This is a genomic window from Marinomonas foliarum (assembly GCF_003337275.1).
Classification (GTDB): Bacteria; Pseudomonadota; Gammaproteobacteria; order Pseudomonadales; family Marinomonadaceae; genus Marinomonas; species Marinomonas foliarum.
On record NZ_QPJQ01000009.1, the window covers coordinates 57,672 to 115,342 of the forward strand.

Consider the following 57,671-nt stretch of genomic DNA (forward strand, 5'->3'; position numbering starts at 1 on the left):
TCAAGCGTATTTAGAAAAATCCTTTGATTCATCATCCGATCCTGAGGCCTTTTGGGTACAAATTAAAGCCGATGGCGCTATTTCGTTAGAAAAACTACGTCCCATTTTTAATCAAGTGCGTTTAGCTGGCCTTACGAAGGTTAGCTTAGCTACTCAGCTAGAGCGAGGAAACGAATGATTTCCACGCGCCATTGGATCATTGCGGGTGGACTTGCTGTTTCTGTCCATGCTGGTGCTTTCTACGCGGTATTTTATGCGCCAACGGAGGGTAGTCAGTCTGCAGGCTCTCAAGGTATTGAGTTTGATCTAGGTATGGTGGGCGACCTTGGCGTTGCTTCTCAAACGACAGTCGCTCAAGAAGAAAGTAAAGAGGTTGAAGAGGTAATAGAAGAGCCTATTGAAGACGTTCAAGAAAAGGTCGAACCAGAAGTAGTGGAAGAAGAGCCAGTTGTTGAACAAGAACCTATTATTGAGCCTGAGCCAGTTGTAGAACCAGAAATTATCAAAGAGCCTGCGCCAGTTGTTGTGAAGCAGGAATCTCCTGTGGAAGTAGTGAAGCCAGAGCCAAAACCAGAGCCAAAACCAGAGCCAAAACCAGAGCCAAAACCAGAGCCAGAGCCAGAGCCAGAGCCTAAGCCAGAGCCCAAGAAAGAGACTCAAGTAGTAAAAAAGGCAACGTCTAAGCCTGTTGCAACGCCATCGTCAGCGAATCAGAAAGTGACCACTGGTAGCTCTAATTCAGTAACGACAGGCGGTAACCCAGGCGCAACAGCAAACTACTTTACTAAGCTAACATCGGTGTTGGCTCAGAATAAACGTTATCCAAGAGCATCTCGCCGTCGTAATGAAGAAGGGGTTGTTTCCTTGTCATTTGTTGCGCATGCGAATGGTTCTGTTACTAATGTGGTCATTACAAAAAGCTCTGGGCATAAGCGCCTTGATAAAGCCGTATTGGACATGATTAAACGCTCAGTTCCGTTACCAGTCTTCTCTAAAGACATGGTAGAAACTGAGCTAAAAATTAACCTTCCTGTATCCTTCAAACTCAGCGAGCTTTGATAGATAACTGTTACTGGGCGATGAGTGTTTCTGGTGCTGGGTTTTTAGGGAGTAGCAGCCACACTTTGCCAAAATGCTTTAGCTGACCTGCATGAAAGTGCGCTTCTTCGCCAATGCCCTGATACCAATCAATATGACCTGGTCCCTTGATAGCGCCACCTTTATCTTGTGCTAACAAAAGTCGAAATTCATGACCAACTAGGTTGCCGTAAGCGTCGAGTTTTGGCACCTGTGCCAACAAGATAGAACCTAAAGGAATTACTTTCGGGTCAACAGCCGCTGAATAAAGAGGCGTTAAAGGCACATTAGCTGCACCAATTGGTGCTTTTGGCCCTTCACTGAAAAACAAATAGCTTGGGTTTGTCGACAAAATTTCGCGGTTACGGTCTGGATTATCGCTTAGCCACTGACGAATGCTCTGGGCGGAAATATGGGCTCGATCGATCTCACCCCGCTCAATAAGCTCTTTGCCTAAACTGCGATAAGCATGACCGTTTACGCCGCCCCATGACAGCAACTTCTGCTCGCCATCCTCATACTCGACGACGCCAGAACCTTGCACGTGGAGGAAAAAGTTATCGACTAAACTGGCCGTATAGGCAATTTCCAAACCTTGTCCTGCTAGGGCATTTTCAAAATCTATCTCTTCACGGGATGGGTACTTTCCTTCGGTATTCCGTTGCACAGGCTTGCGGTAAAGCGGGTAACGGTAGACCTCGTCTGGTAAATGCCGAACAGGTATAATAGGCACATAATAGCCTGTGATTTGTACGTTACCTCTTTGGTCTTGTCCCGCTAATTGATGAGCAATAAGTTGAGGTTGTTGGACTGGATTCTGTAACCAATTGTTTATTTCTTCGGCAACGATTCTTAAATCAGCCACGCTGGTATGGGTATTCTCTAAAAATAGCGTCTTATCTTGAATGCGGTTTAAGTAGGTGATCTGCTGCTGCAAACCGCTCTGAAAACTTTCGTCCGGCATCGGCAACCCTGGTGGCAGGCTTTCTTGCAAATATAATGTTTCACGCTTAAGCGCAGCGGTGTCACGGCCGTTGTTTTCGAAGTCATTGGAACTGTCTATTTCATTCACGCTGCAGCTGCTAAGGAACACGAAGGAGGCAAGACAAAGTGGGCGAAGTAGAAAGCGGTATTGTGCTTTAGTGGGTAGCAAGTGTCGTATAAAAAATGAAAAAATCATAAGCCCTATTTCTATAAAATAAATCGGTAAAGTAACTGAGTGTCATGTTTTGACCGCACAGAAAGAGCGAGGTTCATCTTGAATTTTTATAGAAGTGAAAGCAATCATTAGGAGGGAGTTTTACACTTTATCAACGCACTGCCGCCTAGAACATTAAATACTCGTAGGCTTGTCTTAGACCGATGAATACATCTTGATCACCGCCTCTGTCTGGGTGGTGTTTCTGAGCCAGCTTTCTGTATTGCTGTTTAATGTCTGATTTGCTGGGATTCGAGGTTTTTAATTGTAGTGTCTTGAGGGCCGAGTCTCTATTGCCCGGTAAGCTGATGCCTTTGTAAAAACTATTCAGTAGCTGTGCTACGGCGTCTGCGTCAGTTTTTTCGTATTCTTCCCAATCAAGGTAGTAAGCCGCTAACTTTGCGTCTACGCTATCGCTTAAATTAGTACTGGCAGAGCGCTGAATTTGCGTTGCACTGAGTAGGTTAATACGTAATGCGCTAATATTTAGCAGGAGATTCTCTTCTTGCCATAAACTGCTTTGCAGCTGATACAAGGCATTCATGATTAGAAAATGCTGGCGGAAAAGTTGTAGGTTCATATCGTCGGCGAGCTGACTGAATTCGGGTAATTGCTCTTTTAGTGTCTTAAGAATATCGAATTCACTGATACCATCAGGGTGAAGTCGTAGGATTTCGAGGATAGGGCCGACTAAAGGGTTTTTCATATCTGTCTCGTCTGCTTAGGCATTAATTCATTACAGTGTATGTTACGAACCTAAAAAGGGTCAAAGTTGCGACGGGTATTTTTTAATAACGGGATATTGAAAAAGACAAAACTATGTTGTGGATTATAGTAATACTGGGCGTTATAACATTGATCGTTGGGCCAAGCGCATGGGTGAAATTTACCTTGAAACGTTATGCAACGGACCGTGAGGACTTACCTGGAACAGGTGGAGAACTGGCGACGCACTTGGTAAAACGCTTTGAATTAAACGAGGTTAACATTGAGACCACACAAGAAGGCCACGACCATTTTGATTTTGGACAACATATCGTTCGTCTCAGCCCTAGCGTGTTTAATGGGCGCTCTTTAACTGCGGTTGCTGTGGCGGCTCACGAAGTAGGACATGCCATTGCCCACGAGAAGAAGCAAAAGATCTCTCACCTCAGCACTCGCTATTTGCCCTTGGCGCATTTTGCTCGTCGCATTACGGCTGGTCTACTGCTTGGCTGGCCCGCCTTGAGCTTACTATTGCACATTCCTTATGCCGTGCCTTTGCACGCGCTGGTAGTTGGTTTATCAGGTTTATTGGCGGTCATCGTGCAGCTAGCGATATTGCCAGAAGAATGGGACGCCAGCTTTAATAAAGCACTTCCCATTTTGAGAGAAGGCAACTACATCCCACAGGAAGACCTACCCAAAGTGAAGAAAATCCTCACCGCCTGCGCCATGACCTACGTCGCTGCCGCACTTATCAAAGTACTCTTCGTTTGGCGATGGTTTAAACGCTAGTGCTTTGTGTTTCCACATGACTCGAACTAAACGGCGTTTCTCTTCGAAACTACCGCCTACCTCATCAAAACGCCGTTTGGTTCTCATTGTATGGATGCATTAAGCCTTGTAGGTTGGATGAGGAAGGCACGATCGTCATCCGACGTGTTGGTGTAAGTCGCGCCTTCAGGCCGACAGATCTCTTCATCACAAGACTCGAATTTTTTGAAAACAATCTTTCAAGACCTGTCACAAAAAAGGCATGAAGTTCGCATAAAATCGTCTTACTATAAAAACTGACTTTTTGGTTAGTATTTTTTAATAAGAAAGATCTTTGTGAATGGAGTATTTTCATGACGTTTTTTGTTCCTAAGGGCGCGACTATGTTCGCCTCTTCTTTGCTGTTTGCTGCGATGGCGCAGGCTTCGACTATTGACTTGCGAGTCATGGAAACTACGGATATTCACATGAACTTAGTGGATTACGATTACTACGGCGATAAGCAAAGTGATGCGGTCGGGTTGTCTCGTGTGGCGACCTTGATCAAAGCCGCACGTGCAGAAGTAACGAACTCTGTGTTGGTGGATAACGGTGATTTATTACAGGGCACGCCGTTGGGTGATTATGTGGCGAAAGGCCGTGTATTGCGCTTCGGTGAAACGCACCCGGCGTTTAAAGCAATGAACCTGTTGGATTACGATGTGGGTAATATCGGTAACCACGAATTTAACTATGGCTTAGACTTTTTAATGAAAAGTTTAAGTGGCGCTAATTTCCCTTATGTTAACTCGAATGTGTATGTAGACGACGGTGACAACGATGCGTCTAACGATCAGCCGTATTTCCAGCCTTATCTGATTCAAGACAAAGCCTTCGTCGATTCTGACGGCAAAGAACAAACGGTCAAAGTAGGTTACATTGGCTTTGTGCCACCACAAATTATGACGTGGGATAAAGACAATTTAACCCATAAAGTCATCGCCAAAGACATTATCGAAACCGCCAACAAATACATTCCTGAAATGAAAGCCAAAGGCGCGGATGTGGTTATCGCGATTCCACACAGTGGCATGATGAATTCCCCTTATATGAAAGGCGAAGAAAACGCGTCTTATCATCTTGCCAAAGTCGATGGCATTGATGCGATTCTGTTTGGTCACTCGCATCGAATATTCCCTGGCGACAAAGCATTAGACGCCTTTGAAGGTGTGGATGGCGAAAAAGGCACGGTATTTGGTAAACCTGCAACTATGCCCGGCTTTTGGGGTTCTCACCTTGGGGTGATTGATCTGACGCTTGAGCCTGCTGGAAATGGTTGGAAAGTCGCCGATGGCAAAGCAGAAGTGCGCGCCATTGCGCGTCGTGAAGGTCGAACAACTGTGCCATTAGTCGAAGCAGATGCGGCGGTGAATAAGGCGGTTGAAACCGAACATGAAGGTACTCTGGCATATATGCGTCGCAAAGTGGGTGAATCCAAGGCTGACATCAATAGTTTCTTTGCGTTGGTGCAAGATGACCCATCCATTCAGATCGTGAACAATGCGCAGATTTGGTATGTGGAAAATATTGTTCGTGGTACGTCTTATGAAGGTTTGCCTATCTTGTCTGCGGCAGCGCCATTTAAAGCCGGCGGTCGTGGTGGTCCAGACTATTACACGGATGTGCCAAAAGGCGATATCGCTCTGAAAAATGTCAGTGATTTGTACATTTACCCGAACGATTTAAAAGTCGTGAAGTTGAATGGTGCGCAAGTGGTGGAATGGTTAGAAGCGGCGGCAGGGCAGTTTAATCAGATCGATACGACTTCAACTAAACCGCAAGAGTTGGTGAATGCGTCTTTCCCGACTTATAACTTTGATGTGATTGACGGTATTTCTTACAAGATCGATGTCACCCAACCTGCTCGTTACAATGCGGACGGTGAAGTGGTTAATAAAGACGCACATCGCATTACCAAGGCGATGTTTAACGGCGAACCATTAAGAATGAAAGATGAGTTCTTGGTGGCAACCAATAACTATCGCGCTGGCGGCGGCGGTCATTTCCCTAACCTGAATGGCGAAACCATCGTGATTGATGCGCCAGATAAGAACCGCGATGTGGTGGCAAATTACTTATTGAGCCAAACAACCATTAATCCAGCGGCTGACGGCAACTGGTCATTCACTGGATTTGGCAAAGCGAAAGTCTTATTTACTACGTCGCCAAAAGCCAAAGAGGCAGCGAGTAAAAACATGTCCTACCAGTCTTTAGACGACAATGGTTTTGCTGTGTTTCAGATTAAATAGCTTAATTGAAATAGAACGAAGCACCTAAACGAAAAACGCCTGCTAATATCTAGCAGGCGTTTTTTTGTGAGCTTTTTTGCTTTGTTATTAACGCTGTTTGTGTTCAAACTCTGGGTGAATCCAAACAGGTGCATCTAGGCTTGGTAACGCTGCTTTGCCCAGAATCATGTCTGCGGTTTTTTCCGCTACCATGATAGTAGGTGCATTCAAGTTGCCGTTGGTGATGGTCGGGAAGATAGACGAATCCACCACGCGTAGATTTTGCAAACCGCGCACTTGGCATTGCTCGTTCAACACGGCCATTGGGTCGTTGTCATCGCCCATCTTACAAGTACAAGATGGATGATAAGCACTTTCTACGTTCTCTTTTACCCACTGATCGATTTCTTCGTCGCTTTGGACGTTCATACCCGGCTGAATTTCATCGCCACGGTAATCGTCTAGTGCAGATTGTTGCAGCACTTCACGAGTTAGGCGAATCGTATCACGCCAGTCTTGTTTGTCTTGCTCGGTCGAAATGTAGTTGAACAAGATACGCGGCTTCGCCGCTGGATTGGCGGACTCTATCCATAACTTACCACGGCTTTCTGGTTTGTTTGGACCAACGTGTACTTGGAAACCATGACCTTCAACTGCGGCTTGACCATCGTAACGCATGGCCGCTGGCAAGAAATGGTATTGGATATTTGGCGCTTTTAGTCCAGCACGAGAGCGAATAAAACCACAAGATTCAAAGTGGTTAGTCGCGCCAAGGCCCGTTTTGAAAAGCATCCAGCGTGTACCGATCAAGCCTTTGCTGATCAAACCAAGCTTGCTGTTTAGCGTCACAGGCTTCTTGCAGTAGTATTGGAAGTAGACTTCCAAGTGGTCTTGTAGGTTTTCACCAACGCCCTGCAGTTCGTGAAGCACTGGTACGCCGGCTTTATCTAAGACGTCTTTCGGACCTATGCCAGACAGTTGTAATAACTGTGGTGAGCCAACTGAGCCAGCCGATAGAATCACTTCTTTGCTGGCGATAGCTTGCTGAGTTTGGCCGTTTTTGCTGAACTCAATGCCTGTGGCTTTTTTACCTTCAAAGAGGACTTTATGGCTTAGTACACCGGTTTTAAGTGTTAGGTTAGGGCGTTGCATGGCACGACGTAAATAGGCGTTCGACGTAGAAGCACGCACACCATTTTTTACCGTCATGTGCATTGGGCCAAAGCCTTCTTGGCGGTAACCGTTGTAGTCGTCGGTTTTGCCGTAACCTGCTTCTTCGCCTGCATCGATAAAGGCTTGGTAAAGCGGGTTGTAAGTCATGTCGTTGCCGTTGTTGGTCGACAATGGGCCTTCGCCGCCACGGTATAAATCCGCACCGCCTTTCCATGTTTCGGCTTTTTTGAAGTAAGGTAGGCAAGTTTGGTAATTCCAGCCTTTAGCGCCGTTTTCTTCCCATTGGTCGAAATCACAGGCGTGGCCACGTACATAGACCATGCCGTTAATAGATGACGAACCGCCTAATACTTTGCCGCGTGGACAATGCATTTCGCGACCATCAAGACCTGGCTCTTTGTCTGTGTGGAACTGCCACGCGTATTTTGTCGTGTTCATTGGATAAGACAAGGCGGTTGGCATCTGGATAAAGATGCTCTTATCTGAGCCGCCCATTTCCAGTAGCAATACCTTGTGTTCGCCACTTTCTGTCAGTCGGTCTGCCAGCACACACCCTGCGGAGCCAGCACCGACGATAATGTAATCGTACGTTTCGTTTGCCATGACCTTTCTCATCTATTAAAAGTTAAGCGACCCGCCTAGTAAGGGCTTTGAATGTCGTTCAGATCGACAAAGACGCTTTTGTTTTGAGTGTAGTGGTACAAGGTCTCGATGCCATTTTCACGACCGATACCAGATTCTTTGTAACCGCCTACTGGCATTTCAGCGGGTGAAGCACCCCATGAGTTGATCCAGCAAATACCGGCTTGTAGCTGGTTAATTACACGGTGAGCGCGAGCGAAGTCTTTAGTAAATACGCCAGCGGCCAAGCCTAGCTTGGTGTCGTTAGCACGAGCGATGGCTTCGTCTTCGTCGGTGAAGCTAAGTACAGACATTACTGGGCCGAAGATTTCGTCGCGAACTTGTGGCATGTCGTCGGTGCAATCCGTGAACACAGTCGGAGCAACAAAGGCGCCTTTGTCTAAGCCGTTTTCCGTGACTTGGTAACCACCACACAATAATGTCGCGCCTGCGTCTTTAGCGGCTTGAATGTAGCCAAGTACTTTTTGCATGTGGTCTTTGGAAATCAAGGCACCCACTTGCGTGTCCATGTCCATCGGGTCGCCAATGATCATAGCTTCGGTGCGTTCTTTTAATTCCTTGGTGAAAGCGTCCAACATGTCGGCGTGAACGAAAACTCGAGTACCATTAGTACATACTTCGCCTTGGGTGTAGAAGTTGGCGAGCATGGCGGCAGAAACGGCTTGATCTACTGGCATGTCAGGGAAGATGATCATAGGCGATTTACCGCCAAGTTCCATGGTCACTTGCTTCAAGGATTGCGCAGAAGCCGTCATGACTTTTTTGCCTGTGCCCACTTCACCAGTGAAAGAGACTTTGTCTATCCCTGGGTGAGCTGTGATCATTTGACCGGTGCGAGCATCGCCTTGAATGACGTTGAAAACGCCGTCGGGCAAGCCTGCTTGGGTAAATATTTCAGCTAATTTAAGAGCGGTAAGCGGCGTTTCTTCGGATGGTTTGAAGATCATGGCGTTACCCGCTGCCAGCGCTGGGCCAGATTTCCACATGGCGATTTGAATTGGGTAGTTCCATGCGCCAATGCCAGCGCAAATACCTAATGGCTCACGACGAGTGTAGAAGAAATTACCATTGCCAAGGTCTTGGTAATCGCCTTGGATCTTGTCGGTCAGACCTGCGTAATATTCGATTACGTCAGCGCCTGTTTGAATGTCTACGCAAATAGCTTCTTGAAGTGGCTTGCCTGTGTCTAATACTTCTAGACGGGCAAGTTCTTCGTTGTTTTCACGCAATAGTTCCGCCGCTCTTTTTAGAATACGGCCGCGCTCTACTGGGCTCATTGCTGCCCATACTTTTTGACCTTGTTTTGCAGACTCTACAGCAGCATCTAGTTCAGCTTGTCCTGCGTGTTCGACTGTTGCAATCACTTCGCCTGTGGCTGGGTTGATCGTCTCAAAGTGTTCTCCGCTGGTGGATGCATGGTAGCGGCCGTGAATGTATTGCTGCTGATGTGCCATGATGTGCCTCTTTAAGTCTGTTTTAACGACTCTGTTTAGAGTTGTTAAGGTATTTGATTTTTTATTAAACGCGCGTTCAATAAAAACAATTGTACATATTTTGGCTATAAATTGCAGCTCGAATCCATGAATTAGTGTCTTTGAGCAAAAAAATGACGTTATGGTGTCCGCTGTTAAGGGCGAATTTGAGAGGAAAAAAGAGGGAAATCGAGAGGTTAACGCCTCCACGTGAAATATGGAGGCGCAAGTATATTTTTCTTAGCAATGATGTTATTTAAAGGCTAATAACACCATTTGAATCATAACTAATAGGGCTTGGTACATAATCGTCGGCCATTTCATCGTTGAGCCATTCTGTACCATCAAGCACATATCTAAACTGATAAGCCGTGTCTATATCCAAATTAAGTGTTGAAACAAAGACGCCAGATTTTTGCTTTTTCATCAGGTTAGCTGTGCAATCCCAATTGTTGAAGTCTCCCACCAAAGCGACATTTTTTGCATCACCGACGGTTTCTGCAGGCAGTGCAAATTTCACTTTGCATTCGGGTTTTGTCTTTAAGTAGGTTTTCTCAATCATGTCCAGCTCCGTTATCTTTGACAGAAAAGTGGGTGAAGGCTACGACAAAAAGCCTGAAGGATAATAGTTTAAGTAAGCAAGGCTTACGCCATATTTTTTAACTGATTAATCTATTTAAAGAAATATATTAAGCCTTGCAATAAAGCGATTATTTATATTGGTTTTAACGTCTTAAATGTGTAGGTAGCGCGCCATTTTGGGGCTTATTATCGACACAAACTTAAGACGAAAATTCACAATTTAAGCAAGGCAAATGACCTACACTTTAAAGACACCAACAACAATAACGAGGTGTTTTTATGGATATTCAAATGATCGTTCTTATTGTATTAAGCGTGATGCTGATCGTGAAAATTATCTATTTAGCGTTTTTCAAGCGCCCTGAGCAACACCATAGAGAGCGTTCGAATAGAAACCATTCACATGGGCACCATCACGATCATCGTTAGTGTTGAATGCCGTCATTGTGTCCTCGGTAGCGTTTATTTTTCGCTTCTTTGACAGTATTTAGGTCTACTAGGACCAAGCCGTCCACGCAGTAGCCAAAGTCTGAATCGACGCCAAAGTCTAAGAAGCGAACTCCGCCCGTTTCGCACAATTCACTGTATTGTTTGAACAGTGTTGGTACGCTGGCGCCAAAGTGGCTGAGCTGCTCTTTTAGTATCCTAAAGTCTTCTTCATAGTTATCACCGCTGAACATGGCTGAAATAATATCAGCGTGTTCTGTGTTAACTTGATAAGGCGTGAAAGAGCGCGCTAAGTGTTCTTTATCGGCATAATAGAGTTTGTAGAAAGAGACAATAAAGTCTTTTGCCACTTGCGGGTAGCTGTTGCTTAAGCTTACAGGGCCAAACATGTAGCGAATTTCAGGGTGTCTGTCTAAATAGGCGCCAATTCCATACCACAAATAATCTAAGCTACGTTTGCCCCAATATTTTGGTTGGATAAAGCTACGCCCGAGCTCAATACCTTGTTCAAAATAAGGTTCCATATCGCAAGAGTATTGGAATAATTCAGCACTGTAGATACGGTTTGGTGTATCCGACTTCATGTAGCGTGCGACTTCGCCAATACGATAAGCGCCAACAATTTCTAGCTCTTCTTCATCCCATAGAATCAAATGGCGATAGTATTGGTCGAACTTATCTAAATCTGAACGCTCGCCAGTACCTTCACCCACTTTTCTAAAGGCAATTTCGCGTAAGCGCCCAATCTCTTTCATCGTCACCGACATTGGGTCGTAATCAAACAGGTAGATTTGCTTGTTGTCTTTGGTACTGCCAAGGTGTTCGGCTATTTTGAGTTCTTGTTTGATCATCTGCCTATTTTGCGGATGCTCAACGGTCTTTTCGGTTTTAAGTAGCGGTTTTTTGCCTTTGGCAATACGGTATAAATGGCGCTTTACGAGTTTGTTTTTTTCTTTATCGCTTAGTGGTAGTTGTGCCAGCTCTTGAATTGGAATGGCTTGGCCAACTTGCATGGGGATTTTTCGATTGCGCTGACGAAACATTTCGTTAGCGAGCTGAATCGTCGAGAGCGGACGATATAAAAGAGAGCTGGTGTAAAACAGCATGGAATTGCGTCCGCCAATATGAACTGGCAGTAATGGGCTGTTAGTCTTTTGTGCCAGTTTTAGGTAGTTCTGATTCCATTGCTGATCTTTTACGCCGCTTGGCGACATACGCGACACTTCGCCCGCAGGGAAAATGATCACGGCTTCTTCATTATGTAGGCAGCTCATAATGGCTTTGAGCTGCTGGCGTGCTGTTTTTCCGCCAAGATTATCGACGGGAAGAACAAGCTGTTTTAAACCATCAAACCCCATTAATAAATCGTTAGCGACGATTTTTACATCCGGGCGAATTTCACCAATTAAACGCAGTAATGCTAAGCCATCTAAAGCACCAAGAGGGTGGTTAGCGATAATCATAACGCGACCACTCGCAGGTATGTTTCGTCGATCAACTTGGCTGACGTTATAGCTAAAGTTGAAATGATCCAGAACACGATCAATAAATTCGAAGCCGACACAGCCGTGGTTTTTTTCCAAGAAATGGTTGACCTCACTTTCGTGGAATAAGCGTTTTAGCACGCTTAACGTTGGGCGAGTGATTAACGGGCTTTTATCGAAAAATTGAGGGGATTTACTGGCAATCATTTGCTCGACTTGTATCACAGTGGTGCTCCGCTCTAATAAGTTTTTAGGTATCTTATTAGTGAGAGTAGAGCGTCAATATGACAGTGTCGTGACGTTTATGTGGCGAATATATTATGCGCTATAAACAAATATTATAAAAAGGATAGGATTGGTTAGAGTGCACAAATGGTTAGCTTGCAGGGGTATTGTCTTCGTCTGTTTTTTCTTCAAATTTGTAGAAAAAGTTCCATAGGCAATAAACTGTAATGCCTGCTGAAATCATGGCCCAGATTGGTTCGTTTGCAACCCATTCAACAATGGCCCAACCAGCACAAAATAAGGTGGTAACAACTCGACGCCATTTAGGGCGAAAAAACGCGCGATCAGATTCAGAGAGCATACTCTTCCAGTTCCAATTGAATAGGTAATTATCTGCGACAATAGCAAGGGATATCTACAAGAAGTAAAATATCCCTATAGCTTATTGAGCTTTCGCCTTGCTATTTCCTAGGGAAATATGACGTGATCCTGTTAGCTGAGATTGTCCGCTAACCCCTGAATCGATTTTATCTATCTGCCCACCACGAGCAAGAAACTCTTGCATTTGCTTTTCAATGGATTCCGAAGTTTCCGAAGCAGCCGGCTGTTTCTTCTTAGTTGCCATGATAAATAGTCCTTGTTTTTAGATTGAACAAGGACTATACCAGATTTTCACAATATTTGCTTGTTATTGGCTAACGTCTGCAATCGTGTGTCTATCTTTTACTGCACGGCGCCACGAAATATTGCTTTATTGCGGTGAGTAAGGGTGATGTCGACGAATGATTGGGTTCAATAGTCGTGTTAACCATCCCGTGAATTCAATAGGCGCATCCAAGACAGTAAGACAAATACACTCTGCGTCTTTGGTGACGATGGGTTTGTGCTTATGACTGGCGTCCCGATTAATAAAGTCGCCTTGGCGATACACGCCGCTTTCATCGGAAAAAGCACCTTCTAACACTAGGGTAATCTCATCACCTGTATGAGTGTGAGTTGGCATATGTGCGCCAGCTTTGACTCGTGTTAGAGCAACTTGTGCGCCCCCTTCTTCATTGTAGAGTGTGGCAATTTTAAACGACGGCGATAAGCGCATCCAGTTGAGGTCATCGTAACTGCTTTTGATGAACTGACGCAGGCTGCGAGGAATACGGTAATCATCATTCCAACTTTGTGCTGGCACTTCTGATGTTTCCGGTTTGTCGAGATCGACGGGCTCCGGCTGCTCCGCTAACTTTTGGAAGAAGCTGTCTTTTAAACTGCTAAGGCGACGATTCTCGGTCTTGGCCTGTTCAAACAGGTGTGATCCAAGCATTTCGAGTTTGCGAATTTGCTGTTGGCATTCTTGGCAATGTTCTATGTGTGTAGACACACACAGAGAATGCGCCAGAGGCAATGAGCCAGCGGCATAATCGGTCAATGTTTCAATCGATGGATGGTAGTTAATCATCGATACTACCTCTTTACGTAAATAGTGAGTTTGTGCAAAGCGAGACGGACACGAGATTTTATCGTTCCAAGGGGAAGTGATAATTCTTCTGCCGCTTCCTTGTGGGTTTTGCCTTCTAAATAGACTTTTGCCAAAACCTGCTTTTGATCCTTGGGTAATTTATCTAAACCTTGTTGGATCCGTTCTTGATCTCTTTTTTGCTGAGCATCTTTAAATGGGTCTGCATTTTCGTCGACCACGTTTTGCCAGAGAAATTCTGGGTCGATATCAGACTGGTGTCGGCTGTTCTTACGCAAATAGTCGATACGGGCATTTCTTGCCAAGGTGAAAACCCAAGTATTAAGCGACGCGGACTCTGGCTTATAAGTGTGTGCTTTGTTCCAGATACGAATCATCACTTCCTGGGCGATATCATCGGCCATTAAATTTGCGCCAGGCTGAGCCGCAAGACAGAAACTTCTGATCTTAGGAACATAGTAATCAAATAGGCGTGTAAGAGCTGCTTGGTCTCTTGCTTCAGCAACGGCATGCATGTCTGCAGCTCGTTCTTCGTCATATTCTAGTTGGGTTACGCGTTCCATTTTGGCTCCAATAATGAAAGCTATCTCGACGCTTTGTGTGCGTTATAAATGTATTTACGTCATATAAATAAATGTGGATCACTTAAATGATCAAAAACAATTTAAAAAGAATGATCCAAAGTTCATTGGTTTGCGTTTAATCCTTATAACCAAACACCTGACAAGGTAACAGCTAAGGTAAGTGATGAATATGGCGGACGCGAAAATGGATCCCAGTTCTTTGTTAATAGAGCGCTTCAAGGCCTTCTATCTCGATGTTAAGCATCCACAGCTGGATAAAATTGATGAAATATACACAGAAGATGTGTTGTTCAAAGATCCCGTCCATGAATTGCGTGGTGCAGAAACCTTGCATGCTTATCTTTCTGAAATGTGCGCCAATGTTCATAGTGGGCGTTTTGAATATTTGGATCAGACTGTGTCTGAAAACACGGCATACATTAAATGGAATATGCATTTTAAACACCCTAAATTGGGCAACAAAACCATCACAGTGCGCGGTATTAGTCAGGTGCAATTTGATGAACGTATTTATTTTCACGAAGACGTTTATGATCTGGGACAATTAATCTATGAGCATGTGCCTTTATTAGGTTTTTTTGTGAAAGGGTTAAAAAAGCGTTTGGTGATGTAGGGAGGGTATTCAGATGAATCAAGCAATTCAAAAAGACGTAGTATGGATCACAGGTGCCAGTTCTGGCATTGGTTTAGCGCTTACAAAATGCTTTTTAGACGCAGGTTGGAAGGTGATTGCCAGCGCAAGAGGGCAAGGCGAGCTGACCTCATTGATAGATGCCAATGAAAACCTTTCTTTTGTTCCTTTTGATATGACAGACGAAAGCCAAATGGGTGCTGCTCGTGAGGCGTTAAGTGCCCATACTGATAAATTAGATTGTGCGGTACTGAATGCTGGAACCTGTGAATATTTGGATATGACAGACACTGATCCAGATTGGAAAATGATGGATCGAATCATGTCAGTGAATTTTATTGGCTTAGTGAACAGCGTCGAAGTGTCTTTACCGTTACTAAAAAAGTCACCCCGCGCGCACCTGGTTGGGGTGAGCTCACAAGCTGTACAAGCCGCATTTCCTCAAGCCGAAGCCTACGGAGCCAGTAAAGCAGCGATTCGATACTTTTTGTCTTCTTTAAGAATGGACCTAAAGCAATTCAATGTAGATGTGACTTGTTTGTTACCCGGCTTTGTCGACACGCCATTAACGCAGAAGAATACTTTTGATATGCCGTTTCTGATGTCCGCTGACGATGCGGCAAAACGTATGTTTACGGCTTTAGGGTCGCGGCCTTTTGAATATGCCTTTCCTAGGCGCTTGACCGCCATGTTGTGGCTAGGTCGACATTTTCCAAAAATGTGGCTCTCTAAGTTAGCGCCTAAAAAACCATCTAATACATCAGCCTAGCTGGGTAATGACAAATTACGTTTTAAGGGGACAATGAGTGAAAATTGCCATTATTGGATCAGGGATTTCCGGATTAACCAGCGCTTATCTTTTGCAGCAACAACATGATGTCACCGTATTTGAATCTGCAGAACGTATTGGAGGTCACACCGCCACCGTCAATGTAGAAGAAAGCGGTAAAACTCGTGCTATTGATACCGGTTTTATTGTATTTAATGATTGGACTTACCCTAACTTTATCCGTTTGATGGATGAGCTGGGCGTGAAATCAAAACCAACAGAAATGAGCTTCAGCGTAAGTTGTCAGCGTACTGGGCTGGAATACGGCGGGAATAATCTCAATACTCTGTTTGCGCAACGCCGTAATTTGTTGAATTTTTCTTTTATCGGTATGTTAAAAGACATCTTACGCTTTAATAAAGAAGCCATCCTAGACTTAGAAAGCGGCCTATTGAAAGAAGGCGTGACGCTTGGTGAATATCTAAAAGAAAAAGGTTACGGCAGTCGGTTTGCTAGTCATTATCTCATTCCTATGGGCAGCGCTATTTGGTCATCTACTTTAGATGAAATGATGGACTTCCCTTTGGTATTTTTTGTTCGCTTCTTTAAAAATCATGGCTTGTTGAGTGTTAACGAGCGCCCGCAATGGCGAGTGATTGAAGGCGGCTCGTCTTCGTATTTAAAGCCTTTAGTGTCTAAATTCGAAGACAGAATTCAGCTGGGCGCGGATATATCGAAAGTAGAGCGTTCAGCTGAAGGCGTGGTGATGCATTTTGCTGATGGTTCTACACAAGATTTTGATCAAGTCGTGTTTGCTTGTCACAGTGATGAAGCGTTGGCGTTACTGGCTGATCCTTCAGCAGATGAGCGTGCAATCCTGTCAGCTATTCCTTACCGCAACAATGATGTGGTACTTCACACTGACACAAGATTATTACCGAAGAAGAAATTGGCATGGTCGAGCTGGAATTATCACTTGGGTTCTGATCGGACTAAGCCCGCAACGCTAAGCTACAACATGAATATTCTGCAGCACTTTTCTAGCGATACGACCTATGTGGTGACATTGAACCAGACTGATATGATCGCAGAAGACAAAATAGTTGGGCGCTTTCAATATTCTCATCCTACTTTTACCTTAGACGGCATTAAAGCACAGGACCGTTGGTCAGAGATTAATGGTGTTAACAAAACCTGGTTTTGTGGTGCTTACTGGCGTAATGGCTTCCACGAAGATGGTTGTTGGAGCGGTGTTCGCGTCGCAAATGGATTGGGTATTTCATGGTAGATTTTGTTCCTAAGCACAGTGCTATTTATCAGGGTACGGTGCGCCATCGTCGTTTTACACCTCGTACTCATGCCTTTCGGTATCGTGTCTTTATGATGTATTTCGATTTAGATGAGCTAGATGATGTGCTGGCGATGAGCCCTTGGTGGTCAGTTAAGCGCTGGTCTTTGGCTCGATTTTCCCGAAAAGATTATTTTGGTGATGAATCTGCGTCGATTAAGGGCGCAGTTTTGGCTGAAGTGAACAACCGCTTGGGATTGAAACTAACCGGTCCAGTGCGCATGTTGACCAACTGCCGCTACTTTGGCTTTATCATTAATCCCATTACTATTTATTACTGCTTCGATGAAAATGAACAGCTGCAAGCTATGCTGCTGGAAGTAACCAATACCCCTTGGAATGAAAAAATCGCTTATGTTTTAAAGAGTGATCCAAGTCTGCAAAGCCAACGTATCCAATTTAATAAGGGAATGCATGTGTCTCCATTTCACCCAATGGAACATTTCTATGATTGGCGAAGTAATACACCTCACCAGAAACTGGCAGTACATATGCAGAATAAAGAGCGAAAAAATGAGCAATGTGTGTTTGATGCTACGTTATCACTGACTCGGCAGCCACTCACACCTCGTTCCATGGCGACTGTATTGTTTAATTATCCTGTGATGACCATGAAGGTGGCATTCGGAATATATTGGCAAGCACTTAAGCTTTGGGTGAAAAAAGTGCCTTTTTATTCACACCCCAATTCGTCTTCTACAACGACTAAATAAGACGATTATATTAATAATTAGCCAAACACATTAGGAGACCAATAATTATGAACTCCGTTAGTATGAGTGATCAAAAAGTGATAAAAAATCGCACAGCAACATGGTTTGATAATCTAGCGCGCAAGATGGTTTTTACAATGTTGGGCCGATTAGAGATAGGTCATCTTACTTTAGAAGAAAACGGTGAAACCTATACCTTTGGCGAGCCGAAGGATGATACTCAATACATTGCTCATATTCATGTTCATGATATTCATGCTTACCGAGATGTGTTTTCAAACAGCAGTATAGGCGCTGGTGAAGCCTATATGAAAGGCTGGTGGTCATCTTCTGACATTGTGTCTGTTATTCGTCTGATGGTTGCTAACCTGAATCTTATTAATAAAATGGACGCCAAACGTCCTATCTGGAGCCGTGTTGCAACCAAAATTATTCACAAGTTGAATGCCAATACAAAGAAAGGCTCGAAAGATAATATTTCGGCCCACTATGATTTAGGTAATGATTTTTTCTCATTGTTTCTCGACCCTACCATGATGTATTCCTCGGCGGTTTATCCTCAGATTAACTCTTCTTTAGAAGAAGCCTCGGTCAATAAGTTGGATCGGATTTGTCAAAAGTTACAACTGAGTGATAAAGATCATCTTTTAGAGATTGGTACTGGGTGGGGCGGTATGGCGATTCATGCTGCTAAGCATTATGGCTGCCAAGTAACGACAACCACAATCTCAAAAGAACAATATGAATTCGCTAAGGCGCGTGTAGCGGCTGAAGGTTTGCAAGACAAGATTACTCTATTGCTTGAAGACTATCGTGACCTGCAAGGCCAATATGACAAGCTAGTGTCGATCGAAATGATTGAAGCCGTTGGTCACGAGTACTACGACAGTTATTTCTCTAAATGCAGTGCACTATTAAAACCTCATGGTGTGATGGTTATTCAAGCCATTACTATTGCCGATCAGCGTTATGACTATGCGCGTCGCTCTGTAGACTTCATTCAGCGTTATATTTTTCCCGGTGGCTGTTTACCGTCCAATCAAGTAATTGCTCATAAAATCGCCTCCAAAACCGACATGCAAATTGTCGGACTAGAAGACATTACTGAGCACTATGCGAAAACCTTGGCTGACTGGCGAGCGCGTTTTCATGCTGCGCGTCATGAAGTCTCCGATATGGGCTTCGATGACGTGTTTTGTCGTATGTGGGACTTTTATCTTGCGTATTGCGAAGGCGGCTTTAAAGAGCGTGCAATCAGCACAGGGCAGTTTATTTTTGCTAAGCCTGATCATCGCTTGTCGATAGAAATAAGATAGAGATCGCCATGAAACGTTTTGGCAATGCCATTTTATTCCAAATTGTCTGGTTTATTTGTGTATTGGCTGGAAGCGTTTGGGCGCTTGTTGCCACGATTGTTTATTTGCTCATACACGATCGTTATTTTATGCATACGCGCAGGGAATTGCGTTTGTTGGTCTTGTTTCTTGGGCTTGGTGTTTTGATAGACGGTACGTTATTTCAAATTGGATTGTTCTCGATGACAGCCACATCAACAGGAGACAATCTTTTACCTCCTGTTTGGCTGTTGTGTCTTTGGATAAGTGTTGGAACCTTGTTTGCACATAGCTTGTCGATGTTACGTTCCCGTTACTTATTGATTGCTCTAATGGGCATGATAGGGCCACCTCTAAGTTATATCGCAGGGGCTAAATTATCAGGAATTACATTGGCTGAACCCATATTTTTGACATTGTCTGTGGTGGCGTTAATTTGGGCGTTGATACTGCCTTTAGGTATGTGGTTTGGAGAAAGATGGACAATCTTCTCGGAGGAAAGTGAAAATGGCTAAGATGGAAAGGTCAAAAAAATTATCGCTTAACTGTGTTCCAGTGCTGATCACAGGGGCGCTTTTGTTTACTTCATTAAGCTCGGCAGAAACTCTTTCAGAGAGCCCGGCCGATCCTACAATTTCCAAAGTAGTAGGCAGTGCTTACAGTTTAGATGAAAAGACGCTACTGTACCGAGAGACTCATACGAAACAGAGTGATTCAATTTACACTGTGGAATACTCAGAACCAGATGGTCAGGTCTTTGCGACCAAGTCGTTAGACTCTTCCAAGTCGTCAATTGCGCCTAGTTTTTCTCAATTGAATGAGCGAAACGGGGAAAAAATTGATGTCTTACAGTCAGGCAAAAAGCTCGAAATCAGCTACCAAGAAAATAGTCAGGCGAGTTTAGAAAAAGACTCAGTACCTTTGGTTCCTGGAGTCGTAGTCGATGCTGGTTTTAATGCTTTTGTTACGCAATATTGGGACACTTTAATCACAGGCAAAGAAATGGATATTGAATTTCTTGTGCCAAGTAGACAGTCAACTTATAGCTTTCGTTTTGGTAAATCAGACTGTATTGACGGAACTGAAAGTGGTGTTACCTGTTTTTCTTTGAAGCCTGTTTCTTGGTTCGTGAGAATGGCTGTCGATCCTATTGTCGTCGCGTACGACTCAGAAAATAAGCGTTTGCTGCGTTTTACGGGGCGAGCCAACATCAGTAATGAACAAGGCAAATACCAAAACGTCGATATCCAGTACCGTTACTTTTAAATAACACTTTTAGGCTTCCAATTTTTAAAGGAAATATTATGACGAATGTTTGTCGCTCCATCATGGTTAAAATCTCAGCGGTATGTTGCTTGTTATTGCTAACGGCATGTTCGACACCTGATGTGTCTTTATACGCTAAAAATGAGCCTAAATTCGAATTGCAAACCTTCTTTTCTGGTTCTCTTACCGCTCACGGAATTTTAAAGAATCGTAGCGGTGAAGTGACTCGCTATTTTAATGCCACGTTAGAAGGTAGTTGGGATAATGGGGTTGGTACTCTCGCTGAAGTTTTTGTATTTGATGATGGCGAAGTGCAAGAAAGAACTTGGATTATGACCCCAGACGATCAAGGGCGTTATTCGGCTACTGCTAATGATGTGGTAGGCACTGGTGATATTAAAATTGCTGGTAACTCCCTGTTTATGAACTATGTTCTACAAGTGCCTTACGATGGTGATTTGCTAGAAGTGAATGTTGATGATCGTATGTATATGGTCAAAGAAGGTGTGGTAATTAATGAGTCTGTAATGAAAAAGTTTGGTGTAGAGGTGGGATATTTATCAATTGTGATTGAAAAACAGCTCGCTGATTGAATCGTTTATTTCAGCAGCTTCTATATACATCTAAAGAAAATGCTCTGTATTTTATGTTATATATGAAAGACTACCACTAGGTAGTCTTTTTTTTTAACTTTTATTTATTAAAAAAATTCTATCGGTGAACCGAGATAATGTAATGTTAGTTAACGAGTGAAATAAGAGGGAAGCTATTATATGTTTGGCAGTGTTACGGCATTGGTTCCTTATAAGAAGAAAGTGTTATTTTATTATGGTTTCCTTTCTTTACTTATCAGTATTCCTCTTTTCACCGTTAGTCTTTATTTCTTCTTGCTACATGACTTAGACAACAAAGCCAAAGCTGCTGAAAATATACTGATAACTCAGATGGAAGGTATTTTCTCTGAATTAAAAACGGTGGTTGATAGTGCAGGATTATCTTGTCAGGAAGAGGATGCTACTCGTTTAAAGCGATTGGTATTTTACTCACCAACGTTTAAAGAACTCGGGCTTTTTGATAAAGACTTCCGTGTGTTCTGCTCCAATTATGGAGTCGTTAATATTCCCATTTTTTCATCGATTGTTACTCGTATCGAAAGCAGTGCTGGCCGTAAAACCGTTTCTTTGGTGCGCTCGAAATCATTGGGAGAAGCAACATTTTTTGCCTTTTATCAGGGCGAAAATGGAATTGGTGTAAATGGCTTAGCACCACCTATTCGATTTTCCACTCTTATCGACCCCATAATATTACCCGACTATTTTTATGAATTAACCATAGGTAAGCGAATATTGTCTTCCAATCGCGATGGTATGGATTCAGATATATGGAATAAGAAGGTTGTATCATTGGACGATTGGTCGGTGACATTAGATGTTTTTCTTCCCTCTAACTTGTATTGGCAACGTCTGTACTCCTTCGCTCCTTTCATATTCGCTGTTTGGCTAGTTTTGTTTTTGGCTTTTTACACTGCGCATTTAATCAGTGTTTATTATCGGCGTTCAATGCGGCACTGCATTCGCCGGGCCATTAAAAATGCTGAGATTGATGTGTACTTTCAACCTGTTGTTTCGCTAAATCCGGGTGAATCTCTTGAGATGGAAGCATTACTCCGTTGGCAATCTTTGAATCATGGGTATGTATCACCTTTAGTCGTTGTGAAAGTGGCCAGTGAATTGGGGTTGATGGACGAACTTACATGGGTGGTTATTCGTAAGGTCGGAGCGTTTTATCGAGAGTATCCTGATCAACTTATCGATATTAAAACCTCTGTCAATGTTGATCGGTTTAGTTTACTTAAAGAAAGCTTTGCTCCCAAGCTGGCGAGTATTTTAGAAGAATACCCAGAATTAAAAGGTCACTTAGGCCTTGAAGTAACAGAAACTAGCGTGCTGAACCACGACGAATTGCCGCTAATGGTGAGTCGCTTTGAACACATTAAGGCTTTGGGTATTGGACTGTCTGTGGATGACTTTGGTACAGGTTATTCTGGTTTAGACTTTCTGCGCCGTTTTCCGTACGACACTTTAAAACTCGATCAAGTATTTATTGCCAATTTGAAAGACGACCAATTTACGCGCCAAGTATTAACGTCAATTACTATCTTGGCTAAAGAGCTGGGCATGAAATTAGTTGCTGAAGGTGTGGAGCGTGAAGATCAACTTGAGGCTGTTAGGCTGTTGGGAGTAGATAGGGTTCAAGGTTATTATTTCTGTAGACCACTTCCAAAGGATCAAATTATTACGTGGATAGCACGCAATAATTCTATTGAAAATGCCGCAAAATAAAGCATTAGAAGTGATGTAAGATTGTATTCTTGTAGCGCTTCTCTTACTCTCTACCGCTTAATTTTCTCGACGTAAGGCTAAACAATATGTCCACTCTGGTTTTTCGGCTTAAATATGTTCCCGATGAGGAAGCGGACGAGATTCGTCAGTTGTTAGCCGAGAATGACATTGCCTTTTATGAGACCTCTGCTGGTCGTTGGCAAATATCCATGGCTGGCTTGTGGGTAAAAGACAAAGAGCAAGCGATTAAAGCGAGAGAATTGATTCGTGAAGATCAAATTGCCCGCGCTCAAACCATGCGCCCTATTTCATTTGGGCAGTGGATACTTGGTTATTTACAGCATGCGCGACAGAACCCTGCCGAAGCCTTTTTCACTCTTATCGCTGTCTTGCTGATATTGAGTGTGTCTATTTTACCTTTTACTTTATGGATATGATCTAAGGCTGAGGGTTCGCAAGTAGGGCGGCTTTGCGTTGCACGCGAGCACTAATCAGCTGCACATTGATCGCACTGGCTACCACAATAAGCATCCCAAACAGACTTAATATATCAGCATGAGAAGAGCTTATGCTGTTAGCCCACCACCCAAATGCCACACAAAGCTCGGTAAGGATGAAAGCCATAACCGGCGTTAGAGCGATGGACGCGCTAACTTGAACCGTTTGCCAATAGCGCATAGCTTGAGCGAAGGCCCCGTAGGCAACGACCGTATTAAGACAGCAGAAAGCTGCGATCCATATCTCATTAGGTGACATCTCAAGCAACTCACTTGGTGATGAAAAAGGCAGCATAACAACTAAGGCATAGACATAAATTGCTAGTAAAATATTTGTTGGCGCCAAGCGTTTAAATAACGACTTTTGCAGCAATGCATACATAGACCATGCCGCTGCTGATAGCTGAATAATTGCGAAGCCTATCCAGATGGAGCCTTGACTGCCTTGAGCAAAAATAGGATGGAAAAAAACCAGCATGCCTAATCCAATCCCCACAAAGCATAGCCATTGCTGCCAGTTAATGCTCTCTTTCAAGAAAAACAAACCGCCTAGGGCAAGAAATAGAGGGGCAACTTGAAAACTTAGCTGTGCCGAGCCTGGTAGTAGGAAGTTCAAGCTCCAGGCAAAGCTGGTGTAGTTAATGATCAAGAAGGTTCCTGCAGCAAAAAGACGTAACCAGTCTTTTTTAGAAAGCGATGTGAACTCGCTTAGCTTGCCGCGTTGCCATTGCCATAAGCCTAAAAGGATGGCCGCCACCGAAAAACGTAACCAAGTCAGTGTAATAGGATCAGAAAAATCGCCTGACAGTTTTAGGGCAATGGGCAGCATGCCCCAAAACAAGACGGTAATGGAGCTGAAAAATAAGCCGTATAAAAATGCTTGTTTTACTGTTGGCATAAAAAAGAGAACCTTATAACAGGAGATATACATTCGGAGCGTCATAATGGCTTCCCTTGCAAAACAAATCCAATGCATAATAGTTCTAATTATTATGCATATATCGGGATTTAGTCATGATTCCAAGCTCGCTACAACATCTGGATTTGAAGTCCCTGACAGGGCTTTTGTATTTATTGGAAGAACGCCATGTTGGGCGGGCTGCAGATCGGTTGTACTTGAGTCAATCTGCAATGAGTCGATTGTTAAATCGACTGCGTGATGCTTTTGACGATCCCTTGTTCATTCGTACCTCAAAAGGCATGGTGCCGACATCAAAAGCCCTCATTCTCGAAGCACCATTAAAGCTTATGTTAGAGCAAATGGAGGGACTGGAATCTTCGCCTGATTTTCAACCGCAAAGCAGCAACCGGGTGTTTCGCTTACAAACCACCCACTATCAGGCGCAAGCCTACGTGCCTGCAATCGCCGAACGCTTTTATCAAGAAGCGCCATTTGCCTCGTTGGAGACTACGACCATTACCGAAACCAGCTTGTTGAGTCAAACCGAGCATTCTGTTGATGTTGTGTTATGTAGTGAATATATTGAAATCCCCAACACTTACCGAAAAATTTTGCTGGGACGTGAAAAATTTCGCTGCATCATGTCGAACAATCATCCCCTTGCCAAGCAAGATCAGATTAGCCTTGATGAGTATTTAAGCTTCTCTCATGTTTTGGTTAGTATGGGAGGAACTCGACGTGTAGTGAGCGACTTCGTGTTGGCCGATAGGGCCCATGAGCGACGATTTGCATTCCGGACGCCATATTTTTTATCCGCGTTAGAAACAGTAGGGCGTACATCCTTACTCATTAGTACGAGTGGTTTGTTGGCGGAGCGATTCTGTGAGCAATTTAATCTCACTATGAAACCCTTACCTGTTGAGTTTCCTGACTCAAAATATTTTTTAAGCTGGCCAAAAAGTATTGAGCGAGATCCCGCTGTTGAATGGTTTAGAAAACTTACGGAAGAGGTGGCCAAAGGACTCATTCCTTATCCGGAGTCGTGACTTTACATAGCCGTGAAGATCCTGCACATTTAGTTCAATCTGAGGAATTCGGTTATACTCGCATTTTGGGTTAAAACAATGGCATCACTGTGGTCTTAAAAAGCAAGAATACAAAAAGTAAACGCTCTAACAAGTTAGAGCTTCATCCTCGTAATCCGCATCGTGCGCGTTATGATTTTGCTTTATTGGCGGATTCTTGTCCTGAGCTTTCTAATTATATTCAACTCAACCAATACGGTAATGAATCGGTAGATTTTGCTAATCCAGATGCAGTAAAAACCTTGAATCGGGCCTTGCTTAGCCATTTTTATGGTGTTGCCTTTTGGGACATTCCACCGGGCTACCTTTGTCCACCTATTCCGGGTCGAGCCGATTACATTCATTATCTCGCAGATCTATTAGCAAGCAGTAATGAAGGTGTTATTCCTCGCGGTAAAGGCGTGAAAGTATTAGACGTTGGTATTGGTGCGAATTGCGTATATCCGATCATTGGTCACCAAGAGTATGGTTGGCAGTTTGTTGGCTCGGATGTTAATCCGGTTGCTGTGGCAACGTGTGAGACTATTGTTAAATCTAACGCTTGTTTGAAAAGTGCGATTATAGCGCGTTTGCAAACTCAGTCTGCCAAGTTATTTGATGGCGTTTGGAAGGAAAAAGACCGTTTTGATTTGACCCTTTGTAATCCTCCATTTCATACCAGTGAATCTGCTATGATTGATGAATCTCAGCGCAAATGGCGTGGCGTGAAAGGCAAAACAACCACCGAGAAGCCTGTACTTAATTTTGGAGGCACGGCTGCAGAGTTATGGTGTGAGGGTGGTGAAGCTGGTTTTGTGTCTCGTATGGTCAAAGAAAGTGTGCAATACGCAGATCGTTGTTTTTGGTTTACTTCGTTAGTGGCTCGGCAAGGTAATCTAGACGCGATTTATCGTACGTTGAAAGACGTTGGCGTTCGTCAGGTAAAAACGATTGAAATGGCACAAGGTCAGAAAATCAGTCGATTTGTCGCATGGAGCTTTCTTGGAGACGATCAGGTTGATTATTGGAAAGACAACTATTGGCAAAATTAGGTGTCAATTATTTGATACCCTGCTGATATAGTATAAAAGTATTATAAGCCCTATTATTCTTGAGCACCTTTACGTTTTTTTGGATTTAAGCTAAGTCGCCTGTGTGATTAGCATTTGAGAGGTCTTAAATTGCTAAAAAGCTTTCAATCTCGATTAATCATGTTTGTCTTATTGTTGCTGGCACTCGCTCAATTAGGCACGGCATTGGCGGTCTTGACGTCGTTAAAAGAAGACAACTATAAGCAAGGGGTACAATCAATTGATGTATCTCGTAATGTTTTCGACTTATTTTTAGCTGCACGCGCCGAGCAACTTACCAAAGGGGTAGAAATATTAACTTCGGATTTTGGTTTTAAGCAAGCGGTCGCTACTAGGGAAACTGGAACGATTCGCTCTGTTTTGCAAAATCATGGTGCGCGTATTAATGCAGATATTTCTCTTCTAGTGACACCTCGTGGCGAACTGATTACTGCCACACAGCCGCTTAATATTACCGATACAGTTGCCGAACTAGTATTTGCGGCACGCCGTTCTCGCGGGTCGTCTATTAGTACGATGGTGGCGTTAGATAATCGTGCTTATCAACTTGTTTTAGTACCGATCAGAGCGCCGAATGTGGTGGCTTGGGTTGGCATGGCGTTTTTGTTAGATCAAGCGTTGGCTGAACGAATTAAAAATGTAACAGGTTTGGACATCAGCTTTGTCTACGAAACACAAAACACAAATATGCTGTCAGGTGCATCTACCTTACCTTCTATAGAAAAAGATGCCTTATTAAAAGAGATCGGTAATATTAAAGACATTATCACTTCTCCTGTGTTCTCGGATGACGAAAAGTACTTATCTCTAGGTGTCGATATAGGTGTGACGAACCAGTGGGGCATTATTCATTTGCCCTATGACCCCTGGCTAGAAAGTTATCGCGATACGCGCAATCAACTGATACTGATCTTTACCGGCGCCTTGGCTTTGGCCTTGTTATTTGGTATTGCTTTGGCCCGAAATATGACTAAACCGATTGGTCGTTTGGTAGGTTACGCCCAGCAAATCGGTCTGGGTGGAACGAAAGAAAAGGTTAGTGCACCGAATATAGGTGGCGAGTTTGGTGTGTTGTCTCATACCATGAAGACAATGCAGGACTCTATTATCAGCAGGGAAGAAGAACTCACCTATCGGGCTTCACATGATCAGCTCACCGGGTTATTCAATCAGAGTGCGGTAGAACAGTATTTAAGCGACACCTTACCCAAAGAGCGGGGTGGTTTGGTGCTTGTTAATATTCGTCACTTTAAAGATATCAATAATATGCTGGGTTTTGATGTGGGTAACTTGTTGTTATCTAAAGTGGCGGAACGCCTGCAAACATGGGGACATGATGCGAAGAAGTTAGCAAGATTGAATGCGGACAAATTTTTGCTGATTTTTGATCGCCCTATTACTGAGCAAGATTGTGAAGATTTAAAGTGCTTTTTTCATAATGAATTTGAGATCGAAAAAGGATCGAGTATTCGTTTGGATATCAGTATTGCAGTGCTTCCCATCGAGCACGCAACCGCTACCGTCAATAGTGCGATGAGGCGTTTAGACATTGTTGCTGATGAAGCAAGTGACTCAAGTAAATTGTGTGTTTTTTATAAAGTGGGCCAAGACGAAAACCATCGTAGACAATTGACCATTATTCGAGATTTACCCGCCGCATTAGATAGTGGCCAGTTGTTTGTTGTTTATCAACCTAAGGTTGGTTTAGCAGGAGATGATTGTCATGAAGCTGAAGCATTAATTCGCTGGATTCATCCTGAGCTCGGCTTTCTCCCCCCTGATGAGTTTATTTCTTTATTGGAACACGCCGGTAGCATCCAGCAATTAACCAAATGGGTATTGAACACCGTTTTATCTCAGCTGAGTAAGTGGTGGGCTCAAGGCCATGAAATCCGTGTGGCTGTGAATTTATCTGCCCATGATTTGTTAGATGAACAGCTGCCCTTTATTGTCTCTGAAGCATTGCAGACGAATCGTTTACCGACACGGGCGCTTGCATTAGAAGTGACTGAAAGCGCAGTGATGAAAGATCGAGAAAAAGTGATCGGTGTGCTAAAGGCATTGCAGGACATGGGTGTTCATCTTGCGATTGATGACTTTGGTACAGGTCAATCTTCATTGTCTTATTTACGTGAGTTGCCAGTTAACGAGGTTAAAATCGACCGAGCTTTTATTCAGTTTATTGATACCAATAAAGGTGACGAGTTTATTACGAAGGCAACCATTGAGTTATCTCATAGTTTGGGCTTTCAGGTTACCGCTGAAGGTGCAGAAACTGCGGAAGGAACGGCGCTTTTAAGATATTACCATTGTGATAAAATTCAAGGCTATTTCTTCTCTAAGCCTTTGTCACCAGAAGATTTTTTCAAATGGCGTGAAACATTTCATTCGCGTTAAATCATACATTTTAATAAGACATCAATCTTGCTCGTTGTTTAAGTTAGGTTAATCCAATTATGTTGCTTTTGATACGGATGGCATTGCTATTATTGTTGGTGGTAGGCGTAACACTACTGGGTATAGTGTTTTGCTTACTCACCTTATGGTCAAAAAACCGTGTTTACTATCTAGGGCGTGTGTTCGCGAAGGTCGCGAGACTGTTTGGATTGTCTGTTGAGTCACGAGTTTCTGACTTGGCAAAAACGGTTCCTCAAGCCGTTTATGTTGCTAATCACCAAAATAATTTTGACCTATTTACGCTGGCGGCAGTCGTGCCTGAAGGAGTAGTGACGGTTGGTAAAAAAAGCTTGCGTTGGATTCCTTTCTTTGGTGTTTTGTATTGGGCCAGTGGTAATTTTTTGATCAACCGAGAGGACCGTAAGCAGGCGATAGCTACCATTGATCAGATTGTCTCTAGCATGAAAAAGACGGGCTTATCTATTTGGATGTTTCCAGAAGGCACGCGCAGCCGGGGACGTGGATGGTTGCCGTTTAAACGCGGTGCTTTCCACGCCGCGGTTCAAGCTGGGGTTCCTATTATTCCTATCGTCTGTAGCAGCACGCACAATCAGGTAAATTTAAATCGTCTGCATAACGGCAAGGTTGTTGTTGAAATGTTGCCTCCAATTGATACCACTGGATTGCATGAAACTGATGTTGTGCAGCTGATGACAACCTGTGAAACCCTGATGCATGAAACCAAACAACGTCTCGATAAAGAGCTTACGTAATAAGTCTTATTATAAAGACAAATGACTCTATGGGTGGTGAAGTGAGTCTATGGTTTCTTCTAGTTGTCTCTTGACTCCCTGCTTGCTCGGATGATCATCCGGTAAATCTTGTTGTGACCATTCAGGGTGCTGCTGAGCCTGTTTAAAGTAAGGTTTGATGCGATCCAGTAGGTTGCTGCTTGGTGATTTAGGTGATAGTTGATAGGCCTGTTGTGATGCGTGTCCTCGTTGATGAAAGTGCTGAATAGCGTTAATGCCTCGTAGACATAATAAGGTTAGCGTGGCCTGATCGAGGCACAAAAAATGCTGCTTGGTGAATTTGCTTTTCAATGTGTCTTTATAATGCTGACCAGTTTTCCATGTTGCGCCTAAGATAGCTCCAATCGTGGTAGCTGTGCCTAATGTGAGGCCAGCAGACATAACATCAATACCTGCTCCAATTGCTGCGCCAGTTAACGCGCTCGTGCTGGTTTCAATCCCCCATTCTTTTAGCGTATCTGCGTCGAACAGGTCTTGTTCCCAGCGAGCGTTTTGAATGTCTAATGGTGATGCAATTAGGTCTTCTGGCTGAAATTCATACAGTCGTAAAAGCTGACTGGTGTAGTCTCGTTCGAGAGTACGTATTTCGTCTTCGAAAAGGCGTACTTCTTCGTTTTGAGGAGGGTAACTGGAGCACGCTAGTCGCGTACTGGCGGCTTTTAGCAGCAAGTCAGATAATAGGTTACAGGCCATCGAACGGCGTAATTGAGCGGCACCTTCTCGGTTTTGGATAAGAAGTGTGATTAAGTCGTAGTCTTCTGGCATTAGGCTCTGAATGCTCTGATAGAGACGCTTTTCATCTTCAAAGTAAAACGCGACAGTGTCGTATTTAATAACCGCATGTAGGTGGCGCTCCGCCAAAACTTTTCGCCACGCTTCCATGTGAATGCTGTCCGCGGCGCTAAAGTTAAGAATCGGAATAATCGGCTTATTGACGCTGGCCAAGAGTGCTATCTCATCTAAATATTTACCTAATGGCGCTTGGCGTAGATCGATGACATATAAAATAATATCACACTGTGTTAACTGCCTTAGGATCTTGGCTTCTTGTTCAAATTCATCTTGTGCAAAATGACTTTCGTTAAATGCTTGCAGCCAGTCTGTACCTTGATAAGAGTGAAATGCCGCTGAATGGCGAATCTGCCAAAGCCCAATAGAGTCTTCAAATCCTGGAGTATCGGTTAGAGTCAGAACAGATTGCTTGCCTATCTGAATGTTCACGCTTTCTACGTGACGAGTGGTGCCTGCTCTGTCGTTTACTTCGCCAAAGTCATGACGACGTAGCAAGGTACGGATCAATGATGTTTTACCAGTATTGGCGTGACCAACCACTAAAAGAGAAATAGACACAGCTTAATCCTTTGACTGCAGAGATGTTGAAGGTACCCGCGTTTCTCTTGCAAGACGTTGCCAATCGTCTTGGAATGCGCTGTTTTTTGCGTCATATAGTACCAAGTTTAAGGAAGGGTAATGGCCGCGCGCGAGCCTGAGAAAACGCCTTGTCCCTCTGTCTGGACTTTGTTGGGCGTTTACCAGTAAATACATGGGCTCATTATGTGTGACCTCCAAAAAATGCGACTGCTCCTCCCGACTGTTTAGCATAGTTAGAGACTTTGCTGGGTGTAACGGCCTCGGTGTCTCTGTACTCCATTCAAACAATGCCCAGTGCTGTAAAAAGGCCGACTTAGGAAGCTCGCTTCGTAGCTCTGAAATATGTTCACCGCCAGCTTGTGAGTCTGAATTATGCTCTGTGTCTAGAATATGGCGGCTTTGGCTTTCTGGTTGACGATAGCGATTTTTAATAATTCTTTCTTGTGTGCTTAGGGGCAGCATTGCTCGCTTAACTCTGTATATGCTCAAACAAACTAGCGTTAAAAATACTCTTGGGAAGACGCCATAAATCATAATGCTTGCCAGCAAAAAATTAGCCCAATGCTGTCTTGTCGCGGCTGTTTGCGAAATGAGATCCACACGGCTAGCTAAAATGTCTAATTGATTGGGTAGCGAAATGCCAAACCATTGTGGAATGACACTCAATGTTTGCGTCAGTTTAATAAAAGCCTCATCACTCAAAAGCGTTGTTTCCCAAACAAAGTTAATTTGATTGGTAAGCAGTAAGAGTAAGGTCATTATCCAGCCTGCCAATAAATAACATCCCCAAGCGCCATGTGACAGACTGCTGATTAACCATTTATTGGTGTGATTAGGGCACTGCCAATGTAGGTAAGCGGCACTGACATTCTTTTCTATATGTGAATGCTTACTTACTTTATTATTTATAAAAATCAATAGGCTAAGAAGCATTCCCTTGCTGTTTGCCTGCTGTTTCATAGTAGTTAGCATGGTGAGAGTCCAAACCGCCAAATTCAGCATGTGGAAACCCAGTAAAATAATAAACAACCAAAAAATATTGGCTTGATTAGACTGATTTATAGAAAAGGCAGGAGGAACAGCCATGAATCCTAACAACGCGCAAAACATCATTAGCACGACAATAGCGCGATTAAAATAACGCTTTAGAGAGGCAAATTGTGCCGAATAGCTGGTGGGCTCTGGTGTTGAATCGAGTGCGTTGAGCGCCGATTTTAAATCATTTGCATGAGCTGGTAGGCGAAAGGCAGTGTGGGTTTCTAGCCATGCAGCCAGAGCCAATTTGGCGTTGGGCGTTGGGGAAGTCATGTTATCGTTTTGCTCTTTTCATCTGATGATCTTTCTCTTTTTTGCAATGCCGCATGTTTGGAATGACACCATTGTCCTCCTCTCTACTTTGTTTTACTTGATGTTGTCGATAAAGGCAAAAGGCCCGAGAAGTTTCTTGAATGTGTTATCTGAAAATACACTTTCATCAATAAGTTAGGTGTCATGTTTTGTTTTATTGCGTTAGGTCAAGATAAGCGTGTTTATAAGTTATTAAGTGCAGTATAAATGTAGGTAATTGTTAATGTAGATTGATTCATCTTGCTATGCCACTCTACTATCATCTTATGTGCCGTGCACACGGTGGTTTTGTTAGGAGACAAATTTATGCGTTTTAATTCCATACGGGTGAAAAGTTCTTTGCCTGCTCTTGTAATGAGTATTACTTTTGTGATCGCCATGACTGCAATGGGATACATTATAGATCAATTGCAAACAGCCTTAGATTCTCAAGCCGATTCATATGGTAAAGCCTCTGCGGTCATTCTGAATGCGGATCGTGACCTTTATCAAGCTAAGCTTGCTGAGCAGAGAATGATCGCAGGTGTTGGAGTGCGTGCAGACGAAGACGCTGACCGCCTAGAAAATGCGCAGCAGGTTAAAGATCGTTTAGCGCTATTTCGTCAATATCTATCAGCTGAGCCGCAAGTGTATAAATCGCTGGGTGATTTTGATAAATCCTTTAGTGCGTGGCTGAGTTCTTCTAATGCTGTTGTTGCGATTGATAAAAGTGCGCCTAACTTTGCAACATTAGAGAAAAAATCCAACGCAGACTTTAGCACACTTCGAGGCATTCTTGATCAGGCTGGCGAAGCGGTTAATGAGCATGCAATAAAATCGAAACAACTTCTTGAAGAAAAAGTAATAGATTTTGAAAAGTTCGCGATTGCTATTGTTATCATTGGCTTGTTGGTAGCTATTTGGTTCAGCTACAAAACACCTAAAACGCTTACTAATCAAGTGCGTTACTTAGGACAGCGTATACGTGAAATATCCGAAGGAGATGGTGATTTAACTCAACGTATCGAGTTTTCTACTAAAGATGAACTGGGTGACTTAGCCAATGAATTTAACGACTTTGTAGGTCGTTTGCGAGGCATCATTAGCAGTATTCATGAGCAATCAAATGCCTTAGGGCAAATGACAGGCCAGCTAAATAATGCCGCTGCACAAACGGCAAATATTACCACTAGTCTTGCAAACGCGTCGGCCTCTATTGTCAGTGCGGGCCATGAAATGGACATGTCTAACCAACAAATGGCGACGGTGGCACGTGATACTGCAGAAGAAGCGAAGAATTCTAATAGTTTGACGCAAAATGGTATGTCTGCAGTCAATAAATCACAGCACGCGATTACTGAACTGGTTTCTGATATAGAGTTGGCACTAGGCCGCTCTGATGAATTACAAAAGAGTTCTGAGAACATAGCCTCTGTCTTAGAAGTGATTCGCAACATTGCAGAACAGACCAACTTACTAGCATTGAACGCCGCAATTGAAGCCGCGCGTGCTGGCGAGCAAGGTCGTGGTTTCGCAGTGGTCGCCGATGAGGTTCGTACCTTAGCAACGCGAACTCAAGACAGCACAAATGAAATTGAGTCTATGATTGAGAAACTAAAAATCAACGTAGCAGAATCGTCTAAAGCGATACAGAACAGCCGTGATAACGCTGGGTTTACTGTGGAGAATTTTGACGAAGTAACCAAGGTGTTTAATAGCTTGCAGGAATCTTTCGCAAAAGTTCAGGAGATGGCGGCACAAACGGCACAAGCGACAGAAGAGCAATCGATTGTTGCTAATGACATCAACCAAAACATGGTGTCGTTGAAAGACCAAACTGATTCTGTTCAGTCTGTATCGGATCTTATCCAGCAGCAGTCCAAAGACATTACTACGCTGTATCAAAACCTTGATCAGCAAGTTGGAAGCTTTAAAGTTTAGTTCTACTACGGAACGTAAACCAAAACCGTTTATCGAAAGATAAGCGGTTTTTTCATTTATAGTCTGAGGTAAGTCGCTTAAGACATTCTTTTTAATGGCAATGGCGCCGCTGTTTTGACCGAGCGAATAGCAAAATGGCTTTGAATGTCTTTTACATGAGGCAAAGACTGCAGGGCTTTTAGAATACGCTCATAGTCTGGTAAATCCACTGCCACCACCTCTAGGCGATAATCTGCAATGCCAGAAACAAGATGCGCGCTGATAATGTCTTCCATCTCTAAAATCGTATTTTCAAACACAATATGTTTATCCCCAGCATGGCTCTTTAAACGCACTTCCACAAATACCGTCATGGAAAATCCGGCTTTTTGGCGATCGATGCGGGCGTGATAACCCTCGATCACACCAGTGTCTTCCAATTGCTTTACGCGGCGTAAACAAGGCGAGGGAGATAAATGGATTTCTTCCGCTAAAGCGACGTTGGTCAGGCGTCCGTCTGATTGCAGGTGAGAGAGAATATCTAGGTCTGTTTTGTCCATAATGGCACACATTAGTAATGTATAGAGTTGAATTGAGTGTTATATGCTAAAAAATAGCCTTTTTTGAGGGTGAATAGCAAGGACATGCTCGCGAATGAAAGAAGATAATAAGGCTATCGATTTCCCACGAGGTGGTTATGCCCCAAACTGCGACACAACACACATCATCAATATCCGCTCAAGAACCACCAAAATACAAACAATATGCCACAGGCTGGGGCTTTCGCCTTGGTCTATTGGCTGCCTTTGTGAGTATTTTGATTTGGGCATCTTGGCTGGTCAGTATGCGTGCCGGCATGACCAATACCTTGACTGCTTTTGATTTAGGCATTTTGCGATACTCACCGCCCGCTCTGTTACTGTTTCCTTTTTTGTGGCGCGCCAGAGCACAAGTTAAAGCGGTTTCTCCGGTGCTTTTGTTGGGCGTGATATGTGGCGCAGGCCTGCCATTTTTCTACCTAAGCGCCACAGGTTTGAAATACGCGCCAGCGTCTCACGCAGGTTTATTGATTCTTGGTGCCTTTCCCTTCTTTGTTACCTTACTGGCCGTGCTTTTCTATCAAGAAAAAGTCAGCCGTGAGCGCAAGATTGGCTTGAGCCTAGTCAGCATTGGCGTGATTGTTCTGCTCAGTTTGTCACTACTAACCGCGCCAGAAAACACCTGGAAAGGTGATCTATTACTGCTAGCTGCGAGCTTCTTCTGGGCGGTGTATACCGTGAGTTTGCGGATTGCTGGCTTACCTCCTTTGGTATCAACCGCTTTGATGGGCTTAGTGTCCTTGATCGCGCTGGCTGTCTTATGGGCAACGGGACTGGCTTCTAGCGGCTTAGCTTACGCCTCTTGGGATATGTTGGCAGGGCAAATTCTCGTGCAAAGCCTACTTGTCGGCTTGATGACCGGATTCTCCTACGGCTATGCCATCCAAAAACTTGGCGCAGAAAACATGGCCGCCATCGGCGCCTTCACTCCCGTACTCGCCGCACTCATCGCCATCCCCGTCCTTGGCGAACACCTCGAAGGTTACTCCATCGCCGGACTCATCTTCGTCAGCATCGGCGTCGTGATTGCCAGTGGGATTTTTAAAAAACGGTAGCCGCACTCATTAGCAACACCAAACCCCGCTTGCCCATGGTAAGCGGGGTTTGTTTTTTTAGGTATGAAAATAAACTCAGCATGGTGCTCTTCCAAAAACTTTAATAAGATCAATTGGAAGCATTTAAGGATGAACATATATCAGCATCGAAGCGCTACATGATGTTTGCGAGTTGTTGAAATGCTACCCAAGGAGGGTATACTTTGATTTATAAAACGAAAGAGTTTTGTTCTTTAACTAAAAAAGATCGTTTGTCTGATATGGATCTCATTGAAGCATGTGATGAGATCCAGAGAGGATTAGTTGATGCAGACCTAGGTGGCGCTCTCTATAAAAAGAGAGTGGCAACAGAGGGCAAAGGTAAGAGTGGTGGCTATCGAACAATTATTGGAGCTGTCATTGGTGAAAAGTACTTTTTCTTGTATGCCTTTGCTAAAAACAAACGAGCTAACATCACCAAAAAAGAGCAAATGGCGCTAAGAGAATTAGCCCAAGTCTTTATTAGTTTTAGCCAAGTTGAATTAGAAAGCTTGATAGCCTCAAATGAGTTAATCAAAGTAGAAGTTTGCCAAGAAGGAGATCGCCATGAGTGATATTTTAAAGTCTGTTCATAAGACAGCCAAAGGCCTTAATAAAGCAGGTGTGATTGATAAAACCACCATGCGTCAGTTTGATACCTTATGCTTAACCTCCATTCATGACTTTACACCTGAGCAAGTCAAAAAACTAAGACTCGCCAACAACCTTTCCCAACCGGTTTTTGCACAATACCTAAACGTCAGTGATAAGTTGGTTAAAAAATGGGAGCAAGGCGAAAGTAAACCCAGAGGCGCTGCGCTGAAAATGCTTTCTCTAGTGGAGCGTAAGGGAATAGAAGTGATAGCCTAGTTTTACCCAATTACACTGGACACATAGAAAGCTTTGTCTCTCACTCGTGTACATCAAATCCACTAGTCTCTCACTTTTTTAAGTAAATGAGAGACAAAGTCTTATATGATGTTTTTATACGCAATACCTGAATGTTAGCGAGAAATGGGAACAAGTGAGAGCAAACTCAGAGGCGCCGCGCTTAAAATGCTTTCTCTTGTGAAACGAAAATGTATATGAGGTCATTGCTTAAATAGGTTTACGATTTAATTTAGGAATCAAATAAATGCAAAATACAAATTCTGCTTCACGAATTCTTTCGATTTTAAAGGAGGCGACTGAACATGGAGAAAATGAAAATACGCTAGAAGTATGGGTTGCTGTTTTCAAAATTGATGAGTCTAACTCGAGTAAAAAGGATATAGAAGTAGCCAGATATTTAAGGCAAATGCATGATGAAATTGAGTATATTCAAGATGAGATGAAACTAGATGAATATGACGAGTTTAAGTGTAAATTTTTATTGGGCTCTATAACTAATGCGCTTACTGTTAAATCTTTGTCGGAACCATGGAGGAATGTAAAAAACAAGCTTATTCAAGTCGCTGTATTCCTGTGTTTAGGCTATTGTCGCCAATGTTTACCAGATGAAGAAAATACTATAAACCCTGAAGATATTGATGATATAAAATCACAAATATTAGCACTTCAATCTTCATTAGAAGCGTCATCTTTATCTAAAGGGGTGCAAAAAATGATTCAAAATCATCTTAATGAAATTTTAACTTCATTATCTAGTTGCAGAATTTCGGGCTCATCTTCACTTCAAGGAACGATGGATGCTGTTATTGGCGAGGTAATAAGGAAAAAAGAAATGTTAAAAGAAGAAAAGGATCGTGAATGCCTCTCTATGTATACTAAAGTATTAGACACAGTAGGAAAAGTAACTGACGGTCTTATTAAGTCAGAGAAAGTTATTTCTGCGGCTGCAAAAATAGGAACTCAAGTTACTAAAGCTCTTGAACATATCAATTGATAATAGTTAACAACTAAAAAAACCGCTCACATCTCTGCAAGCGGTTTTCCATTCAAACCAACCAATCCTATTTAATAGAATTACGCGTCAATACGTTTGTATTTGATACGAGTTGGTGTGGCTTCGTTGCCGGTACGTTGTTTGTAGTCGGCTTCGTATTCTGCGTAGTTCCCTTCGAAGAAGACGGCTTTAGAATCGCCTTCGTACGCTAGGATGTGTGTCGCGATACGGTCTAGGAACCAACGGTCATGGGAAATAACAATCGCGGCGCCTGGGAAAGCCAATAGCGCGTCTTCCAGTGCACGTAAGGTTTCTACGTCAAGGTCGTTTGTTGGCTCATCCAGTAGCAATACGTTGCCGCCTTCTTTAAGCAGTTTCGCAAGGTGTAAACGGTTACGCTCACCACCAGACAAGTGCTTAACCAATTTTTGTTGATCAGACCCTTTGAAGTTAAAGCGACCAATGTAAGCACGAGACGGCACTTTGTAGTTGTGAACCGTGATCATGTCTTGGCCATCTGCGATTTCTTCAAATACAGTTTTGTCGCCGTCTAGTTCACGCATTTGGTCTACGTAAGCAAGCTGTACGGTTTCACCTATGGTGACAGTACCTGTGTCAGGTTGTTCTATGCCAGCGATCATTTTGAATAGGGTAGATTTACCTGCACCGTTACCACCAACCACACCGACAATCGCGCCTTGTGGCACAACCATGTTGAAGTCTTCTAGCAGCATCTTGTGTTCGAAGCTTTTGCTAACGCCTTCGATTTCGATGACTTTAGAACCAAGACGTGGTCCTGGTGGAATGTACAACTCGTTGGTTTCGTTACGATCTTGGAACTCTTGCGAGTTCATTTCCTCGAATCGGGCCAAACGGGCTTTCGATTTAGACTGACGACCCTTGGCGTTTTGACGAACCCACTCAAGCTCAGATTTAATGGCTTTTTGGTGAGAGGCTTGTTGTTTTGCTTCGGTTTGTAGACGCGCGTCTTTTTGTTCCAGCCAAGAAGAGTAGTTACCTTCGTATGGAATACCGTGGCCACGGTCAAGTTCTAGAATCCAGCCAGCAGCGTTATCTAGGAAGTAACGGTCATGGGTAATTGCCACAACAGTGCCTGGGTAATCTTTCAAGAAGCGCTCTAGCCAAGCAACGGATTCCGCATCCAAATGGTTGGTTGGCTCGTCTAGAAGGATCATGTCTGGCTTGTTAAGCAATAGACGACATAAGGCAACACGACGACGCTCACCACCAGAAAGATGTTCTACTTTTGCATCCCAATGAGGCAGACGTAGTGCGTCGGCAGCAACTTCAAGAGCACGCTCTAGATTGTGGCCTTCTTTTGCTTCGATCAAGGCTTCAAGTTGGCCTTGTTCTTTTGCTAGGGCATCAAAGTCTGCGTCTGGCTCTGCGTATTCTGCGTAAACTGCATCCAAACGTGCCATGGCTTCGATCACATCAGTGAAAGCTTCTTCAACAATGCCGCGCACGTTTTTTTCTGGATCAAGATGCGGTTCTTGCTCCAAGTAGCCGATTTTGATGCCCGGCATTGGACGTGCTTCACCATTATGCTCGGTATCAACACCCGCCATAATGCGCAGTAGTGTGGATTTACCAGAACCGTTAAGACCCAATACACCGATCTTAGCGCCAGGGAAGAATGAAAGAGAAATGTCTTTTAGAATCTCGCGTTTCGGGGGAACAACTTTCCCAACGCGGTTCATGCTGTATACAAACTGAGCCATAAATAGTCAACTTATCCTATGATTAGAAATCCTAGCACGACTACTGCGCTCGCCAATACTTTGTTAAAAACAGACTCAAAATGCTCATTTATAACCCATAAACTCTGCTTTTTCGTCGGTTTTTGCCTCGTCTTGGCTTTGCTCGTAACGTCGTGAATTTATTTCGTTAAAACGCTCCACGGGGTTGCTAAAAGAACTCTAGCAAGTCGATGGAGAGCCAAATGCAATTAGTGGGGTAAGGATAGCACAGGCAAGACTATTTCAGAATAATCAAAGCCGCGCCAACCACAACGAAAATCGCGCCAATCCATGCACCAAATGTAGGACGTTGGCCGGTGGTAATCCACAAGCCCGGCAAAATAAGCACAGGAACAACGGCAGATAGCGTAGTGACAATTCCCACATTAGCGTTGCCAACCCCCCAGACTAAGACGCTCATACCTATTACCATGCCAATGGTGGCAAGTGCGGCGATGCCCATAAAATCTGCTCGAGTTAGTTGACTAAATGGAATAGCGTCGGCAGGTTGTTTGTGTCGATAGTACAAACCATATGCTAGCGCTAGAGCGAAAGCGGCCGTGCCAACTCGCAATGAGGACACGGCAATTGGGTCAGCTCCATCAATTAAAGCGGGCTTGCTAAGTAAGGCGCCACTGGCTTGACCAAGTGCAGCGCCAAGAGCAAGCAAAATCCCGATACTTAATTTGCCTTTGGTTTGCTCCCAAGCGTGAAGGCTGACTCTACGGCCAAATAGAATAGCGATCACCACACCGATTAATACCAAACCGCAGGCAAAGAGTTGATTGAAAGAAAGGTTTTCACCTAAGAATAACCAACCCAATAGAATCGACATGGGTGCGTTGGTAGCGAACAGAACGCCAGTGCGTCGAGGGCCAAGGCGATGAACCGCGGTAAACAGCATGGTATCGCCAATGAAAATTCCTAGTAAGCCAGACAGCATGACGATCTCAGCGTGTTGCCACAAAGTTGCATTGAATCGTTGAGTGATTAAGCAAATAGCCAAAAGAATTGAACTGGCAATTACAATACGAAAGGTATTAAAGCGCATGGTGCCAAAGCGTTGGATTAAGTTTGGCGCCATCAGGCTTGAAATAGTCCAACACAAGGCGGCAACTAAGCCTGATAACTCTGCGAACGGCATATAAATCCTTATAAAATCATTCACTCTTAAATAAAGGAATGATGCAAGCGCACACTGTCGCTTTGTAGCTATATTATGGCGGGGTTGGTATGATTTCACCCATCACGCGATGGCCTAGTCTAAGGCATTCTTACACCAAATTAGCGATATTGGAAGCACTATGCGATGCCCTTTTTGTGGAACTCAAGATACTAAAGTAGTGGACTCTCGATTGGTTTCTGAAGGCGCACAAGTGCGTCGCCGTCGTACCTGTAGTCATTGCCAAGAACGCTTTACCACCTTTGAAGTGGCTGAATTGCAAATGCCGAAATTAATCAAAAGCGATGGTAGTCGAGAGTCTTTTGATGAAGACAAGTTGCGTAATGGCATTATTAAAGCCATTGAAAAACGTCCCGTTAGCATTGAAGCAGTAGAAACTGCGATCACCCGAATTAAAGAAAAAATGCAGGCCACAGGTGAGCGAGAATTGCCTTCTCGTTGGACTGGCGAAGCAGTAATGGAAGAGTTGAAGCGTCTTGATCAAGTCGCCTATGTACGTTTCGCCTCTGTGTATCGTAGCTTTAAAGATATCAGCGAATTCCGTGAGGAAATAGATCGTCTAGAAAGCCACAGTGCATCGACTACAGAGTCGAAGAGCGCCGCCCCAGAATCGAAAAAAGAAGATGAAGCATGACAGTTTTTAATCACGAGCACTGGATGGCGAAAGCTATTCAACTAGCAAAAAAAGGCCGCTACACCACACATCCAAACCCTCGCGTTGGTTGTGTCTTGGTAAAAGATCAGCAAATTATTGGCCAAGGTTTTCATGTTAAAGCCGGAGAAGGCCATGCCGAAGTAAACGCCTTGGCGGATGCGAATCAAGACGCTGTTGGCGCAACGGCTTATGTCACCTTGGAACCTTGCAGTCACCAAGGCAAAACGCCGCCTTGTGCCGATGCCTTGATTAAAGCAGGTGTCGCTCGCGTTGTTTATGGCATGCAAGACCCGAATCCAGAAGTGTCTGGCAATGGCCTGGCAAAAATCAAACAAGCCGGCATCGAAATAATTGGGCCTGTTTTAGAAGCGGAGTGTGAAGCGCTGAATCTAGGTTTTATCAAACGCATGCGCGAGGGTCTTCCTTATGTGCGAGTGAAACTTGCCATGAGCATGGATGGCCGCACGGCCATGGAATCGGGTGAAAGCCAATGGATTACGGACTCAGCAGCGCGTCTTGATGTACAGCGTTTGCGCGCGCAAAGTGACGCTATCGTTACTGGTATTGGCTCTGTGTTGGCGGACAACCCAAGTATGACAGTGCGCATCGACAATGATGATCAAGAAGTCGATCCGAAAAGCGTGCGTCAGCCGATTCGTGTGATTATGGATACGGCTTTGTCGATTCTTCCTGAAGCGAAAATTCTTTATCCAACGAATCAGGCTTGGATGTTTTCGGTTGAAGAGGAAGTTGAAGCAGAACACTTAGAAACGCTTACAAAAAAAGGCGTTACGGTACGTTTCTCACCGCGAGGTTTGGATGGGCGACTAGATTTATTGGATGCGATGGAGCAACTTGCTGATTCAGGTATCAACGAAGTCTTGTTGGAAGCCGGCGCTGAATTGGCCGGTGGTTTTTTAGCTGCTGGGCTAATTGATGAAATCGTCGTTTATATGGCGCCGAAACTATTGGGTTCCAGTGCGCGACCTTTGTTCAAATTACCACTAGATGAAATGGATGAAGCGGTTGAGCTGACGCTTAAATCGGTTCGTCAAGTTGGGCAAGATGTGCGCTTAGTATACCAGCCACGCTATCTAGAGGATGATTTTGAAGATGATCTTGAAGGCGACTTTGACGAAGAGTTGTAAAAATAAAGAAACGTGAGTCATTGCTTTTTCAGGCTTTTTTTTTGAAATGCCTGAAAATTGTTTTTTCTTGCGAATATTTAGAGAACTTTGCCGAGAAACCTAGAATAAATGTTGCTATAATCGCCGCCCAAGACAACCCATATATTCGTACCTTTGGTCGATATGACTCAGTTGCTGTCTAAAGGCAGTAGCTAATATAGCTCTTTAACAACCAAGGGTACTTTCAAACAGACCAAAGCGTCAGCCCATAAGGCGACGTAGTCTGGACAATTGAGGCAAAAAATGAGCGAAGTGGAAACAGCAAACGACCAAACTCCAGCACCAAAACGTAAAGAGAAAAAACCTTCACGTTCGCAATTGCGCAGTGCTTCTCGTCGTTTGGCATTACAAGCGGTCTATCAATGGCAGATGAATCAATCTGCAGTGAGCGAGATCGAAACTCAATTCGTGATGAACCAAGATCAAGAAATGGATTCTTGTGACAAAGTCTACTTCCGCGAATTACTACAAGGTGTAACAGCCAGCGCTAAAAAACTGGACGTATTGTTTGAAGAGTTACTAGATCGTCCATTGAGCGAACTAGACCCTATCGAATTAGCTGTTATGCGTATTGGGGCATTTGAATTGTCCCAGCGTTTAGATGTGCCATACCGCGTTGCGATCAATGAAAGCGTAGAGCTAGCAAAAGGCTTCGGCGCGACGGAAAGCCACAAATACGTAAACGGCATTCTAGACAAACTTGCACAGCGCGTGCGACGCGAAGAAATCGCCGCTCGCCGAGAAGCGAATAAAGAATCGAACAAGTAATAGAACCTATTACTAAAAGATACCTAATAGCCCCGTTATTACTTGTTAATAACGGGGCTTTTTTATGTCTAATTTTCGATGGCGTTTGTCTAAATTCAACAGATAATGATTTGCGTTGAAAGCGCATATTTTATTATGGTTGACGCCAATATTGATGGCTATAATTAAGTTTATCGATGTAGCAGACATACTTTATGTATGACATCGCGTTACCTTCTAAGTAAGGTCGAGGCTGTGCCCGGTAAAGACGTTCTGAATCCAAGAGATTATTCTTTTGGCGAAGGCTCCCTAGACGGAGCCTTTGTTATTTATAGGCTAAGGAAAGCTTATCCATCTATGTCATACAAAAGACTTTTTAATTTATCTGATCATGAAGTTCAGCAGTGGAAGCCGTTTCAGCATGTTAATGCCGAGTATCCCTTAGATCATCTTGATGCTTGTAAGTTGGTGTTCCAACATCCTAAAAGAAACGAGCGTTACACACTGTTTTTCACATTTTCTCATCACGTATTTACGCGTGGTATTAAAAGTGATGAATTTCCTGATGTTATCGACATATATCCTTTTCCGTCAGATAAAAGACGTTTGATAAAACTCGTTACGAGTTATCAAAACATTTACCCCAAATCATAGCGACTTTACCCAATCAATTCTGTTATCACGGCGGTTATAGTCGTTACTGTAGTTGTAAAATTAAGCAAGATAATGGCATAGAAATTTATTACCAAGTCGTATATCGAGTCTGGAAGGAGCATGGAAAAATGCGTTTTCATATTGAAAGCGCTTGCCCTTTGAATGAAAAATTAGGCAGGGTAAAGAAAGTCGATTTCTGGGTTATTTGCCATAATTTACTTCATAGCAAAAAGCTGCCAAAGCCATCTCTAAAATAAGTAGGAATATTTCTCTTATTGATGGCTGGTTTATTCTTAACCCGTTATCATAGTGTATCGAGGTGGTTGTTACGCTGCCTTACCCAATATTTTTAGGATCATAATGAAAAAGAACTTTGTTTTGTCTCACCCCAAAAAACCATACCAGCGCCTCATTGAAGAAGCGAAAAATGAAGTTAAGCAATACATTAAAGCAGAGCGTAAAAAAGCCTTGCCAGATGGCGCAGATTTTTGGGGATTTAATTGCAAGTTTGGTCAAACGGTTGATAAGGCAAGAACGATTCACGAAGGTGATATCAATACAAATATTAGCTCGGCACAAAGCCAGCACTGGAAGACTTTTTATTTAGAAGTGATTCCAACGCCAAAGCAGCGAGCAAAACGTTCAGAAGATTAATGGCGGTTTTGGTGTTAAAAAGCACAATACAAACAGGGCAGATTACCTAGCGTAATCTGCCCTGTTTTGCTTCTGACATCTGTAGTGTAATACGGTATCCTTTGCCAGTATTTTCGGTGCAGGATGTGTTGCACTGGAATAATAGAAGGGTAATCTGTTGAAAGAATTCGAGTTGATACAAAACATCTTTCAAGCGTCTGTGATGGCTAGTACACAAGGGCGTGGAGATCTTTTGTTGGGTATTGGTGATGATTGTGCTCAGGTGCAAGTGCCGCAAGGTCAAAGCTTGGTGTTTTCTATGGATACCTTGGTTGAAGGTCGACATTTTCCTTTCGATGCGGATCCTGTTGATATTGGTTATCGTGCGGTCGCAAGCTGTGTCAGTGATTTAGCGGCCATGGGTGCGAAACCGGCGTTCTTCACTTTAGGGCTAACGCTTCCTGAATCTGATCCGCAATGGTTAGCAGGCTTGGCGCAAGGTATGGCGGAACTGGCGGAGCCGATCGGTTTGGCCTTGGTTGGCGGCGATACTACCAAAGGGCCGCTAACCATTTCGCTGCAAGTGCATGGTTATGTAGAGTCAGACATGGCGGTAAAACGCAGTGGGGCAAAGGTCGGTGATGATATTTACGTTACCGGTTTGCTTGGCGATGCCGCTGCCGCTGTACCGATCGTTACCGGCGAGTTGCAAGTTTCGAGTGAGCGCTTTGATTATTTTTATGATCGCTTTTGGCGTCCGCAGCCAAGGCTGATTGCTGGTATGGCGCTGAAGCGAGTGGTTCATTCCATGATGGATATTTCCGATGGCCTCGCTCAAGATATTCAACATATACTCAAAGCGTCTGGCGTTGGAGCGAATATCGATGCGAGTCGATTGCCAATCTCCTCTGAACTGCGTCAATGGCAACCAGAATCAGCGATATCGTTGGCATTAACTGGAGGCGATGACTACGAGTTATGTTTTACCGCTCCGAAAGAGCAAGCCACTGAGATATCTTTAATCACTCAAACCTTGAGCTTGCCTTGTACCAAGGTAGGCGAAATTGTCGAAGAAGGCTTGGTGATTCAAGGGTATGATGGAGAGGCAACGGGCTGGCAACATTTTTAGAGCCATGAGAGTCCACAACGATTTTTAGTTTTTAATTTAATGAATAGGTAGCAACTCCATGGCAAATTCTGCTCCTGCGTCGGTATGGCGTAATCCGATACACTTCTTAGCATTTGGTCTTGGCTCAGGTGCCGCACCAAAAGCGCCAGGAACCTTTGGTACATTGGCCGCTGTGCCCTTGTTTATCTGGTTCCTACAAGATTTAACCGCAACCGCGTATTTCATTGTACTGGTAGTGACATCACTGGTGGGAATCTACCTTTGTGGTAAAACCTCGAAAGATATGGGCGTGCATGATCATGCCGGTATTGTTTGGGACGAATTTGTTGGTTTCTGGATCACCATGTGGCTGGCGCCTGCGGGTTGGTTCTATATCGTGCTGGGCTTTGTATTGTTTCGCCTGTTTGATATTTTGAAGCCTTGGCCAATTTCTTGGGTCGATAAAAACGTCCATGGCGGCTTCGGTATCATGCTGGACGATGTGTTAGCAGGCATTATGTCTTTTGTCGTGTTACAGGCTTTGGTTGAGTTTGTTTTTTAGCTCTTAGTACCTTCCCCTTTTGTCTTCCAAGAGGAAGGTTAGGGTGGGGTTGTTCTTGTTGCTCATCGACCGAATAACATTTCTTCTCGAAACTACCGCCTCCCTCGTCGAAATGTTATTCGTTCAATCAGTTAAGGGCAGTTACCCCTTTTAGCGCATCTACTTTAACGCGCAACCGCTTTGGGTTGATTCAACTCTTTGCGCTTTCTTAATGATTCGTAGAAAGGTGCGTAAGCTGGACGATCTATGTATTTCCCATCGCCAGATTTGGTAAGTATTACATTGTCATGCCACGCGAGTTTGCCATTACAAATAGTCGTTTCTGGTACGCCATGGATTTCCATGCCTTCAAATATACTGTGCTCGATTTTCGAATGATGGGTTTTCGCGGAAATCGTTTTAGTCGCGGCAGGATTCCAAATAACCAAATCAGCATCAGCGCCGACACGAATACAGCCTTTATTTGGATACATGTTGAAAATTTTTGCCGTGTTGGTCGAGGTGAGGGCGACAAATTCATTCATGGTGATTTTGCCTTCGTTTACGCCTTTTTCCCATAGCACCATCATGCGCTCTTCCACACCCGCTGTGCCGTTAGGAATTTGCGTGAAATTGTCTTTGCCCATGGCCTTTTGTTCGGCGCAAAAGGCACAATGATCGGTAGCAGTAGTTTGTAAGGTACCGCCTTGTACACCTTTCCATAACGCATCTTGGTGGTGCTTGGGTCTAAACGGAGGGCTCATAACATGAGCCGCTGCAGTTGCCCAATCTGGATTTTGATAAACGCTTTCGTCAACCGTGAGATGTCCCGCCAGCACTTCGCCGAATACGGTTTGACCGTGGTCTTTGGCGTAACGAATGGCGTCGACCGCTTCTTCGGTGGAAACATGAACAAGGTAAATAGGCGCGCCGAGTGTGTTGGCAATGCTAATGGCTCTGTTCGCGGCTTCGCCTTCTACAGAAGAGGGGCGAGACAGAGGATGCGCTTCTGGCCCCGTCATGCCTTCCGCCATGAGTTTGTTTTGTAAGTGATACACCAATTCACCATTTTCAGCGTGCACGGTGGGAATGGCGCCGAGTTCTAAGCACTTGGTGAAGCTCGACACCAAAATGTCGTCGGTTGCCATGATGGCATTTTTGTAAGCCATAAAGTGTTTAAAGCTGTTAACGCCATGATCGCGTACCAGAATATTCATTTCTTCTGCGACGGTATCATCCCACCACGTAATCGCCACATGAAAGGTGTAGTTTGAATGAGCTTTTTTCGCCCAATCACGCCATTGATGGTAGGCGTCTAATAATGACTGCTGAGGACTGGGAATCACGAAGTCGATTATCGTCGTAGTACCGCCTGCCAACGCAGCGACGGTGCCCGAAGCAAAGTCATCTTTTGCGACTGTGCCCATAAAAGGCAACTGCATGTGAGTATGTGGATCAATCCCGCCAGGCATAATGAATTTGCCTGTGGCATCAATGGTTTCAACATCTTTTGGCAGTACGCTGATCTCACCAAGCTCGACGATTTTGTTGTCTTTGCAAAGAATGTCGGCTTTGAAGCTTTCTTCGTGGGTGACGATAGTCCCACCTTTTATTAATAGACTACTCATGTGTCGTCCTTTTCCAGTTGAGAAACATAAGCGGCACCGTAAAGTGCCGCTGAGGGAGTGATGACTAAGACTGCAACGCGTCAGTTTGAGTGGCAGAAGCGGTTTGCATGTTGGCAAGTACGAAGTACACAATCGCACCAGTAAATGCGCCAGTGAACCAGCCGTAGTTGTAGAACCAGCCAAGCGCAGGCATATTCAGTGCCACTAGCGTAATCAATACCGGAACCGCAAAAGCAATCAGTCCAGCGCCATTAAAGGCAGGGTAAAGGCTGTCTTTGGTATACAGTGCCACCAAATCTAAATGCTGACGCTTTATCAAAAAGTAATCGACAATCATGATGCCAGCGATAGGGCCAAGTAAGCTTGAATAGCCCAGCAGCCAGTTGGAATACATACCTTCAACACTAACATCGGATTCCAATAGACCCAATTTTTTCAGTAGTTCCCAACCCATTAGCAGAATACCAATCAAGCCAGTTAGCAAAGCACCACGAGTATGATTAATCAGTTTTGGCGCAATGTTTTGGAAATCGTTGGTTGGAGAAACCACGTTGGCTGCAGTATTTGTTGAAAGCGTGGCAATGACGATCAAGATCATGGCTACGGCTACCCAAAATGGGCTGTCGATTTTGCCAATCAAAGATATTGGATCAGAGATGGTATCGCCTACCAGCGTTGTCGAGGCTGCGGTTAGAACAACACCTAAGGCTGCAAAGAAGAACATGGTGGCTGGTAAACCAACGATTTGACCAATAACCTGATCTTTTTGCGATTTTGCATAGCGGCTGAAGTCAGGAATATTCAAGGATAAGGTTGCCCAAAAACCAACCATGGCAGTTAGACCACCAAGAAAGTAACCCATAAATCCAGCGTCTTCAGGACGACTCGCTGGTGTTGCTAAAATTTCGGTGAAAGATACCTTTCCGCCTGCCCAAAACATCAGACCAATGGCAACGATTAGTAACAAGGGGGCGGATAAGGTTTCCATCCATTTGATCGACTCTGCACCACGGATCACCACGTACATGTTGAGCGCCCAGAAAATGAAGAAGCCAATCACTTCGCCGACGCCACCCAGACTAGCCCAACCATCAGACACAGCAGACAAGAACAAATGAATCGCCAGGCCGCCAAACATGGTTTGAATACCAAACCAACCACAGGCTACCAGAGCTCGAATCAGGCAAGGAATGTTTGAGCCAACCATGCCAAATGATGAACGTAATAACACAGGAAAAGGAATGCCGAATTTAGTACCGGGGTACGCATTCAGTGTTAATGGAACCAGTAAGATAATGTTAGCGATAAGGATGGTAAATAAGGCTTCCATTACCGACAAGCCGAAGTAGGCCGTTAACACGCCACCTAGCGTATAAGTCGGCACACAAATAGACATACCAACCCATAACGCAGCGATATTCCACTTGCTCCAAGTACGATCTTTCACTTTGGTTGGCGCTAAATCGTCGTTATACGCTGAACTTTGTTTGAGGTCGCTATCAACCTCCAACTCATAGAATTCACCTTGTTTAACAGACTTACTGGTCATTGTTGCCACCTCTTCGATTGTTTGGTTTATTAGTATGCGTTCATTCAATGGTTCGTTATTGTCTTCTTTGGGTTATCTCTATTGATGCTCTTTGGCTATACGGTCGCTGGCTTCGAGCATGGCGTGCAGTAGCACATTGGCGCCTGCCGCACATTCTTCTGGTGAACTGTATTCTGCTTCGTTATGACTGATGCCATTTAGACAGGGCGTAAATATCATTCCGGTTGGCACTAGATCCGCCATGTAACAGGCGTCATGTCCTGCACCTGCATAAATGTCCATATGGCTATAACCGAGTTTTTCTGTAGCGGCTTTTACGTCGTCGGAAGCATTAAACTCAACTGGAGCGAAATACCAAAAAGGATCGAGATTGACTTCTACTTCGTGTTCTTCGGCAACTTTTTCGCAGAAGGACACGAGTTCTTCGTGCATAGTAAGCAGTACATCGGGTTTTGGATTACGCAGGTCAGCGCTGAATTTCACATTGCCTGGAATGGTGTTGCGGGAGTTTGGCCAAACTTGCATAAAGCCCACTGTGCCTAAGCCATTTTCATGGCGAAGTGCGATGGCATTCATTTCCGTCACAATAGCTGAAGCAGCGAGCATCGCGTCTTTACGAAGATGCATTGGCGTGGTGCCAGAGTGAGAAGGGCGACCCACTACCTCGATGTTGTACCAGCGAATACCTTGGCCCAGTCGCACTATGCCAATGGCTTTTTCTTCGTCTTCAAGAATCGGCCCTTGTTCGATGTGCGCTTCGAAAAATGCGCCCATGTGCCGGCTGCCCAGTTCCATCTCGCCCAAGTAACCAATACGTTCTAATTCGTCGCCGAGTCGAATACCATTCACATCCGTTTTATTTAGCTCAGTTTCTAGGTCGAAGCGTCCCACATAGGTTCCTGAGCCTTGCATAGCTGGTTGGAAGCGCGATCCCTCCTCGTTGGTCCAAACGGAAAATTCCATGGCTGTTGGTGTTTGAATGTTGTTTTCATGTAATGTGCGCAATACTTCAACACCAGAAAGAACGCCGAAGACACCGTCGAACTTGCCACCAGTAGGTTGAGTATCAAGGTGGCTACCTGTTCCAACAGCGGGTAAATCATTGTTTGTGCCTGAGCGACGAGCAAAGATATTGCCGATCTTATCGATCTCAACGGTACAGCCGCAGGCTTCACACCAGGCCACAAAAAGGTCGCGGGCTTGCTTGTCTAAGTCTGTTCCAGCAAGGCGATTGCAGCCGCCTTTTTCTGTGCCGCCAATGTCTCCCATTTCCATTAAGGTGTCCCAGAGGCGTTGTTCGTTGATACGAAGGTCTTGCATTACTAGCTCCTACTTCTGCTTCCAATACCTTTACCAAAAGGTAAAAAATGCCGATAAAAAAATATCAACAACTTGTCTTTCCGGTCAGCAATAAGTAGGCCAAGTTTTAATCAAGTTTGCTGATAAAAACTCGTTTGAGTCATCTGAGTGTGTTATTTTAAAATCTATAAATAAGATAATATTTAATAAAAACAGCGTCTTATAGTACTCATTGGCAATATAAAATTTTTTATGGAAGGCGGATCAGATTTTGACCGATAAGAAAACAAAACGTACCAAGCAGTCGATTAATCGAGAAGAATTAGAGTCTCGGATATTGCGTTGTGCCGAGGTGGTGTTTGCTGAAAAAGGTTATAACGGTTCATCAATGGAAGCGATTGCCGCCAGTGCCAGTATTTCCAAACAAAACCTGATTTATTACTTTTCAAACAAAGAGTTACTATACCAACGAGTGTTAAAAGAAATGCTCGATATTTGGATAGAAAAGCTCTCTTTTTTAGAAACTCAAGGCGATACCCCTGAAACGGTTATTCGTCGTTATGTACGTGAAAAAATGCAGCTTTCACGTCTGTATCCGAATGGTTCTAAGGTTTTTGCTCATGAGATTATCAGCGGTGCGCCAGTCTTAAAAGAGTACCTAATTAGTCACTTAAAACCTCAATTCGATCGAGATGTTATTTTGGTTAAGTCATGGATAAGTAAGGGATTAGTTGACGATATAGACCCTGAACATTTGTTCTTTACTATTTGGGCCGCGACACAAACCTACGCAGATTTCTCGGTACAAATGGAAGTGCTATTAGGCAAGCATCGTTTGGATGAAGCCGACTTTGAACGAGCAGAATCAGCAGTGACGGACTTTGTTGTGCGCGCTCTTGGTGCCAAAAAAAATAATTATAAATAATTCAGACTGATTTTCTTTCTTGATTTACGTTGAGCTGTCTACTTTTCGCACAATTATAATGTGCAAAAAAACGCCACATTTCATCATCTTAACCTTTTGGTTAACTTTTTACTTAACTGAACTTTAGAGCGCTAGCCCTTTATAGGTGCGTGTTTTGCACTAATAAAAACAATTTACTCTACGCAAAATGATTGCTATTAATTTTTATACCAAATGGTAAAAAAAATAATTTAACCTCATTTAATCACTAAAGCGTGGAGTGAATATGATCTCTGATTCTGAAGCCATATCTTATGAGTTTGCGACTGGGCCAGACTTGTACGCACTCTGCCAAGAAGCCGCTAAAGCGCGTGATAACGCTTGGGGTAAACAGCTTACTTATTCAAAAAAAGTCTTCATACCTTTGACTAATATGTGTCGTGATACCTGTGGCTATTGCACTTTTGTGCAATCGCCAGATTCGCCTCACGCTAACTATATGACGCCAGAACAAGTGTTAAAAACCGCACGAGAAGGCGCAGCACTTGATTGCAAAGAAGCTTTGTTCAGTTTGGGCGAGCGTCCAGAAGAGCGTCATCAGAAAGCTCGCGATATGTTGGGCCATTTAGGTTACGGCAGCACCTTAGATTACCTGCATGACCAATGCGAAAGCGTGTTAACTCACACAAGTTTATTGCCTCATGTGAATGCGGGAGCCTTGTCTTTTGACGAGCTAAAACGCCTAAAACCCGTCGCCGCCAGTATGGGTATGATGCTGGAAAATGTGTCCAACGATTTACTCAAGAAAGGCCAAGCCCATTATGCTTGCCCAGACAAAACGCCCAAACGTCGACTCGACACCATAGAGCAAGCGGGCCGTCTTGATATCGCCTTTACCACGGGCATTCTGATTGGCATTGGTGAAAGCTGGGCAGACCGAGTAAACAGCCTTATCGCCATTCGTGATCGCCATCTTGCCTATGGGCACATCCAAGAAGTCATCATTCAGAACTTTCGCGCCAAAGCAGGTACTGCAATGGCAAATTATCAAGAACCAAATTTAGACGACATGAAGCGCACCATCGCCGTTGCCCGTTTGATCTTGCCCGATGACATCAGCATACAAGCGCCACCCAATTTGGAAGTCGAATACGGCAGTTACATCAATGCGGGCATCAACGATTGGGGCGGCATTTCTCCTTTGACCAAAGACTTTATTAACCCAGAACGAGCGTGGCCGCAAATCAGCAGTGTCGCGCAAGCCTGTGAAGGGCTGGGTTATTCGCTGGCAGAACGCTTGACCATTTATGACCGTTTCCAGCATCAGGATCACAAATATCTAACCCCTAATTTAACCCAACGAGTCGCGTCGCTGGTTAGCCGTGCTGCTCAAGTGAGTGGAGGAGTTATCGCATGAACCTATTTCCTTTAACGTCAAACAATGCCCAAGTGAGCGAATCTGTTCGAACAATTTTGGATAAGTCTTTGTTGGGTGAGGAGCTGAGTGTCGAAGACGCTTGTGTGCTGTTTGCTACGCAAGGCGCAGAAGCCCAATCCGTGTTAGACACCGCCGACAAAGTACGTGAAAAGCGCGTCGGCAATGTCGGAACCTTTGTCATTACACGCAATATCAACTTTACCAATGTGTGTTACATGGGCTGCCGATTTTGTAATTTCGCCAAAGAAAAAGGCGACAAAGAAGCAGAATTTCTCACAGTTGAGCAAGTCGCAGATCGAGCCGAAGAAGCTTGGAATCGCGGTGCGACAGAAGTCTGTATTCAAGGTGGATTGCATCCTGACATAGGCGCAGATTATTACCGAAACCTCATAATCGCGGTAAAAAAGCGTGTGCCAGAGATTCATATTCACGCCTTTTCTCCGTTTGAAATTTGGTATGGCTGCAAAAAAGGTCGCCTTGAGCCAGAAGTCTTTCTGACCGAGTTAAAGAACCTTGGTTTGGGTTCTATGCCGGGCACAGCGGCAGAGATTTTAGATACCGAAGTACGTAAACAACTGACCAAAAATAAACTCACCACAGAAGAATGGGTGCGCATTATCAAAGCCGCTCATTCTGTTGGTGTGCCGACGACGTCGACTATTATGTATGGTCACGTGGATCAGCCGATTCATTGGGCAAATCACCTCAAATTATTACGCGATATTCAAAAAGAAACCGGCGGATTCACCGAGTTTGTTCCCTTAGGTTTTATCCATTACGAAACCCGTTTGTACAACGACAACCCAGACAAGGTTCGTCCTGGCCCAACCCAAGATGAGCATTTCAAAATGCACGCCATTGCTCGTCTGATGTTGCAAGGTCATATTGATAACATCCAAGCTTCATGGGTGAAAATGGGGCCTGATGTGGCCGCGAGAATGCTGCGTTCCGGTGCCAATGATTTGGGCGGCACCTTGATGAATGAAAGTATTTCTCGCGCGGCTGGGGCAACGCATGGTCAAGAAGTCTTCCCAGAAGACATGGTGTCCAATATTCATGCAGCAGGTTTGCATGCAGTACAGCGCAGCACCAAATATGACGTCGTAAAAGACTACCCAATAGCCGCCACTAGCATCAAAGCGCCATTAACGAACCGTATTGCGATTCAAGGAGTGGCTTAATGACCAGCTTAAATATCACCTTGTTGGCGGGTGGCGTAGGCGGTGCGAAAGCGGCAGAAGGCTTGGCAAAAAGCCAATACGCCAGCTCGACGAAGATCATTGGCAACATTGCTGACGACGATGAGTTTCACGGTCTTTGGGTCTCGCCCGATATCGATACGCTGATTTATTCCTTAGGCGATCAGATCGACCGCCAGCAAGGTTGGGGACGTAAAAACGAAACTCACCAAGTACTCACCGAGCTAAAAGCCTTAGGGCAAGACACTTGGATGACCCTTGGGGATTTGGATCTCGCCACGCATATTTTCCGAACGAATTTAAAACACCAAGGCGTCAGCGCCAGTGACATAACTGAGCGTTTGGCGAAGCGTCATGGTGTCAGCCTACCGATTTTGTTGCCAACGGACGATGTAGTGCAAACCCGAGTGAAAACGCCGCAGGGCTGGTTGTCTTTCCAAGAATTTTTTGTGCGCGAGCATTGTCAGGCCGACGTGCTGGATATTGAATATCAAGGCATCGCAAACGCCAAGCCGACTCCTGAAGCCTTAGAGCAAATTGCTAACAGTGACTTAATTATCATCGCGCCGAGCAATCCTATCGTCAGTATTGGTGCCATTCTCGCTGTGCCGGAAATTCAGCAAGCGGTGGAAAAAAGCGGTGCTTATATCATTGCTATTTCGCCATTAATTGGCGGAAAAACGGTAAAAGGCCCTGCGGATAAAATGCTCGAAAGTGCGGGTAAAAGCATTGATTCAAAAGGTATTTATGACTGTTACAACACATTCTTGCAGGCCATGGTGATTGATGATGTTGATCAGCAAGAGGCCACTTGGTTGCAAGGGCAAGGCCTAGATGTCTTGGTCACGCCAACCCTAATGAAAACCCCTGAAGACAAAACAGCGTTGCTTACCAAAGTGGTTGAGTTCGCTCTATCTTGTAAAAAGCAGAGGGCGGCCTAATGACACATCATTCAGCTATGTATTCGCCAAGTATTTATCACTTAATCGATAAGCTTTGCGTAGTGATTCCGATGAAATCGCCCAAGCGTTCCAAACAAAGATTGGTTGGCAGCTTGTCAGACTCAGCCCGTGAAAAGCTGTCTTTGACCTTGTTTGAAAACACTTTGGCGTTTTTTCAACGACATTTCCCCATGCTGGATGTGCTGGTGGTGAGCGAGTCCCTTGAAGTGCTTTCTCTTGCTCAATCCTATGAAGCCAATACCTTGTTTGATGATGGAGAGAAGGGCCTAAACAGTGCGTTAGATTTTGCCTGCGATTGGGTGAAGCAATCTGGATACGACAGCCAACTTATCGTCCCTAGCGATATTGCCGCGTTGGATCCAGAGGAAATTCTTGCATTGATGAAGGCGGCCCATGATGCGTCAGTGGTGATTGCTGTCGCCAAAGACGGCGGCACCAATGCGTTATTAACATCGCCTCCGGATGCGATTCATTTTGAATATGGTTGTGATTCGGCGTCTGCCCATAAAACCAACGCTGCGAATAATCGACTGGTTTGTCGCAGTTTGCATTTAGCGAATCTCGCGTTGGATATTGATCACAGCGAAGACCTGCAAGTAGCTGTGATTCGTCAGCCCGAACGCTTTAAAGCATGGCGTGACAATAGCGCAGCATTGATGAAAAAAACGCTCATTAAGGAGCGTCACTATGCCTGATTCTATGAACATGTTTCGTCTAATGGGATTACCGAGTTTTCGGGAAGGTGATGATTTAGCTCAGAACATTATTGATACCTTAACTACGCAAAATCAAACCTTGGTAGCTGGCGATATCTTGGTTATTGCGCAAAAAGTGGTGTCGAAAAGCGAAGGTGCATTTGCTTATCTAGATGATATCACGCCCAGCGAAGAGGCCATCGAGTTGGCGAAAACGGTTAATAAAGACCCACGAAAAGTCGAGGTGATTCTCTCTCAATCAAACCGAATTGTGCGAGCAATGAAACGACCAGATCAAGAAGAAGGCGTACTGATCGCCGAACATAAAAATGGCTACATCTGCGCCAACGCAGCGGTGGATGAATCCAATGCGGATCACCCAGGCCAGCTGATTTTATTACCCGATGATCCTGATAAAAGTGCGCGATTACTGTGTCACAAATTAGAAGCCCATTTTGGCTGTGATTTGGGCGTGATTATCAGTGATACCTTTGGTCGCCCGTGGCGATTGGGTCAAACCAACGTGGCGATTGGCTTGGCGAATGTGCCGGGTGTCATGCACATGTTAGGTGAGTTAGACGCGTATGGACGACCTTTGAGTGTCACCGCGCCCGCCTTTGCGGATGAAGTCGCGGCGGCGTCTGGGTTGTTAATGGAGAAAAGTGCGAAATCGCCAGTGATTATTTTTCGTGGCCTATCTTGGTCAAAAACCGACAGTTCGAGCCGTGATCTTATTCGTGCTCATAACGAGGATCTTTTTAGATGAACAACGATGTAAGCAATAAAGTCGCCATCATTGGCGGAACAGGCCCGCAAGGGAAAGGACTGGCCCTGCGTTTGGCATTGGCGGGTGTCAGTGTGGTGTTGGGTTCTCGTGATCCTGCCAAGGCAGCAGAAACCGCACAGCAGCTTATCGCCACCTTGGCGGAACAGGATTGTAAGGCGGACATTACTGGCTTCTCGATGGAAGACGCGACCAAAGCCGCAGACGATCTGGTGATTTTATCGGTTCCCTATAGTGGTCACGATGCCACCTTGACCGCATTAGCACCATTACTCGTTGGCAAAACCTTGGTCGACATCGTTGTGCCATTGGCACCGGGTAACCCAAAAGCTGTGGTGATGCCAGCAGCTGGCTCGGTGACCGAATCGGCGCAATTATTATTGGGCGACGACATCCCAGTTGTTGGTGCATTACATAACGTCTCGGCGGTGACTTTGAATGATTTATCTCGTGGCATCAATTGCGACATCTTGGTGTGCGGCAATGACCTTGATGCTAAAAAACGCGTCATGGCGTTAATCGAAAAAATGGGTACTAAAGCCTACAACGCTGGGTTAGCAGAAAGTGCTCGCTGTGTAGAAGCACTAACGCCGATTTTGATTCGATTGAATATTTCGAAAGATGTGCCGTTTTCCCATGCGGGGATACGTATTTGTCCACCAGATGGACACTAGTTTATGGCTACTGCGCTCACCAATACTTTGTTAAAAACAGACTCGAAATGCTCATTTATGACTTATAAACTCCGCTTTCTCGTCTGTTTTTGCCTTGTCTTGGTTTTGCTCGTAACGCCCTAAAAGCGCCATCTAACTGTTAATAAAAAAATCTATTAAAAACATAATCACAAGAGGAACACATTATGGAATTTGGCATTACGTTTAAAGGCTTCGTCAGCCCAGATCGCGCACGAAATCTTGTTCGTCAGGCGGAAGCAGCGGGCTTCACTTACTGTTGGTTTTACGATTCACATATTCTTTGGCGTGAGTCGTTTGTCGCCATGGCAATGTGTATGGAGCACACCAAAACCATGCGTTTTGGTCCTTGTGTGACCAACCCGAATATTCGTGATTGGTCTTTGTCGGCCAGCTTGTACGCGAGCTTGGCACATCAAAGTAATGGACGTTTTGACATCGGCCTTGGTCGTGGTGACTCCTCTATGCGAGTCATGGGTAAAAAACCAGCGACGCTAGCGCGCCTCGCGGAATTTACCACCAAGGTAAAAGCCATGGTGCGCGGTGAAGAAGTGGAATACGGTGAATGTCCAGAACCAGTAAAATTGCCTTGGGCGACAGGCTATGAATTGCCTGTTTG

56 protein-coding genes and 1 pseudogene (2 of these 57 cut by a window edge) are annotated in these 57,671 nt (G+C 44.3%); 38 read left to right on the plus strand and 19 right to left on the minus strand.

Annotated features, from left to right (window positions below):
* A protein-coding gene (locus DFP77_RS06725; protein ID WP_114411515.1) for an ExbD/TolR family protein crosses the window boundary here: on the plus strand, positions 1-178 show its 3' portion. The gene continues 254 nt to the left of window position 1, outside the view; the window shows 178 of its 432 coding nt (coding positions 255-432); its start codon lies off the left edge, out of view; it ends in the stop codon at positions 176-178.
* Positions 175-1,059, plus strand: coding sequence for an energy transducer TonB (locus DFP77_RS06730; RefSeq protein ID WP_114411516.1), 885 nt, complete (start codon positions 175-177; stop codon positions 1,057-1,059). The genes DFP77_RS06725 and DFP77_RS06730 overlap by 4 nt, the downstream gene beginning before the upstream one ends.
* Before the next feature lie 10 nt (positions 1,060-1,069).
* Here DFP77_RS06730 and mltA read toward each other — a convergent pair whose 3' ends face one another.
* Complete coding sequence (gene mltA / locus DFP77_RS06735) at positions 1,070-2,149, minus strand: murein transglycosylase A (RefSeq protein WP_239544433.1); 1,080 nt, start codon at positions 2,147-2,149, stop codon at positions 1,070-1,072.
* A 253-nt stretch (positions 2,150-2,402) separates the two neighbouring features.
* On the minus strand, positions 2,403-2,981 hold the full coding sequence (locus DFP77_RS06740; RefSeq protein ID WP_114411518.1) for a DNA-J related domain-containing protein: 579 nt from the start codon (positions 2,979-2,981) through the stop codon (positions 2,403-2,405).
* A 113-nt stretch (positions 2,982-3,094) separates the two neighbouring features.
* Here DFP77_RS06740 and DFP77_RS06745 point away from each other — a divergent pair, with 113 nt between their 5' ends.
* On the plus strand, positions 3,095-3,772 hold the full coding sequence (locus DFP77_RS06745; protein ID WP_114411519.1) for a zinc metallopeptidase: 678 nt from the start codon (positions 3,095-3,097) through the stop codon (positions 3,770-3,772).
* Between the two features lie 332 nt (positions 3,773-4,104).
* The gene (locus DFP77_RS06755; RefSeq protein WP_114411521.1) at positions 4,105-6,039 is read left to right on the plus strand and encodes a bifunctional 2',3'-cyclic-nucleotide 2'-phosphodiesterase/3'-nucleotidase; all 1,935 of its coding nucleotides are present in this window, start codon (positions 4,105-4,107) and stop codon (positions 6,037-6,039) included.
* An 87-nt stretch (positions 6,040-6,126) separates the two neighbouring features.
* On the opposite strand, the gene betA is transcribed toward DFP77_RS06755, so the two are convergent.
* The 8 genes from betA to DFP77_RS06795 all read right to left on the minus strand — a co-directional run bounded on the left by betA (position 6,127) and on the right by DFP77_RS06795 (position 14,074).
* Positions 6,127-7,794 carry a choline dehydrogenase gene (gene betA / locus DFP77_RS06760; RefSeq protein ID WP_114411522.1) on the minus strand — a complete coding sequence of 556 codons (1,668 nt, stop codon included), beginning with the start codon at positions 7,792-7,794 and terminating at the stop codon, positions 6,127-6,129.
* Between the two features lie 35 nt (positions 7,795-7,829).
* Entirely contained in the window at positions 7,830-9,287 is a 1,458-nt protein-coding gene (betB, locus tag DFP77_RS06765) for a betaine-aldehyde dehydrogenase (protein WP_114411523.1), read from the minus strand.
* 274 nt (positions 9,288-9,561) lie between these two features.
* Complete coding sequence (locus DFP77_RS06770) at positions 9,562-9,867, minus strand: isoamylase early set domain-containing protein (protein WP_114411524.1); 306 nt, start codon at positions 9,865-9,867, stop codon at positions 9,562-9,564.
* A 445-nt stretch (positions 9,868-10,312) separates the two neighbouring features.
* Entirely contained in the window at positions 10,313-12,043 is a 1,731-nt protein-coding gene (gene olsF / locus DFP77_RS06775; protein WP_181858507.1) for a bifunctional ornithine lipid synthase OlsF, read from the minus strand.
* A gap of 151 nt (positions 12,044-12,194) precedes the next feature.
* Positions 12,195-12,404: a hypothetical protein gene (locus DFP77_RS06780; protein ID WP_114411525.1), complete on the minus strand. Its 210-nt coding sequence runs from the start codon at positions 12,402-12,404 to the stop codon at positions 12,195-12,197.
* 81 nt (positions 12,405-12,485) lie between these two features.
* Entirely contained in the window at positions 12,486-12,668 is a 183-nt protein-coding gene (locus DFP77_RS06785) for a PFL_1563 family small protein (protein WP_114411526.1), read from the minus strand.
* A gap of 126 nt (positions 12,669-12,794) precedes the next feature.
* Positions 12,795-13,493 (minus strand): ChrR family anti-sigma-E factor, encoded by a 699-nt coding sequence (locus DFP77_RS06790; RefSeq protein WP_114411527.1) that lies wholly within the window; start codon positions 13,491-13,493, stop codon positions 12,795-12,797.
* 5 nt (positions 13,494-13,498) lie between these two features.
* Positions 13,499-14,074: an RNA polymerase sigma factor gene (locus DFP77_RS06795; protein ID WP_114411528.1), complete on the minus strand. Its 576-nt coding sequence runs from the start codon at positions 14,072-14,074 to the stop codon at positions 13,499-13,501.
* Positions 14,075-14,264: 190 nt separating this feature from the next.
* Between DFP77_RS06795 and DFP77_RS06800 the strand changes: the two genes are divergently transcribed.
* The 10 genes from DFP77_RS06800 (at position 14,265) to DFP77_RS06845 (ending at position 22,935) form a co-directional block, all read left to right on the plus strand.
* The gene (locus DFP77_RS06800) at positions 14,265-14,708 is read left to right on the plus strand and encodes a nuclear transport factor 2 family protein (RefSeq protein WP_239544431.1); all 444 of its coding nucleotides are present in this window, start codon (positions 14,265-14,267) and stop codon (positions 14,706-14,708) included.
* A 13-nt stretch (positions 14,709-14,721) separates the two neighbouring features.
* Complete coding sequence (locus DFP77_RS06805; RefSeq protein ID WP_114411530.1) at positions 14,722-15,495, plus strand: SDR family NAD(P)-dependent oxidoreductase; 774 nt, start codon at positions 14,722-14,724, stop codon at positions 15,493-15,495.
* Positions 15,496-15,532: 37 nt separating this feature from the next.
* Positions 15,533-16,783 carry an NAD(P)/FAD-dependent oxidoreductase gene (locus tag DFP77_RS06810; protein WP_114411531.1) on the plus strand — a complete coding sequence of 417 codons (1,251 nt, stop codon included), beginning with the start codon at positions 15,533-15,535 and terminating at the stop codon, positions 16,781-16,783.
* Positions 16,777-17,556, plus strand: a complete 780-nt coding sequence (locus DFP77_RS06815; RefSeq protein ID WP_114411532.1) for a DUF1365 domain-containing protein — start codon at positions 16,777-16,779, stop codon at positions 17,554-17,556. The genes DFP77_RS06810 and DFP77_RS06815 overlap by 7 nt, the downstream gene beginning before the upstream one ends.
* A 47-nt stretch (positions 17,557-17,603) precedes the next feature.
* Complete coding sequence (locus DFP77_RS06820) at positions 17,604-18,872, plus strand: SAM-dependent methyltransferase (RefSeq protein WP_114411533.1); 1,269 nt, start codon at positions 17,604-17,606, stop codon at positions 18,870-18,872.
* 8 nt (positions 18,873-18,880) lie between these two features.
* Positions 18,881-19,405, plus strand: a complete 525-nt coding sequence (locus DFP77_RS06825; RefSeq protein ID WP_114411534.1) for a DUF2878 domain-containing protein — start codon at positions 18,881-18,883, stop codon at positions 19,403-19,405.
* A complete protein-coding gene (locus tag DFP77_RS06830) occupies positions 19,398-20,156 on the plus strand; it encodes a hypothetical protein (RefSeq protein WP_258861082.1) in 759 nt (252 codons plus the stop codon). Before DFP77_RS06825 ends, DFP77_RS06830 begins: the two co-directional genes overlap by 8 nt.
* A 38-nt stretch (positions 20,157-20,194) precedes the next feature.
* Entirely contained in the window at positions 20,195-20,749 is a 555-nt protein-coding gene (locus tag DFP77_RS06835) for a DUF3833 domain-containing protein (RefSeq protein ID WP_114411535.1), read from the plus strand.
* 180 nt (positions 20,750-20,929) lie between these two features.
* Entirely contained in the window at positions 20,930-22,498 is a 1,569-nt protein-coding gene (locus DFP77_RS06840) for an EAL domain-containing protein (RefSeq protein ID WP_114411536.1), read from the plus strand.
* An 86-nt stretch (positions 22,499-22,584) separates the two neighbouring features.
* On the plus strand, positions 22,585-22,935 hold the full coding sequence (locus DFP77_RS06845) for a DUF6164 family protein (protein ID WP_114411537.1): 351 nt from the start codon (positions 22,585-22,587) through the stop codon (positions 22,933-22,935).
* Position 22,936: 1 nt separating this feature from the next.
* Here the strand turns inward: DFP77_RS06845 and DFP77_RS06850 are convergent, their stop codons facing one another.
* Positions 22,937-23,893: a DMT family transporter gene (locus DFP77_RS06850; protein ID WP_114411538.1), complete on the minus strand. Its 957-nt coding sequence runs from the start codon at positions 23,891-23,893 to the stop codon at positions 22,937-22,939.
* Between the two features lie 116 nt (positions 23,894-24,009).
* On the opposite strand from DFP77_RS06850, the gene DFP77_RS06855 reads away from it, so the two are divergent.
* From DFP77_RS06855 to DFP77_RS06870, 4 genes are all read left to right on the plus strand, one after another.
* Complete coding sequence (locus DFP77_RS06855) at positions 24,010-24,942, plus strand: LysR family transcriptional regulator (RefSeq protein ID WP_114411539.1); 933 nt, start codon at positions 24,010-24,012, stop codon at positions 24,940-24,942.
* An 89-nt stretch (positions 24,943-25,031) separates the two neighbouring features.
* The gene (rlmF, locus tag DFP77_RS06860; RefSeq protein ID WP_114411540.1) at positions 25,032-26,012 is read left to right on the plus strand and encodes a 23S rRNA (adenine(1618)-N(6))-methyltransferase RlmF; all 981 of its coding nucleotides are present in this window, start codon (positions 25,032-25,034) and stop codon (positions 26,010-26,012) included.
* Between the two features lie 129 nt (positions 26,013-26,141).
* Complete coding sequence (locus DFP77_RS06865; RefSeq protein ID WP_114411541.1) at positions 26,142-28,448, plus strand: bifunctional diguanylate cyclase/phosphodiesterase; 2,307 nt, start codon at positions 26,142-26,144, stop codon at positions 28,446-28,448.
* A gap of 59 nt (positions 28,449-28,507) precedes the next feature.
* Positions 28,508-29,221: a 1-acylglycerol-3-phosphate O-acyltransferase gene (locus tag DFP77_RS06870; protein WP_114411542.1), complete on the plus strand. Its 714-nt coding sequence runs from the start codon at positions 28,508-28,510 to the stop codon at positions 29,219-29,221.
* A gap of 27 nt (positions 29,222-29,248) precedes the next feature.
* Here DFP77_RS06870 and DFP77_RS06875 read toward each other — a convergent pair whose 3' ends face one another.
* Both DFP77_RS06875 and DFP77_RS06880 read right to left on the minus strand, forming a co-directional pair.
* The gene (locus DFP77_RS06875) at positions 29,249-30,610 is read right to left on the minus strand and encodes a GTPase/DUF3482 domain-containing protein (protein ID WP_114411543.1); all 1,362 of its coding nucleotides are present in this window, start codon (positions 30,608-30,610) and stop codon (positions 29,249-29,251) included.
* A 3-nt stretch (positions 30,611-30,613) separates the two neighbouring features.
* Entirely contained in the window at positions 30,614-31,939 is a 1,326-nt protein-coding gene (locus DFP77_RS06880) for a DUF2868 domain-containing protein (RefSeq protein WP_114411544.1), read from the minus strand.
* 345 nt (positions 31,940-32,284) lie between these two features.
* Between DFP77_RS06880 and DFP77_RS06885 the strand changes: the two genes are divergently transcribed.
* The gene (locus DFP77_RS06885; protein ID WP_114411545.1) at positions 32,285-33,898 is read left to right on the plus strand and encodes a methyl-accepting chemotaxis protein; all 1,614 of its coding nucleotides are present in this window, start codon (positions 32,285-32,287) and stop codon (positions 33,896-33,898) included.
* Between the two features lie 77 nt (positions 33,899-33,975).
* On the opposite strand, the gene DFP77_RS06890 is transcribed toward DFP77_RS06885, so the two are convergent.
* Entirely contained in the window at positions 33,976-34,437 is a 462-nt protein-coding gene (locus DFP77_RS06890) for an Lrp/AsnC family transcriptional regulator (protein ID WP_114411546.1), read from the minus strand.
* Positions 34,438-34,574: 137 nt separating this feature from the next.
* Here DFP77_RS06890 and DFP77_RS06895 point away from each other — a divergent pair, with 137 nt between their 5' ends.
* The 4 genes from DFP77_RS06895 to DFP77_RS06910 all read left to right on the plus strand — a co-directional run bounded on the left by DFP77_RS06895 (position 34,575) and on the right by DFP77_RS06910 (position 37,434).
* Positions 34,575-35,531: a DMT family transporter gene (locus tag DFP77_RS06895; RefSeq protein ID WP_114411547.1), complete on the plus strand. Its 957-nt coding sequence runs from the start codon at positions 34,575-34,577 to the stop codon at positions 35,529-35,531.
* Positions 35,532-35,734: 203 nt separating this feature from the next.
* Positions 35,735-36,124, plus strand: a complete 390-nt coding sequence (locus DFP77_RS06900) for a type II toxin-antitoxin system RelE/ParE family toxin (RefSeq protein WP_181858508.1) — start codon at positions 35,735-35,737, stop codon at positions 36,122-36,124.
* Positions 36,117-36,419 (plus strand): helix-turn-helix domain-containing protein, encoded by a 303-nt coding sequence (locus DFP77_RS06905; protein WP_114411548.1) that lies wholly within the window; start codon positions 36,117-36,119, stop codon positions 36,417-36,419. The genes DFP77_RS06900 and DFP77_RS06905 overlap by 8 nt, the downstream gene beginning before the upstream one ends.
* A gap of 265 nt (positions 36,420-36,684) precedes the next feature.
* Positions 36,685-37,434, plus strand: a complete 750-nt coding sequence (locus DFP77_RS06910) for a hypothetical protein (protein WP_114411549.1) — start codon at positions 36,685-36,687, stop codon at positions 37,432-37,434.
* A gap of 80 nt (positions 37,435-37,514) precedes the next feature.
* Here DFP77_RS06910 and ettA read toward each other — a convergent pair whose 3' ends face one another.
* On the minus strand, positions 37,515-39,176 hold the full coding sequence (ettA, locus tag DFP77_RS06915) for an energy-dependent translational throttle protein EttA (RefSeq protein ID WP_114411550.1): 1,662 nt from the start codon (positions 39,174-39,176) through the stop codon (positions 37,515-37,517).
* Between the two features lie 256 nt (positions 39,177-39,432).
* Positions 39,433-40,338 (minus strand): DMT family transporter, encoded by a 906-nt coding sequence (locus DFP77_RS06920; protein WP_114411551.1) that lies wholly within the window; start codon positions 40,336-40,338, stop codon positions 39,433-39,435.
* Between the two features lie 160 nt (positions 40,339-40,498).
* On the opposite strand from DFP77_RS06920, the gene nrdR reads away from it, so the two are divergent.
* The 7 genes and pseudogenes from nrdR (at position 40,499) to DFP77_RS06955 (ending at position 45,923) form a co-directional block, all read left to right on the plus strand.
* Positions 40,499-41,011, plus strand: coding sequence for a transcriptional regulator NrdR (gene nrdR / locus DFP77_RS06925; protein WP_114411552.1), 513 nt, complete (start codon positions 40,499-40,501; stop codon positions 41,009-41,011).
* Positions 41,008-42,180, plus strand: a complete 1,173-nt coding sequence (gene ribD / locus DFP77_RS06930) for a bifunctional diaminohydroxyphosphoribosylaminopyrimidine deaminase/5-amino-6-(5-phosphoribosylamino)uracil reductase RibD (RefSeq protein ID WP_114411553.1) — start codon at positions 41,008-41,010, stop codon at positions 42,178-42,180. Before nrdR ends, ribD begins: the two co-directional genes overlap by 4 nt.
* Positions 42,181-42,462: 282 nt before the next feature.
* On the plus strand, positions 42,463-42,987 hold the full coding sequence (nusB, locus tag DFP77_RS06935) for a transcription antitermination factor NusB (RefSeq protein WP_114411554.1): 525 nt from the start codon (positions 42,463-42,465) through the stop codon (positions 42,985-42,987).
* Positions 42,988-43,323: 336 nt separating this feature from the next.
* A pseudogene (locus DFP77_RS20085) lies at positions 43,324-43,877 on the plus strand (YjaZ family protein).
* A gap of 103 nt (positions 43,878-43,980) precedes the next feature.
* A complete protein-coding gene (locus tag DFP77_RS06945) occupies positions 43,981-44,274 on the plus strand; it encodes a DUF6172 family protein (protein ID WP_114411555.1) in 294 nt (97 codons plus the stop codon).
* A gap of 172 nt (positions 44,275-44,446) precedes the next feature.
* Positions 44,447-45,382, plus strand: coding sequence for a thiamine-phosphate kinase (thiL, locus tag DFP77_RS06950; RefSeq protein WP_258861083.1), 936 nt, complete (start codon positions 44,447-44,449; stop codon positions 45,380-45,382).
* A 58-nt stretch (positions 45,383-45,440) separates the two neighbouring features.
* Complete coding sequence (locus tag DFP77_RS06955) at positions 45,441-45,923, plus strand: phosphatidylglycerophosphatase A family protein (protein WP_114411557.1); 483 nt, start codon at positions 45,441-45,443, stop codon at positions 45,921-45,923.
* A 164-nt stretch (positions 45,924-46,087) separates the two neighbouring features.
* On the opposite strand, the gene hydA is transcribed toward DFP77_RS06955, so the two are convergent.
* The 3 genes from hydA to DFP77_RS06970 all read right to left on the minus strand — a co-directional run bounded on the left by hydA (position 46,088) and on the right by DFP77_RS06970 (position 50,399).
* Positions 46,088-47,530 (minus strand): dihydropyrimidinase, encoded by a 1,443-nt coding sequence (gene hydA, locus DFP77_RS06960; protein ID WP_114411558.1) that lies wholly within the window; start codon positions 47,528-47,530, stop codon positions 46,088-46,090.
* Between the two features lie 64 nt (positions 47,531-47,594).
* Positions 47,595-49,079 carry an NCS1 family nucleobase:cation symporter-1 gene (locus DFP77_RS06965; RefSeq protein WP_181858509.1) on the minus strand — a complete coding sequence of 495 codons (1,485 nt, stop codon included), beginning with the start codon at positions 49,077-49,079 and terminating at the stop codon, positions 47,595-47,597.
* A 78-nt stretch (positions 49,080-49,157) separates the two neighbouring features.
* The gene (locus DFP77_RS06970; protein WP_114411559.1) at positions 49,158-50,399 is read right to left on the minus strand and encodes a Zn-dependent hydrolase; all 1,242 of its coding nucleotides are present in this window, start codon (positions 50,397-50,399) and stop codon (positions 49,158-49,160) included.
* 250 nt (positions 50,400-50,649) lie between these two features.
* On the opposite strand from DFP77_RS06970, the gene DFP77_RS06975 reads away from it, so the two are divergent.
* The 8 genes from DFP77_RS06975 to DFP77_RS07010 all read left to right on the plus strand — a co-directional run.
* Positions 50,650-51,303, plus strand: a complete 654-nt coding sequence (locus DFP77_RS06975) for a TetR/AcrR family transcriptional regulator (protein ID WP_114411560.1) — start codon at positions 50,650-50,652, stop codon at positions 51,301-51,303.
* Positions 51,304-51,568: 265 nt separating this feature from the next.
* Entirely contained in the window at positions 51,569-52,699 is a 1,131-nt protein-coding gene (cofG, locus tag DFP77_RS06980; protein WP_114411561.1) for a 7,8-didemethyl-8-hydroxy-5-deazariboflavin synthase CofG, read from the plus strand.
* Entirely contained in the window at positions 52,696-53,901 is a 1,206-nt protein-coding gene (cofH, locus tag DFP77_RS06985) for a 5-amino-6-(D-ribitylamino)uracil--L-tyrosine 4-hydroxyphenyl transferase CofH (protein WP_114411562.1), read from the plus strand. The genes cofG and cofH overlap by 4 nt, the downstream gene beginning before the upstream one ends.
* Positions 53,901-54,860 carry a 2-phospho-L-lactate transferase gene (cofD, locus tag DFP77_RS06990; RefSeq protein ID WP_114411563.1) on the plus strand — a complete coding sequence of 320 codons (960 nt, stop codon included), beginning with the start codon at positions 53,901-53,903 and terminating at the stop codon, positions 54,858-54,860. Before cofH ends, cofD begins: the two co-directional genes overlap by 1 nt.
* A complete protein-coding gene (gene cofC, locus DFP77_RS06995) occupies positions 54,860-55,576 on the plus strand; it encodes a 2-phospho-L-lactate guanylyltransferase (RefSeq protein WP_114411564.1) in 717 nt (238 codons plus the stop codon). Before cofD ends, cofC begins: the two co-directional genes overlap by 1 nt.
* Positions 55,569-56,342 (plus strand): coenzyme F420-0:L-glutamate ligase, encoded by a 774-nt coding sequence (gene cofE, locus DFP77_RS07000; RefSeq protein WP_114411565.1) that lies wholly within the window; start codon positions 55,569-55,571, stop codon positions 56,340-56,342. The genes cofC and cofE overlap by 8 nt, the downstream gene beginning before the upstream one ends.
* Positions 56,339-57,034: an NADPH-dependent F420 reductase gene (gene npdG, locus DFP77_RS07005; RefSeq protein WP_114411566.1), complete on the plus strand. Its 696-nt coding sequence runs from the start codon at positions 56,339-56,341 to the stop codon at positions 57,032-57,034. Before cofE ends, npdG begins: the two co-directional genes overlap by 4 nt.
* Positions 57,035-57,219: 185 nt before the next feature.
* Positions 57,220-57,671: the 5' portion of a TIGR03842 family LLM class F420-dependent oxidoreductase gene (locus tag DFP77_RS07010; protein WP_114411567.1), read on the plus strand. The gene runs 553 nt beyond the window's last position; only the first 452 of its 1,005 coding nucleotides appear in the window; it begins with the start codon at positions 57,220-57,222; its stop codon lies off the right edge, out of view.

Excerpts from the sequence above, each read along its gene's own strand:
- DFP77_RS06955 (WP_114411557.1), top strand. The coding sequence starts at position 45,441 with ATGGCAAATTCTGCTCCTGCGTCGGTATGGCGTAATCCGATACACTTC.
- DFP77_RS06895 (WP_114411547.1), top strand. The coding sequence starts at position 34,575 with ATGCCCCAAACTGCGACACAACACACATCATCAATATCCGCTCAAGAA.
- DFP77_RS06870 (WP_114411542.1), top strand. The coding sequence starts at position 28,508 with ATGTTGCTTTTGATACGGATGGCATTGCTATTATTGTTGGTGGTAGGC.
- betB (WP_114411523.1), bottom strand. The coding sequence starts at position 9,287 with ATGGCACATCAGCAGCAATACATTCACGGCCGCTACCATGCATCCACC.
- DFP77_RS06740 (WP_114411518.1), bottom strand. The coding sequence starts at position 2,981 with ATGAAAAACCCTTTAGTCGGCCCTATCCTCGAAATCCTACGACTTCAC.
- hydA (WP_114411558.1), bottom strand. The coding sequence starts at position 47,530 with ATGAGTAGTCTATTAATAAAAGGTGGGACTATCGTCACCCACGAAGAA.
- betA (WP_114411522.1), bottom strand. The coding sequence starts at position 7,794 with ATGGCAAACGAAACGTACGATTACATTATCGTCGGTGCTGGCTCCGCA.
- DFP77_RS06830 (WP_258861082.1), top strand. The coding sequence starts at position 19,398 with ATGGCTAAGATGGAAAGGTCAAAAAAATTATCGCTTAACTGTGTTCCA.
- DFP77_RS06780 (WP_114411525.1), bottom strand. The coding sequence starts at position 12,404 with ATGCTCTCTGAATCTGATCGCGCGTTTTTTCGCCCTAAATGGCGTCGA.
- DFP77_RS06785 (WP_114411526.1), bottom strand. The coding sequence starts at position 12,668 with ATGGCAACTAAGAAGAAACAGCCGGCTGCTTCGGAAACTTCGGAATCC.
- DFP77_RS06795 (WP_114411528.1), bottom strand. The coding sequence starts at position 14,074 with ATGGAACGCGTAACCCAACTAGAATATGACGAAGAACGAGCTGCAGAC.
- DFP77_RS06835 (WP_114411535.1), top strand. The coding sequence starts at position 20,195 with ATGACGAATGTTTGTCGCTCCATCATGGTTAAAATCTCAGCGGTATGT.
- DFP77_RS06790 (WP_114411527.1), bottom strand. The coding sequence starts at position 13,493 with ATGATTAACTACCATCCATCGATTGAAACATTGACCGATTATGCCGCT.
- DFP77_RS06800 (WP_239544431.1), top strand. The coding sequence starts at position 14,265 with ATGGCGGACGCGAAAATGGATCCCAGTTCTTTGTTAATAGAGCGCTTC.
- DFP77_RS06820 (WP_114411533.1), top strand. The coding sequence starts at position 17,604 with ATGAACTCCGTTAGTATGAGTGATCAAAAAGTGATAAAAAATCGCACA.
- cofG (WP_114411561.1), top strand. The coding sequence starts at position 51,569 with ATGATCTCTGATTCTGAAGCCATATCTTATGAGTTTGCGACTGGGCCA.
- DFP77_RS06815 (WP_114411532.1), top strand. The coding sequence starts at position 16,777 with ATGGTAGATTTTGTTCCTAAGCACAGTGCTATTTATCAGGGTACGGTG.
- DFP77_RS06730 (WP_114411516.1), top strand. The coding sequence starts at position 175 with ATGATTTCCACGCGCCATTGGATCATTGCGGGTGGACTTGCTGTTTCT.
- cofE (WP_114411565.1), top strand. The coding sequence starts at position 55,569 with ATGCCTGATTCTATGAACATGTTTCGTCTAATGGGATTACCGAGTTTT.
- DFP77_RS06825 (WP_114411534.1), top strand. The coding sequence starts at position 18,881 with ATGAAACGTTTTGGCAATGCCATTTTATTCCAAATTGTCTGGTTTATT.
- DFP77_RS06910 (WP_114411549.1), top strand. The coding sequence starts at position 36,685 with ATGCAAAATACAAATTCTGCTTCACGAATTCTTTCGATTTTAAAGGAG.
- DFP77_RS06970 (WP_114411559.1), bottom strand. The coding sequence starts at position 50,399 with ATGCAAGACCTTCGTATCAACGAACAACGCCTCTGGGACACCTTAATG.
- cofC (WP_114411564.1), top strand. The coding sequence starts at position 54,860 with ATGACACATCATTCAGCTATGTATTCGCCAAGTATTTATCACTTAATC.
- DFP77_RS06805 (WP_114411530.1), top strand. The coding sequence starts at position 14,722 with ATGAATCAAGCAATTCAAAAAGACGTAGTATGGATCACAGGTGCCAGT.
- DFP77_RS06755 (WP_114411521.1), top strand. The coding sequence starts at position 4,105 with ATGACGTTTTTTGTTCCTAAGGGCGCGACTATGTTCGCCTCTTCTTTG.
- DFP77_RS06905 (WP_114411548.1), top strand. The coding sequence starts at position 36,117 with ATGAGTGATATTTTAAAGTCTGTTCATAAGACAGCCAAAGGCCTTAAT.
- DFP77_RS06920 (WP_114411551.1), bottom strand. The coding sequence starts at position 40,338 with ATGCCGTTCGCAGAGTTATCAGGCTTAGTTGCCGCCTTGTGTTGGACT.
- ettA (WP_114411550.1), bottom strand. The coding sequence starts at position 39,176 with ATGGCTCAGTTTGTATACAGCATGAACCGCGTTGGGAAAGTTGTTCCC.
- ribD (WP_114411553.1), top strand. The coding sequence starts at position 41,008 with ATGACAGTTTTTAATCACGAGCACTGGATGGCGAAAGCTATTCAACTA.
- DFP77_RS06770 (WP_114411524.1), bottom strand. The coding sequence starts at position 9,867 with ATGATTGAGAAAACCTACTTAAAGACAAAACCCGAATGCAAAGTGAAA.
- cofD (WP_114411563.1), top strand. The coding sequence starts at position 53,901 with ATGACCAGCTTAAATATCACCTTGTTGGCGGGTGGCGTAGGCGGTGCG.
- DFP77_RS06845 (WP_114411537.1), top strand. The coding sequence starts at position 22,585 with ATGTCCACTCTGGTTTTTCGGCTTAAATATGTTCCCGATGAGGAAGCG.
- DFP77_RS06850 (WP_114411538.1), bottom strand. The coding sequence starts at position 23,893 with ATGCCAACAGTAAAACAAGCATTTTTATACGGCTTATTTTTCAGCTCC.
- DFP77_RS06885 (WP_114411545.1), top strand. The coding sequence starts at position 32,285 with ATGCGTTTTAATTCCATACGGGTGAAAAGTTCTTTGCCTGCTCTTGTA.
- DFP77_RS06840 (WP_114411536.1), top strand. The coding sequence starts at position 20,930 with ATGTTTGGCAGTGTTACGGCATTGGTTCCTTATAAGAAGAAAGTGTTA.
- npdG (WP_114411566.1), top strand. The coding sequence starts at position 56,339 with ATGAACAACGATGTAAGCAATAAAGTCGCCATCATTGGCGGAACAGGC.
- nusB (WP_114411554.1), top strand. The coding sequence starts at position 42,463 with ATGAGCGAAGTGGAAACAGCAAACGACCAAACTCCAGCACCAAAACGT.
- nrdR (WP_114411552.1), top strand. The coding sequence starts at position 40,499 with ATGCGATGCCCTTTTTGTGGAACTCAAGATACTAAAGTAGTGGACTCT.
- DFP77_RS06890 (WP_114411546.1), bottom strand. The coding sequence starts at position 34,437 with ATGGACAAAACAGACCTAGATATTCTCTCTCACCTGCAATCAGACGGA.
- DFP77_RS06745 (WP_114411519.1), top strand. The coding sequence starts at position 3,095 with ATGTTGTGGATTATAGTAATACTGGGCGTTATAACATTGATCGTTGGG.
- DFP77_RS06855 (WP_114411539.1), top strand. The coding sequence starts at position 24,010 with ATGATTCCAAGCTCGCTACAACATCTGGATTTGAAGTCCCTGACAGGG.
- DFP77_RS06880 (WP_114411544.1), bottom strand. The coding sequence starts at position 31,939 with ATGACTTCCCCAACGCCCAACGCCAAATTGGCTCTGGCTGCATGGCTA.
- DFP77_RS06965 (WP_181858509.1), bottom strand. The coding sequence starts at position 49,079 with ATGACCAGTAAGTCTGTTAAACAAGGTGAATTCTATGAGTTGGAGGTT.
- DFP77_RS06945 (WP_114411555.1), top strand. The coding sequence starts at position 43,981 with ATGAAAAAGAACTTTGTTTTGTCTCACCCCAAAAAACCATACCAGCGC.
- cofH (WP_114411562.1), top strand. The coding sequence starts at position 52,696 with ATGAACCTATTTCCTTTAACGTCAAACAATGCCCAAGTGAGCGAATCT.